We start from the raw sequence: 57,671 nt of genomic DNA, 5'->3' as shown, positions 1-57,671 counted from the left end.
GGTCGAGCGGGTTCGTGGGTGTAGTCGCCGTGCGATCGCCGGTAACACGTCCATACCACGCAACCGCTGCCTTGAGCCGCGGATTGTGCTCTGCGTACAGCCACGCGATGCGCCCGCCCCAACAGAAGCCCGTCACGCCCAGCCGGTTCAGATCGCCGCCGTGCTCGCCGGCCCAGGCGACTGTCACGTCGAGATCGGCCATCGCCTGTTCGTCCGGCACCTTGCTCAAGATCTGCTGACTGATTTGCTGGATGGTCGGAAGCGCCATCGGATCGCCTTCGCGGACAAACAGATCCGGCGCGATCGCCAGATAGCCGAGCTTGGCGAAACGCCGGCACACGTCTGCGATATGCTCGTGCACGCCGAACGCCTCATGAATGACGATGATCACCGGCAGATGCGTCTTGCCCTTCGGCTGCGCGCGATAGGCCGGCACGAGCGTGCCGCCTGAACGCACGGCGATCTCGCCGGCTTCGAGACCTTCGCTGTCGGTATGGATGGTTTGCGCCGACACGGGCAACACGGCGGCAGCAAATCCAGTGCCGATCGCGGCCTTGATGAAAGTGCGCCGGTTGAAGGGAACGTGCGGGACCAGGCTGTCGACATCGGGATTCAGCATGCGGGCGCTCCTCGTTGAACGGTGGAGGCAACAGGATACGCCTCACGCGCGTCCTGTTGCAGATGCAACCTCTTCGCGAGGCGCGCCTTCAGTGCAGCTTGACGCGCGGTAAGGTGGTGCGCCGCAGCCAGTGTGCAAAGGTGTCGAGCACCATTCGGGCGTAGCCGTGTAGCGCGGCAATATGCAGCCGGTACAGCGACATGTACATGAAACGCGCGAACAGTCCTTCGATCAGCATATTGCCGCCGATCACGCCGCCCATCAGATTGCCGACCGCGCTGAAGTGTCCAAGCGACACGAGCGAGCCGAAGTCGCGATACGTGAATTCCGGCAGCGGCCTGTTTTCAAGCCGCGCCGCGAGCGCTTTCAGAAGAAAACTGGCCTGCTGATGCGCGGCTTGCGCGCGAGGCGGCACATTCTTTTCGTTACCGGGCCAAGGGCAGGCAGCGCAATCGCCAAGCGCGAAGACGTTGTCGTCGATCTCGGTTTGCAGCGTGCGGCGCACGTTGAGCTGACCGAGGCGGTTGACCGGCAAGCCGTCGAGCTGGCTCAGAATAGCGGGTGCCTTGATACCTGCCGCCCACACCGTCAGATCGGCACGCACGGTTTTTCCGCTCGCGGTGCGGATGATGCCGGGCGCGACCTCGGCCACGGTCTCGCTCGTCATGAGCTTTACGCCGAGCTTGGTGAGCAGCTCGGCGGTGGCCGTCGACACACGTTCCTGCAGAGCCGGCAAAATGCGCGGCCCTGCCTCGATCAACACAATGCCCACGTCGTGCCGAGGATCGAGCTTGTGCAAACCATACGCGGACAACACCTGGGCCGTGTTGCGCAATTCCGCGGAGAGTTCGACGCCCGTCGCGCCGCCGCCGACAATCGCCACCTGAATGCGCGGCTCGGACGAAGGCGACGTGCCCAGTCCGGATTCGACCGGCTCGTGCGCCTGATGCTCGGCCCGCATGCAAGCCGCGATAAGGCGCTTGCGAAAGCGCTCGGCCTGGCTCACGGTGTCGAGTGCCAGAGAGAACTCGGGCGCGCCTTTCACGCCGAAGAATGCCGTCGTGCTGCCGATCGCGATGATCAGCGTGTCGTAGTCGAGCTGGCGTTCGGGAAGGAGTTCGGCGCCGTCGTCGTCAAGCACTGTACCAAGGGTAAGACGCCGGTTCGCGCGGTCGAGGCCCGTCAGTTCGCCCTGCTGGAACTCGAAGCCATGCCAGCGCGCTTGCGCGGCATATTCGAGTTCCTGCGTGAACGGGTCCATACTGCCGGCCGCCACTTCGTGCAGCAGCGGCTTCCAGATGTGCGTCGGATTGCGGTCGACGAGCGTGACCTGCGCCCGCGTACCGGCTTTGTTCTTGTGACCATAGCGATCGCCTAAGCGAGTTGCCAGCTCCAGTCCTCCTGCGCCTCCGCCAACGACGATAAACCGATGCATTGAACTCTCCGTATTTGCCAATGGGTTGTGCGTCGTGATCGCGCGCGAGAGGCACGCGTCTTTACCGATTGTCCGCGAGCAGCATGGTTTGTCACAAGCCGCCAATACGCATATGTGACATGCACACGACGATATCGCGCGCCGTCACATAGGCGTCAATGCGCTTCCTCCCAGTTGAGGCCCGCGCCTACTTCGGCGACCAGCGGGACTTTCAGCGCGGCGACACCGCACATCAACTCGGGCAGACGCTGGCGCACTTCGGACAGTTCCGCGTCCGGCACTTCGAGAATGAGTTCGTCGTGCACCTGCATGATCATGCGGGTGCCGATCCTGGATTGTTCGATCCACTTCTGCACCGCGATCATCGACAACTTGATCAGATCGGCAGCCGTACCTTGCATTGGCGCGTTAATGGCCGCGCGCTCCGCGGCCTGGCGGCGCGGACCATTGCCGCCGTTGATTTCCGGCAGCCACAGCCGGCGGCCGAACACCGTTTCGACATAACCCTTCGCCTTCGCGCTCAGACGCGTTTCGTCCATGTAGCGAGCGACGCCCGGATAGCGTGCGAAATAGCGGTCGATATAGAGCTTCGCGGCGTCGCGCGTAATGCCGAGGTTCGACGCGAGGCCGAACGAACTCATGCCATAGATCAGACCGAAGTTGATGACCTTCGCCACGCGCCGCTGATCGTTCGACACTTCGAGCGGCGTCACGCTGAAAATCTCGGCGGCAGTCGCGCGGTGAATGTCTTCCCCTTGGGAGAACGCGCGCAGCAACGATTCGTCGCCGGAAATGTGCGCCATGATGCGCAGTTCGATTTGCGAGTAATCTGCCGAGACGAGCTTGTGCCCCGGCGGCGCAATGAAGGCCTCGCGAATACGGCGGCCTTCGCCTGTGCGCACCGGAATGTTTTGCAGGTTCGGATCGTTCGACGCAAGGCGCCCCGTAACCGCAACGGCCTGCGCGTAATTCGTGTGCACGCGACCGGTTGTTGCGTTGACCATGCGCGGCAGCTTGTCGGTGTAGGTCGACTTAAGCTTCGACAAGCCGCGATGTTCCAGCAGGATTTTCGGCAGCGGATAATCTTCCGCGAGCTTCTGAAGTACTTCTTCGTCGGTGGACGGCGCGCCGCTCGGCGTCTTCTTCACGACTGGCAATTCGAGTCTCTCGAAGAAGATCTGACCGATCTGCTTGGGCGAGCCGAGATTGAATTCGCCGCCGGCGAGCACATACGCTTCGCTCTCCAGCTGAATCAGACGCGCGGCGATTTCGCTGCTTTGCTGACGCAGTTTTTCCGCGTCGATCAGAACGCCGGTACGCTCCATCTTGCGCAGCACGCGCGACGTGGGCACTTCGATGTCGCGATAGACATGCTCGAGCGCCTCTTCCGCAGCAAGCTGCGGATACAGTGCCTGATGCAAACGCAATGTCACGTCGGCGTCTTCTGCGGCATATTCGGCGGCTTTGTCCAGCGCGACTTCGTCGAAACCGATTTGCTGGGCACCCTTGCCCGCGACGTCTTCGTACTTGATCGTTTTGATGCCGAGATGGCGCAACGCCAGGTTGTCCATGTCATGCGGACGATGCGACTCCAGCACGTACGATTGCAACAGCGTGTCGTGTTCGACGCCGCGCATCTCGATACCGTAATTGGCCAGCACCTGCTCGTCGTACTTCAGATGCTGACCGACCTTCTTGTGCTCCGCGCTTTCGAGCCACGGCTTGAGCCTCGCAAGCACTTCGTCGCGCGGCAGTTGCACGGGCGCGTCGGGGCCGCGATGCGCGAGCGGCACATAAGCGGCATGACCCGCTTCTACCGACAGTGACAGACCCACGATTTGCGCGGTCATCGGATCGAGCGACGTGGTTTCGGTATCGAACGAAGTCAGTTCAGCTGCGTTGATTTTTTGCAGCCACGCGTCGAACTGTTCCCACGTTTGCACGGTTTCGTAGTGGCGCTCGTGATCCACGCTGAGCGCAGGCGGCACGTCGGTTTCCGGCCCTTCGACCGCATCGGCAATTTCGACCTCGCGCAGCCATGTCTTGAACCCGTGACGCGTGAAGACATCGCGCAATTCTTCGCGCGATTCGGGCCGGCTCTGCAAATTCTCCTCGATCGACGTGAGATGCCCGGTCAGATCGCAATGACGCTCCACGGTGACGAGCTTGCGCGCCATCGGCAGAAAATCCAGAGCTCGTCGCAGATTGTCTCCTACCGCACCTTTGATTTCGTCTGCATGTGCGACGATGCCATCTAGCGACTCGAATTGCGACAGCCATTTGAGCGCGGTTTTCGGCCCGCATTTCTCGACGCCGGGCACGTTGTCGACGGTATCGCCGATCAACGACAGGTAGTCGACAATGCGCTCCGGGGGGACGCCGAACTTCGCAAGAACGCCGGCGCGGTCGAGTTTTTCGTTGGTCATCGTATTGATGAGGGTGACATGATCCGACACGAGCTGCGCCAGATCCTTGTCCCCGGTCGACACGATCACGTTCATGCCGCGCTTTTCCGCCTCGGTGGAAAGCGTGCCGATCACGTCGTCGGCTTCCACGCCGTCGATCATCAGAAGCGGCCAGCCGAGTGCACGCACGGCCACATGAATTGGCTCGATCTGCCGCGAGAGATCGTCCGGCATCGATGGCCGATTCGCCTTATAGTCGGGATACCAGTCGTCGCGAAACGTTTTGCCCTTGGCGTCGAACACGCACGCGCTATACTCTGCTGTGACTTCCTTGCGCATGCGCCGCAGCATGTTGATCATCCCGTAGAGCGCACCTGTGGGACCACCATCGGGCCCGCGCAGATCAGGCATCGCATGGTAGGCCCGGTACAGATAACTCGAACCGTCGACCAATAGCAGGGTCTTACCTTCAAGGCTTCGTTCTTCAGGCATTATGACTAAGAGAAAAGTGATTCCGAGTCTGCGATCACTCGCAGATCAAGAGCGCGCAACGGCAAAAAAGGCCCGCGCATCGTGGCAGATGTTCACGATTATGGCAGAGTTTATCGAGGCGACCGAGTACCTCTCGGAGATCCGCCCCGCTGTCAGCATCTACGGTTCAGCGCGCCTGAAACCCAGCTCGCCGTACTACAAACTCGCCACGCAAATTGCCCGCAAGCTCTCCGATGCAGGCTTCGCCGTAATCTCCGGAGGCGGCCCAGGCATCATGGAAGCCGCAAATAAAGGCGCTCATGCAGGCAAGGCGCCTTCGGTCGGGTTGAATATCGAGTTGCCGCACGAGCAGTCCGGTAACCAGTGGCAAGACATCTCGCTGCGCTTCCGTCATTTCTTCACGCGCAAGGTTACGTTCGTGAAGAATTCAGATGCCGTGATCGTGATGCCCGGTGGCTTCGGCACGCTCGACGAACTCGCGGAAGTACTCACGCTCATTCAAACCAAGAAGTCGCGTCACGTGCCGATCATTCTGGTGGGCGCAGAGTTCTGGGAAGGTCTGCTTGCGTGGTTCAAGAACTCGCTCACGCCTATGGGCCTGATCAATCCGACGGACATCGACCTGATGCAGGTGATCGACGACCCGGACCAGGTGCTCGAAGCGGTGCTCAAGTTCTACGAAGATCGCGAAGGCGCTGAGCCGCAACCCACCAAGTCTGAAGAAGACCGCATGTTCTATCTGTAACGTGCGAGTGCAGCGCTCGCGCGCTGCATTACTGCTGGATCAATCATTCAAGCGGGCGGCCTCGGGGCTGCCCGTTTGCGTTTGCGCCTGATCGGTCTGATCGCCTTGCGCCTGCAACCATTCGCAGAATTGCGCGACGAGCGGCGCGTGGGCGACTTCTCTTCTTGCCACCCACCAATAGCCGCGCGCGTCGATGCGCGGCGCCGCCAGCGGCATCACGAGCCGCCCGGATGCGAGTTCGTCGGCAAGTAGCGGCAAGGGGCCGAGCGCCACGCCGAGTCCATCTACTGCGGCCTGCAGGGCCAGATAGAAGTGATCGAACGATTGCTTCTTCCGGCATTTCGCCGTCACGCCCGCGGCCGACAACCAGTTGCCCCAGGCATCGGGCCGCGTGTCGGAATGCAGGAGAACGTGTCGCGCGAGGTCGTCGGCCGTGTTGATCGGCGAGCGCTGCAGTAGCGCGGGACTGCACACCGGAAGCTCGCTCTCGCCAAGAAAGTGGCCGCTCACACAGTTTGGCCAGTGAGCGGGGCCTCGCCTCACCGCAACGTCGAAGCTATCCAATGTTTCGACCGGCGCGTTCGACGTCGCCAATCGCAATTCGACGTTCGGCACCTTGCGCTGGAATTGATGCAGGCGCGGCAGCAGCCATTTCATCGCGAACGTGGGCAGCGCATTCACCCGCAGCACGTGAACCACGCCGGTGTCGCGTAATTGATCGGTGGCGTGCGCGATGCTGTCGAACGCGGCCTGCACGGTGGACAGATAGCGGCGGCCAGCCGTCGTCAGGCGCACGCGCTTGCCGTGACGCTGGAACACCTGCACGCCGAGCCACGACTCGAACGCCGCGACTTGCCGGCTGATTGCACCGTGCGTCACATGCAGTTCGTTCGCCGCAGCGGTGAAGCTTTCGTGCCGCGCCGCGGCTTCAAAGGCGCGCAGCGCGGGAAAAGGAGGGAGGTTACGAGCCATGCTTGTGATTGTAGATCACAAAGACACGCGCAAAAATCGTTTTGCCGCATGGCGTTTCGGCGCTAACCTCTTGAGCTTGAACGGAAAGCGAAGCGCCATGGACCACAATCTCACCTCACTCGACTCCGCCGCAGCGCCGAGGCCCACTTTGCGGGAAATTTTCGGCGGTTTTCTGGGCTTGGGACTCGTCTCATTTGGCGGAGCACTGCCGCTCGCGCGCCGCGCGCTTGTCGAGCAACGCCGCTGGTTGAACGCGGAAGACTTCACCGATCTGCTGGGGCTTTGCCAGTTTCTGCCGGGCGGCAATGTGATCAATCTCTCAGTAGCCGTCGGCATGCGCTTTCGCGGAATCCCGGGCGCGCTCGCTGGATTGCTCGGCTTGATCGCCGGGCCGTCGCTGGTGGTGATCGGTCTTGGCGTGTTGTACGAGCGCACGCAGGACGACCCGCATGTGCGTCATCTATTTGCGGGACTCGCGGCGGCCGCAGCGGGGCTTCTGATTTCGATGGCCGTAAAAATCGTGCTGCCGCTGCGCAATAAACCGATGGCCGCGCTCATCGCCGCCCTCGGCTTCGTTGCTATCGCGATCATGCGGCTACCGCTGTTGCCCACCATGCTTGTGCTGACGCCGCTCAGCATCTACGTTGCATCGAGGAGCGCACAATGAACGACACGCTCGTTTCTCTCGCCATCATTTTCAGTCAGCTTTCGCTGCTCGCATTCGGCGGCGGCAACACCATTCTTCCGGAGATGCAGCGTCAGGTGGTCGAGGTGCATCACTGGATGCCGGCCAGCGAATTCAGTGCGCTATTCGCGCTTGCCCAAGCCGCGCCGGGGCCCAACCTGATGATCGTGACACTGATTGGATGGCACGTGGCCGGCTGGCCCGGCATGCTGGTGACGTCGATCGCGAAGTTCGGGCCGTCGTCGATCGTGACCATACTCGCGCTCCACGCGTGGGACCGCTTCAAGGACCGGCCGTGGCGGCGTTATGCGCAGTTGGGGCTGGTGCCGGTTACGGCAGGCATCGTCGCAGCGAGCGCGGCGCTGATCGCGGAAGCGTCGGATTCGACGGCGATTGCGTGGGCAGTCACAGCGGCCACCGCCGCAATCGCATTGAAAACACGCATTCATCCGCTATGGCTGCTGGCCGCCGGAAGCTTGATCGGGCTGACCGGCTTTGGGCAGTAGACGCATCGGTTGATGTCCTTGCTCTTCCGCCGATCGCAGCCGCCGGCGGAAGAACCGACCGCCCCAACACTCCGTTTACTGAAACGCCACCTCTGCAAAGCTGCGCAGCTTGCGGCTATGCAAACGATGCAGCCCGTTCTCGCGCAAAAGCTCCATGGCTTTCACGCCGATCTGCAGATGCTGGTCGACTTGCGCGCGATAGAACTGATCGGCCATGCCCGGCAACTTCAGCTCGCCGTGCAGCGGCTTGTCCGACACACATAACAAGGTGCCGTAAGGCACGCGGAAGCGGAATCCGTTTGCTGCAATGGTCGCGCTTTCCATGTCGAGCGCGATCGCGCGGCTTTGCGACAGCCGCTGAACCGGCTCACGATGATCGCGCAACTCCCAGTTGCGGTTGTCCACACTCGCGACAGTGCCCGTGCGCATGACCCGTTTGAGTTCCACGCCGTCGAGCCGCGTGACTTGCGCGACCGCGCGCTCCAGCGCCACCTGCACTTCGGCGAGCGCCGGAATCGGGACCCACAGCGGCAGATCGGCGTCGAGTACGTGATCTTCTCGCACGTAGCCGTGCGCGAGCACATAGTCGCCGAGGCGCTGCGTGTTGCGCAGGCCCGCACAGTGGCCCAGCATGATCCACGCATGCGGACGCAGCACGGCGATGTGATCGGTGATGGTCTTCGCGTTCGACGGCCCGACGCCGATGTTGATCATCGTGATGCCGCTGCCGTCCGCGCGCTTCAGGTGATACGCGGGCATCTGCGGCAGACGCGGCGGCGCCGTGCCTTCCTGCGCCTGCTCGCCGAGATTCTCGTTGTAGATGACCACGTCGCCCGGTTCCACAAACGACGTGTATTCGCTGCGATAGGCGCGCAATTCCTCGTCGTCTGTATGGGCCATCATGGTGCGGCCAAGTTTGACGAATTCGTCGATATAAAACTGGTAGTTCGTGTACAGCACGTAGTTCTGGCAATGCGTGGGCGAAGTCGCCGTGTAATGCTTCAGCCGATGCAGCGAGAAATCCACGCGCGCCGCCGTGAACAGCGCGAGCGGATGCGGCTCGCCCGCCAGCGGCTCATAGGTGCCGTTGACGATACGGTCGTCGAGCAGCGCCAGGTCGGGCGTGTCGAACACGTCGCGCATCAGGAAGAGGCGCTCGCGATCCAGATCGCCTTCGAGGTGAATGCCCTCGGCAAACGCAAAATGAATGGGGATCGGCTGATTCGACACGCCAACTTCGATCTTCACATGATGGTTTTTAGCCAGCAGACGCAACTGCTCACGATAGTAGTTGCCGAACAGATCGGGGCGCGTAACGGTCGTCTCGAACACGCCGGGGCCCGCGACAAAACCGTACGAGCGGCGCGAGTCGATATGCGTGTTGACTTCGGTACAGACGCGCACGAACGGGTAGCACGCACGTACCCGGCGTTCGAACAGTTCGTTGCGGCGATAGCGCGCGAAGGCGTCGCGCAGAAATGACGTGTTGGCTTCGTAAATGGCCGACAGGCGTGTGACGGCCTCGGCAGCGTCGTCGAAGGATTCGGTCGGGAAGCTGTTGGCGGGAGTTTGCACCGCGCGTTGATTGGTATCGTTGTTCATCTTCATTCGCCTCTATTGATGAGACGACATTACCACGGAACCCATGATCGCCAAATGACGTCGAGGCGAGCGCGGCACGCGCCGCCGGGAGCCCAGCGAGATTGCGGGCGCGCTGCGCGAAAGCGGCGCAAAATAAGGCGATTGCGCCCGTGGCAGAAGCTGGATTTGCTAGAATCGGGGCACCATTCCGGAGAATCACCATGAAGCCGCTCCTTCCCGTCGCCGTTGCACTGGCCCTTGCCTTTGGCAACGCCGCGATGGCTGCCCAGCCTGTCGACGACACTCCGCCCCCGGGCGCGCCGCAGTCCGCCAACGAACGCGCCGGCCTGCCCGACCTGGAGAAGATCAACCGGCCGGCAGCCGAGGTCAGCTCGAAGGTGGAAATCAACGTCCCGCGCACGCCGAGCTTCCACGAGCGCAGCGGGAACGGCACGGAAATCACTGAATACCGCGACAAAGGCAAGCCCGTCGAAATCAACGTCCGCTCGAACCTTGGCACGCGCTACCAGATGAGCGCGCCGCTCGATACGTCGCCCACCGTGCGCGACAACGGACGCGCGAGCACGCGTCTGCCTTCGGTGAACCTGAGGTACTGATGCCTGGCGGGGCGCCGGCGCCGCTCCTGATCAATGCCCTGCGCCGGCGCGCGTCGCCGGTGCTGTGAGCTTGAATTTCGCATCGCGCGGCGGTGCGCCGAGCTTCGCAACCGTTCCACCGACCTGCCTGAACGCGCGCTCCACACTGCTTTCACCACCGCACGTAGCCCGCTGGCCGCATCGCGCCAGCCCGACCAACCTGACCTGACGTTTCCCGCATGGCTGTCTTCACCGCTGTCACCGAATCCCAACTAGCAGACTGGATGCGCCATTACGATCTCGGCGAAGTCGTCGAATTTCGCGGCATTACATCCGGCATCGAAAACAGCAACTTTTTCCTCACGACCACCCGCGGCGAATACGTCCTCACCATTTTTGAAAAGCTCACGGCCGGGCAGTTGCCGTTCTATCTGAACCTGATGCGCCATCTTGCGGAGCACCGCGTGCCTGTGCCGGACCCCATGCCGCGCGAGGACGGGTCGCTGTTCGGCATCCTGCACGGCAAGCCCACCGCTATCGTGACGAAGCTCGAAGGCGCGCCGGAACTGGCGCCGGGCGTCGAACATTGCATCGAAGTCGGACAGATGCTTGCGCGCATGCATCTCGCCGGGCGCGATTACACCGGCTATCAGCCGAACCTGCGTAGCCTGCCGTGGTGGAAGGAAACGGTGCCGACCATCCTGCCGTTTCTCGAAGGCGAGCAGCGTGACTTGTTGTCGTCCGAGCTCGCGTATCAAGAGGCGTTCTTTGCGTCGGCAGATTACGCGGCGCTGCCTGAGGGACCTTGTCACGCCGACCTGTTCCGCGACAACGCCATGTTCGCGCATGCCGCGCCGGAAACCGGTCACGAGGTTCGTCTCGGCGGCTTCTTCGATTTTTACTTCGCCGGCTGCGACAAGTGGCTGTTCGACGTCGCGGTCACCGTCAACGACTGGTGCGTCGACCTCGCCACGGGCAAGCTCGACGAGGCGCGCACCGAAGCCATGCTGCGCGCGTATCAAACGGTGCGTCCTTTTACCGTCGAAGAAAACCGTCATTGGGGCGACATGCTGCGGGCGGGCGCGTACCGTTTCTGGGTCTCGCGCCTGTATGATTTTCATTTGCCGCGCGCGGCCGAACTGCTTAAACCGCACGATCCCGGCCATTTCGAACGCATTCTGCGCGAGCGCCTGTCCGGCGTCGCACTTCCAGGCATTCACACCTCATGCAACTGATCGAAGTTCCCGCGAAAACCGGCTATGTATGGTTCCGGCAAGGTATCTGGCTGTTCCGCAAGAATCCGCTCGCGTTTCTCACGCTGTTTTTCACCTATTTGCTGGTGATGACGCTGGTTGCGCAAATCCCGCTGATCGGTAGCGTGTTGCCGCTCGCGTTCATTCCGGGCGTCGCCGTCGGCTTCATGGCCGCATGCCGCAATACGATCGCGGGCAAGCCCGTTTTTCCAACAATCCTCGTGGATGGCTTCCGTTCGTACGGACCAGTGGTCGCCCGGCGGCTGATCGTGCTCGGCGTGTTCTACGTAATCGCAATGGCGGTGGTGCTCGCGGGTTCGGCACTCGCCGACGGCGGCATGTTGCTGAAGGTGATGCTTGGCGCGGGCGCAGCAATGGACCCTCAGGCAGTCGCCAACAGCAATATGCCGCTCGCCGTGGTTACGGCCTTTGCGTTCTACATTCCGGTGGCCATGCTGTTCTGGTTCTCGCCCATTCTCGCGGCATGGCACGATGTACCGCCCGTCAAGGCGATGTTCTTCAGCCTCGTCAGTTGCTGGCGAAATCGCGGCGCATTCATCGTGTTCGGCGCGCTGTGGTTTGGCGTGGCAATGATAGTGTCGCTCGGCTTGTCGGCATTGATGCAGGCGCTCGGCGCGGGTGACTTCGCGTTCGCCGTGCTGATGCCCGCCACGATGATCGTCACGACCATGCTGTATTGCTCGTTCTACGCGACATATCGCGGCTGCTACGGCGTGCAGACTCCGCAAACGCCTGATCTGCCGACTACACCGGCAGCCTGAGGCCTGAGGCCTGAGGCCCTACGCCGGGCGCCCATTGCCGCTCGCAACACGGCCGCTCTGTTGCTTGTCTCGCGGCGCTGCGTCTACCGCGGCGCCCGCTTCTCGTAGTCCGCCTTTACATCTCATAGTCGTCAATGTGCGCCGATTTGCGGCACAATGGTTTGCACTCAATCTATTTGCGTGCACTCCTTTGACACGAGATGCATCATGACCCAGCGCCCCGCTTTGCCCTTCACGCTCGACGAGCAACTGTGCTTCGCCCTCTACTCCACGTCGCTGGCGATGACCAAGGCCTACAAGCCGCTTCTCGACAAGCTCGGTCTCACGTATCCGCAATATCTGGCGATGCTGGTGCTATGGGAAAGCGACGACGTCACGGTCAAGGGCATGGCCGCGCGCCTGAACCTCGATTCGGCAACTGTCACGCCCCTGCTCAAGCGCCTCGAGACGCAAGGTCTGGTGGAACGGGTGCGGGGAGTGGAAGACGAACGTCTCGTCTACGTTCGACTCACCAAGGCCGGCGCAGCGCTCAAGCGTCAGGCCCGCGAGGTGCCCGCCGAAATCTTTTGCGCCACGCAACAGACCCCCGAATTCCTGCTCCGATTGCGCGACGACCTGACTCGCCTGCGCACCACGCTTAACGACTACACGGATAACTAGACGCGCCGGTGCAAACGCTGGCTATCGACATCATGTGAAATTTCATTTGTACACAAATGATTTGTGTACTATATTTATCACATGCCGCTTCACTGGCACCGCGCCACAACGGCAGGTAGCGCGAAGCGGCAACATGCAGATCTTCCCAAACCCAGATCAAGGAGCAGCGCGATGAACATCCTCTACAAAGCAAGTGCAACGAGCACCGGTGGCCGCGACGGCCGTGCAGTATCGTCGGACAATGCGTTGGACGTGAAGCTCGCTGCGCCGCGCGAATTGGGCGGCAATGGTGCAGCCGGCACGAACCCTGAACAGTTGTTCGCCGCTGGCTATTCGGCATGTTTTCTCAGCGCAATGAAGTTTGTCGCGGGTCAGCACAAGCAGACGCTGCCTGCCGATACTCAGGTCACCGCAGAAGTCGGCATCGGTCCGAACGACAAGGGCGGCTTCGCACTGGACATCGATCTTCGCATCTCGCTGCCGGGTCTGGATGCAGATGCAGCTAAAGAACTGGTCGACGCCGCTCACCAGGTTTGCCCGTACTCGAACGCTACGCGCAACAACGTCGCAGTTCGTCTGCAAGTCGCGTAAGCTGCCAGGTCGGCGGGTCGCTCACGGCTCGCCGGGAAACGCAGCACTTTAACTGCCGGCCTCATCCGCGCCCGCCCTCGACGCCGAGGGCGGGCGCGTAGCCATTTACATCTCAACTTGCCGATGACACGCGTCCGACGACTGAACGACACCTTCGACACCGGCCTGGTCTGGTTTCGCCGTGACCTGCGCAGCACCGATAACGCCGCGCTGTACTATGCGCTCAAGCATTGCGAGCGCGTGTGGTGCGTGTTCGTGTTCGATACGACGATCCTGCAACCGATCGTTGATAAGTGGGTGACGCGTCATCCGGGCACGCAGGCGCAAGATCGCCGTGTCGAGTTCATTCTTGCGTCGCTGGGCGAACTTGACGACGCGCTGCGCGCTCAGGGTGGCGGGCTCGTCGTGCTGAGCGGCGATCCGGCCGATCTCGTGCCGAAGCTCGCCAACGAGTTGCAGGTCGATGCGGTATTTGCGAACCACGACTACGAACCCGCCGCGATCGAGCGGGACGAGAACGTGCGCGAGCGTGTCGCCGAGGCAGGACGCCAATGGCTGACTTTCAAGGATCAGGTGATTTTCGAGCGCGCCGAACTGTTGACTGGCCAGAACAAGCCATTCACGGTATTCACGCCGTACAAGAACGCGTGGCTCAAGCAACTGACAAGCTTCGATCTGAAGCCTTATCCGGTCGAAACCTACGCAGGCCACCTAGCCAAGCTGCCGGCAAAACTAGACCGGCATCTACCGACGCTCGATCAACTGGGCTTCGCGCCCAGCAATCTCGGAGATCTCGAGTTGCCCACCGGCATGAGCGGCGCCCGGTTGCTGCTCGACGACTTTCTCACGCGTATCGACAGCTACGCAGAACGGCGAGATTTTCCGGCGGCCAAGGGTCCCAGCTATTTGTCCGTGCACCTGCGCTTTGGCACCGTGTCGATTCGCACGCTCGCGCGGCTCGCTCATGAGATGTCTCTGCAACCGGACGGCCAAGGCTCGGCCACGTGGCTCTCGGAACTGATCTGGCGGGATTTCTACTTCATGATCCTGTCGCATCAGCCGAAGCTGGCTAGCGGCGCGTCGTTCAAGGAAGAGTACGACCGTCTGCGTTGGGAGCAGGGCCCGGAAGCGGATGAAGCGTTCGCCGCATGGTGCGAAGGCCGCACCGGCTATCCGCTGATCGACGCGGCCATGTTGCAGCTGAACAGCACCGGCTACATGCATAACCGCCTGCGCATGGTGACCGCGAGTTTTCTGGTGAAAGACCTAGGCGTGGACTGGCGGCTCGGGGAGCGCTATTTCGCCGATCAACTGAACGATTTCGACTTCGCGGCGAATAACGGCGGCTGGCAATGGGCGGCTTCCACAGGATGCGACGCGCAGCCCTATTTCCGGATCTTCAACCCAGTCACGCAATCGGAGAAATTCGATGCCGACGGCCGGTTCATGAAACGCTATTTGCCGCAGTTGGGGAAACTGCCGGCCAAATGGATCCACGCGCCGTGGCTGGCGGGCGCGGAACGGCTCGCACAATACGACGTTGTGTTAGGCAAGGATTACCCGGAGCCGATTGTCGACCACGCGCAGGCGAGAGCCCGGACGCTGGCTCGATTCGGGAAGTGAGCACACGCTCACCGCGTCTAGTGACGCAGCTGGAAAGCGGGTTTTTGTAGCAGCGCTACTGGCTTAGAGCCGACGCTCAGCCCTGCGCCAGCACCGGCGTCATTTGCTACCGCCGATGCTTTAATTACAGCGCAGCTTAGTGCTGGCTCATCCACGACGGCTGACGAAAGTTCGCGTCGCGATCCAGCTTGCGCATGCGGAACTCGAGGTCGTACAGGTCGGTCGCTTCGGCCAGGAACGCATCAGCGCGTTCTTTTGCGAGTTGTTCGGGCGACTTGGTCAGAAAGAGGAACAAGCGGGTAAGCAGGTACATGATGAGAACCTCGGCAATGAGTGTAGGCATTAACGCCTAGGGGATAACCCGTATTATAGGGAAAACCCTAGGATTACGCCAACATTCATTTTCGGCTGTTGCTCAAAAGTCACCGTGCGTACGCAGAGGCGTCGGCCGAAGTGCTCTCGGCGACGCCCGCGCTCACCCGCCGCTGGTGCTTGAAGAACTCCCACACCATGGCGCTGGCGTCCGGGCCCTTCGCGGAATGGAACGGCACAGAATCGTCTCCGCCGCTCCAGGCATGTGCCACGCCTTGCACGTGACACAGGCGAACGACGCGCCGGCCGCTACGGAAATAGTCGCGTAGCGTCATGCCGCCCTTGCGCTCTTCGCGCATTTCGCCGGATTTGCGCGCGCCTTTGGGATCGATCATCCGATTCAGACGCAAAAATTGCGTCGCAAGCTGGTCGGCGTTGACCGGCGCAACCACATGATCGGCGTCGCCGTGAATGATGAGCGCCGGCATGCCCGGATAATGCGCAACGTCCGCGACCTCGTCGACGAGTTCAGCAGGATCGCGCCGCGCGCCGCGCCGCATCACGTCCATCGCCGTAATGCCGGAGCGGGCTTCGCCAAACGCCGGGCCAGAGTGCAGCGCGACCGCCGCAAAGCGGTCCGGAAAACGCAGCGCCAGCAGCGCCGCAAGCCCCGCCCCCGCAGAAATTCCAGCCACATAAACGCGCTCGCTGTCGAAACCATGCTGGGCGACCAGCGCATCGACGAGCGACACCACCGCCCGCGCCTCGGCACCACCGGCGCTTTCGCCGGCGTCGTACCAGTGCCAGCAGCGGTGCGAATGCGCATGCTTCGACTGTTCCGGATAAACGACAGCAAAGCCGTAGCGGTCCGCCAGCACGTTCATCCGCGTACCTTGCGCGAATTCGTCGATGGATTGCGTGCAGCCGTGCAACATCACAAGCAGCGGCATGGCTTCGAGAGCGTGGCCCGACGGAACGTAGAGGCCGTATTGAAGATGATTGACCAGCCGGCCGGGCGCCGCAGGCGCCGAATGGAACGAACGCGTCCACGATCCGCTCGCCCAGGCGGCCGCCCGTGGGCGCACCCGCGATTCGCGTGCGGCCGCGTGCGGCGCTTCGCGTTTGACGGGCGAACGCAGTGCGGCAGACTTCAGAGGGCGAACCTTCGTCGACGGCTTGCTGGATGCCGCGCGGGCCGGGCGCTTAGTGGCGCGCTTGGCGGTCGTGTGGGCGTGCTCGGTCTGAATAGCGAGCAGGCGCTTGAGGCCGCGGAGCCAGATTTTTGATAAACTTTTTGCCATCGGCGCTGAACCTCGCAAAAAGGGCAGGATTGACGAACGCACATGCGTTTCTTGTGCAATGCACAATAACATCAATCCTCAGGCGATGCAGAAGCCGCCAGGCGAGTCCGCCGGCACCGCTCGCCGCACCAAACCTTGTCCCCGACCGCCATTAAAGGCTGCTGGCGCCTGTTAGCCGCCTAACATCCCCAAGCAAAAAGCTTGTCTGCGCGCCGCGAGCCTTCGGCAGGCGCCGTCTATACTAGGCGCTTACCCCAACGCGTCGGCGCTTTGCCTCGCTCGCGCGTTAGAGAGATATCAATGATTCTATGCGGCTCTGACCGCCTTTTCTCGATGCCCGACCTGCCAGCCCAACTGTGGTACTCGATCACCAGCCTCGGCGGCGCCGGCATGACGCTGCCGCTAGCGTTCGCCATCGCGCTGTGGCTCGGGGTCGGCTACACGTGGCGCATGGCGGCCGGCTGGCTGTTGCTGCTCGGTGCGGCAATCGGCGTCGTGACGGTGACGAAGCTGGCGTTCCTCGGCTGGGGCGTAGGGGTGCGCGAGTTCGATTTCACGGGCGTCAGTGGCCACGCCATGCTCTCGACGGCCGTCTATCCCGTCGCCCTGTTCCTGATGCTTTTCCGCACGCGGCCGCCCGTCCGCGTGCTGGGCGTTGTACTCGGGCTGGCTGCCGGAATGGCGGTTGGGCTGTCGCGCGTCGTGCTGAGCGCGCACTCGCCTTCGGAAGCAATCACTGGGTGCCTCGTCGGCGCGCTAGCCGCGCTTTTGTTCGTGCGGACGGCCTGGAACGCCGTTCCCGAGCGCCTTTCCGTGCTCCCAGTCGCGGTCAGCCTGATGGCGCTTGCCGTGCTGATGCACGGCGTTCACGTGCCGACTCAGCGCTGGGTGACGCACATCGCGCTGAAAGTCTCCGGCCACGACCGGCCGTTCATCCGCGCAAAGTGGAAGGCCGTGCGCGATGTCCGGCCGGCCGCCGCGCCACTCTCGCAGACGCGAAACAGCCTCGCGCCGCCGCGCTCTCTGAACGCCTAAGCCGTTTTCTGGCTCGCCATCCGCCTTCTTCGCGCGGCGGCATGCTCGTCGCGCCAGCGCTATAACCTCGTCTATATTACGATACGGGTTTCCAATCATGGTCCGGCGCGCGCCGGACTTCCACACGTTCATGACACTGTCCCGCCGCCTGCTGAAACAAGCGCTGCTGATGACCAGCGCGGTTTCTATTGTCTTTAGCGTCAACGCCCGCGCCGATGAACTGGTGGTCTCCGCCGCCGCGAGCCTGACCAATGCGTTCACCGCGGTGAGCGAAGCCTTCGAAAAGCAGCACGCCGGCACCAAGGTTCTGCTGAATTTCGGCGCGTCCGACGTACTGATGCAGCAAATCGCCAAAGGCGCGCCCGCCGACGTTTTTGCGTCAGCCGACCAGAAGGCCATGGACAAGGCCGCGGCGGAGAAAGTCATCGTGCCGGCCACGCGCAAGGACTTCGCTGCCAATTCGCTCGTCCTGATCGTCCCGGCGGACAGCCGTTTTGCGCCGTCCAGTCTCAACGAATTGACGTCGTCGAATGTGAAACGGATTGCGTATGGCGATCCGGCCTCCGTGCCGCTTGGCCGATACACGCAAGGGGCGTTGCAAGCCGCCGGCATGTGGGATGCCGTGAGCGCCAAGGCCGTGCTGGCGGCGAACGTGCGTCAAAGCCTCGACTATGTGTCGCGTGGTGAAGTGGACGCCGGTTTCGTGTTCGGCACCGACGCCGCCATCGTCCCCGGCAAGGTGAAGGTCGCGCTGACGGTGCCGACGCAAACCCAGATCACCTACCCGATCGCGCAAGTGGAGGGCAGCCGTCATGCAGCGGACGCGCAGGCCTTCGTGAGCTTCGTTTTGTCGCCGGCCGGCCAGGCGGTGTTGGCGAAGTACGGTTTCAAACCGGCCCACTAACGTCCGGATCGCTCCACTTCCATCAACGTCGACAACGGACCGCAGACGATCATGCAACAAGCCTGGATTCCGCTGATGCTGTCACTCAAGGTGGCAGGCTGGGCGACCGCGCTGAATCTGGTGTTCGGTGTTGCCGCCGGTTTCGGCCTGTCGCGCTGGCGCTCGGGAGCGCGCGACGTCGTCGATTCGTTGCTGACGCTGCCGCTCGTCATGCCGCCCACGGTGCTCGGTTACTACCTGCTCGTCCTGCTCGGGCGACGCGGTGTGATCGGCGCCTGGCTCGACCGCTTCGACATTCAGCTGGTGTTCACCTGGCAAGGCGCGGTGATCGCGTCGACGGTGGTGGCGTTCCCGCTCGTGCTGAAATCGGCGCGCGCCGCCTTTGAAGCCGTCGATCCCCAACTCGAACGCGCCGCGCGCACGCTCGGCGTCAGCGAAACGGCGGTTTTCTTTCGCGTGAGCCTGCCGCTTGCCGCGCGCGGAATTCTCGCCGGCGGGCTGCTCGCCTTCGCGCGGGCGCTCGGTGAATTTGGTGCGACGCTGATGATCGCGGGCAATCTGCCGGGCCGCACGCAGACGCTTTCGGTCGCGGTCTACTCAGCTGTGCAAGCGGGCGACGACGCCACGGCGAACTTCCTCGTGATCGTGACCTCGGTGACGTGCGTCGTGATCCTGCTGCTCGCCGGCCGCCTCGTGCCGCAGCGCACGCTTCTGGTTTCCCGCTGATATGCCGCTCGAAGTCGACATCCACAAGACATTCGTAAGCGCCGAACGCCGCTTCGCGCTCGACGTCGCTTTCACTGCGACCACGCAGCGCGTGGTGCTGTTCGGCCCGTCCGGCGCGGGCAAGAGCCTGACGCTGCAGGCAATCGCCGGTCTGTTGCGTCCCGACGAAGGCAAGATCACGCTGCACGGCAACGCGCTGTTCGACAGCAAGCTCAATGTCGATCTGAAGCCGCAGGCGCGCAAGGTCGCGTACCTTTTCCAGGACTACGCGCTGTTTCCGCATCTGAACGTGCGTCAAAACATCGGTTTCGGCTTGCAGCGCGGCTGGTTCAATCCGCGCGCGCGCAGCAGTCATGCACAGATCGATTACTGGCTCGACGCGCTGGAGTTACGCGGTGTCGCCGGCAACTATCCAGCGCAACTTTCGGGCGGACAGAAACAGCGCGTCGCGCTTGCGCGTGCGCTCGTCGCGCAACCTCAACTGCTGTTGCTGGACGAGCCGTTTTCGGCGTTGGACAGCACGCTGCGTCAGCGCATGCGGCTTGAGTTGTCCGACTTGCAAACCCGGCTTGATATTCCGATGGTGCTTATTACGCACGATCCCGACGACGTAGCCGCCTTCGGGGATCAGGTCGTGCAGATCAGCGACGGCCAAGTTCGCGAAAGCCAGGCATTCAGCGGCTACGCCCGCAGCGAAATCTGACCGGCGGGCGCCCTTGCCCTCTCTCTCGCACGAACGCTCAGTCTTTCACGCCGAGTATCACGCTGGACGCCATGAATGCCGCGACGGCGCTCGCGCCTTGTGCGAGACCGAGTGATTCGGCGCTCTCGTTCGTGACCACGGCGGTGATGATCGCGCCGCCTTCGAGCATGAGCGACACCTCGGCACTGACCGCGCCCCGCTTCACGCTTTGCACGATGCCGCGCAGCTGGTTGCGCGCAGAAAGCTTTACCGGCGCGCTGTTTTCCCGTTCGACTAGCAACACGACCCACGACGCCTTGATCAACGCGAACGCCGCCGAGCCGACTGCAAGGCCGAGCGATTCAGTGCTTTCGTGTGTGAGGACGGCGACGATCGTGTGCCCGCCGGGAAGCGTCAGCGAGACTTCGTCGTTGATCGTGCCGCGCGCGATATGCGCCACGGTGCCGTACAGCTGATTGCGTGCGCTCGTTTTTACACCGATGCGGCCGATCAGATCCCAGTCGGGCGCGAAACCTTCGATTGCGGCGCCCGCACGCTCGAGAAAGCGCCGATGTTCGCGCTCGACCGCGCGGAATGTTTCGATGAGCTTGAGTGCGCGCGGCGTCAGCGTGGTGCCGCCGCCACCCTTGCCGCCAGTCAGACGCACGACGAGCGGCTCGCCGGCGAGGTTGTTCATTGCATCGACGGCGTCCCACGCGCCCTTGTAGCTCATGCCGACGGCCTTCGCCGCGCTGGTGATGGAGCCGGTTTCGCCGATCGCCGCGAGAAGCGCGATTCGCGACGCGCCGCCGAGCGTATTGGCGCCCGCCTGGAACCAGACCGAACCGCCGACTTCCAGCGGTTCGTGAGACGGATCGTTGAGCTCGGGTGCCATGGCGAGGAGCGGTCAGTGAATGATCGGGAACAGCAGATCATTATAGCGACCGGTGCTGCGCCCCTCGGAGGCTGAAGGCTACGCTAGCCAGGCAAGCCGAAAGGCAACACTGCCGCGCCGCCCGGACCGCACCGGTTGAAGCGAGCGCCGCCGCTCAAAGCGCGTATTGAGCGATCCCGTTGCCGAACGACCAGTTCTCCTTCAGGACTTCGACGAGGTTGATCAGCACATCCTCTCGCCTCAGCCCGGGCGACTCGTGCAACTCATCGACCATGCGCTTGTAAAGCGCCTTCTTCTGCTCCAGCGTGCGCGTGTTGTTCAGCGTTATCTGAATCATCACGAGATCGTCGGTTCGCTGCACATTCAGGTACTGGTTGTCGTACACGAAGTTGTCCGCTTCGTGCTCCGTGATCAACATGAAGATGTCGTCTTTCGGCACGTTGAATGTGGCAACGAGCGCCCGCTGGGTGCTGTCCGCAATTGCCTTCCGATATTCGGCGGGCTTGCCGGCGCGCAAAGCGATTCGGGTAATCGGCATGACTGACTCCTCAAATGTGTGAATACGTGCACACAGCTTAGGCCGGCCGGTTCATAATGAACAGATATTGCTGGCTATTTCATCTATATTCATTCGAAATGAAAGTCCTCGATCTGGATGCCGTCCGTGCGTTCGTACTTGTCGCCGATCTGTGCAGCTTCACGCGCGCCGCCGCTGCGCTCGACACGACGCAATCCGCGGTCAGCCTCAAGCTCAAGCGCCTTGAAGTACATCTGGGCAAGCAGTTGCTGGAGCGCACGCCCCGCGTGGTGCGTCTTTCCGTCGACGGCAAAGCGTTTCTCAGCGCTGCCCGCGATCTGTTGACCGCGCATGAACGGGCGCTGGGGTCGCTGTCAGTGGACCGTCGGCGGCTCTCGCTCGGCCTGAGCGAACACGTTGCGGGGCCCGACCTGCCGCAACTGCTGGCGCGACTGAACGCGCACGACCCAGGGCTCGTGGTCGAACTGCACCTGGGTACGTCCGCTGCGTTGCTCGCCCATTTCGACGAACGCCGTCTCGATGCGGCGATCATCCGATATGGCGCGGACGAACCGCCGCGCGACGACGCTCAGGTGTTGTTCAGCGAGCCGCTCGAATGGCTGGCAACGCCGGCATGGCTGCCGCGAATGGGCGAACCATTGGCGCTCGCGCTGTTGAGCCCGCCGTGCAACGTGCGCGATGTCGCGCTGCGTACGCTGACGGAGGCGTCGGTGGCGTGGCAGGAGGTCTTCGTCGGTGGCGGCGTCGCGGCTGTCGGCGCGGCGGTGGCTGCGGGACTCGCGGTGTCGCCACTTGCGCGCAGAGTCGCGCCGCGCGGTTTGATCGATGTCGGCGGGCGGCTTGGGCTGCCGCGACTGCCGGAGTCTCGCGTGACGCTGCACTCCCGCGTGCGGGACGAGCGTTCAAAGGAAACGCTGCGGCTCGTGACGAACGGGCTGGCGAGCGGGTGAGCTGGCTGGAAGGACGCGTTTTGGGTGCGTTGGCGATTAGCGGTTGGCCGACTCAGTGCAAGATCGGCGGAAGTGAGCCGCTGCGGGCTGTTGCCGGGTCCGCGGTTGCTGCCGTCTGATTAGCGCTGGTATTAGGCGAGGGCGCGGAGGCATGAGGCGCGATCGTCGCCGATGTTTTCGCCGCACTTCGCTTGCTCCCGTTGTCGCTCATCGCGCCGTCCCCGGCGGCGTGACTTTGGGTCGTAGCGGCGTGCGTTGCCTTCGACTGAGCGGGTTGCGTCTGTGCCACTTGGGCGCGGCCCCTCGTCCCTGAGGCGGCGACCGCTACCTTCTGCTTCGACTTACCTTGCGCCGTGTGAGAGGCTTTGTTGGCGCCCGTGGCCGCCACGCGTTTGCTAGCGCCGTGATCGGTCGAATTTTCTAGGTGACCGGCCGCGGTCGCCGACTTTGAAGCGCTCTTTCCACCTCGCACAGACTGCCCGGCAACCGCGCCGTGCTTGCCGTGCGCGCTCGCCTCAGGCGGATTCCACACTTCTGTATAACCGGCCGCGATGGCCGCTCCAGACGCACACCACACGGCGACCGCCGTTGCTACTGCTCGAAACCACATCTGCCGCATCTCCTGAATCTTTGACTTTCGTGACGAGCCGGGATTATATTCCCTTGCAAAAATCCATATTTGGACTAGTATAGGCAATAAGTACATATAAGGACTTACCCGCTCATGGCTCATGCCGCCCGCGCCACCCAGCCCGAAGCGCCTCTGCATCGGCCGACTTCGGAACCATCGTTTGCAGAAATGTCTGCGGCGGGTTTGCGCGCGTTCTTCAGAATTGCGCAAGACTGGGATCTGAGCGCCGACGAGCAGATCATGCTGCTCGGTTCTCCAGGCCGCTCCACTTTTTTCAAGTGGAAGCAGGCGCCGGAAACGGCGCGCGTCGGTCGCGATACGCTGGAGCGCCTGTCTCTGCTGCTCGGCATCTACAAGGCGCTGCAAATCCTGTTGCCGCAACCGGGCACAGCGGACACCTGGATCAAACGCCCTAATAGCGCACCGCCATTCGGCGGCCGTCGCGCGCTCGACCGCATGCTGGCGGGCAATGTCAGCGACCTCGTGGCCGTGCGCCAGTATCTCGACGCAATGCGAGGCGGCTGGGCGTGACAGAACCGCATTGGCAGGACCGCTGGCGCAGCGCGCCTCTGGATTGGTCGCCCGCGTATCGCGTGATTCCCACTCGTTTTCCGGCCGTCAATCTGTTCGATCGGGTTGCATCGCCGGAAGATTTCGACGCGCTATACGCGCTCGAAGCAATGACCAACGACCGTCTGCGCACCGAAGTCGGAGAACTCGATCTCGTGCCGCGTGAAGAACGCCGTTTTGGGCCGGGCTACGGACCGATCATGGCCGCGCTCACGCATCTGAATCCGCTAGGCAGCAGGTTTTCCGACGGCACCTACGGCGTGTTCTATTGCGCCCGTTCGCGCGTCACGGCCATCGCCGAAACGCGGTATCACACGGCCAGATTTCTGGAAGCCACCGCGGAGCCGCCAATGCGTCAGCAAATGCGCCTCTATACCGTCGTGGCACAAGGGGAAGTGGTCGACCTTCGCGGCGATCCGAAACTCGATCTCGCAGTGCTCTCTCCCGACGACTACCTCGCCGGTCAATCGCTCGGCCGTGCGGTGCGTGAAGCGGGAGCGCCGGGCATCGCGTATCCATCGGTGCGGGATACTGAAGGCGAATGCCTAGCTGCATTCAGGACAACGCTGCTGCGCGACTGTCACCACGCGGCGTATCTGGAATACAACTGGAACGGCACGAGCGTGGATATGGTGTTCGAGCTCAACCAGGTCGGCTGAGAGCGCCTCGATAAGCGCCTCGTCAGGGCAGCGCCAGCGCCGCCGCGCCTTCGGCGCGCGCTTCTTCCACTGAAATCGACCAGCGCCGCAGCGCTCGCGGCTCGACGATAGTCAGCCTGCCGCCCGGGCCAAATGCGCCCGTGTCGATGAACACCTGCGCGCCGACCTGCTTGATGTCGCGCATCGGAGTATGGCCGCAGTACGTGAGCGACAAACCACGCTGCCGCTGCGGATCGCCGTTGCCCATCGCAAGATCACGTCCCCACAGCAATTGCTGCCGCGTGTCCGCGGAGAAATTGCCGGCATCGAGTTCGGCGTCAGTGCCGAAAAATTCGGCATGCAGAACATTGAAACGTTCAGGGCCGCTGCCCACCACGCGCACGAGCGGCAGCGTGCGCAGCCGTTCGGCATAGCGACGCAAACTCTCGTCGGGCAGATTCGCTGCCCACGCGCCGCCAATGCCGTACCACCATTGCCGCCGCAACCGGCCATCGGCGACGGCGCACAGCGCGTCTTCATGATTGCCGAGCACGGCGAAAAACCAGGGCTTGTCGAGCAGAGCCAGCGCCTGTTCGGAATGCTCGCCGCGATCCACCAGATCGCCGACTGAAAAGAGCCGGTCACATGCAGGATCGAACGAGACGAGGCGCAGCAGATAGCGCAATGCATCGACACAACCGTGCAAGTCGCCGACTACGAAGTCGCGGCCGCTCCGGTTCGCCGAATGGTGCTGAACAGAGGTGTCGAGTACGGAAGCCATACGTTCATGATAATGCGCAATCTCCAATGCGTATGAGCGCTGCCTCTCGTAGCGCGGCAGGAGAAAGCGCAAAGTTGACAGTAAACCACGCAAAAACCCGCGCGTACGCGGCAGAGTTTGCCGAAAACAGCCTGTTTGCGGGCGCGGTCTTGCTGGCTTCGCGTTTTGACAACTCATGTTGCCCGCAAGCCGCTGTCACGCGCGCGCGAACAGCAATCCGACCAGGATCGGCCACTGAAAGTTGCGCACACAAGTGCTGCGAGCTTGCATCCGTGCTTCGACTGAAAGGCGCTCGCAAAGCCGTTGTAAGCGGCTGTGAGTACGACGCGCCCCGTTCGTCAATCGACGCCCGCAGACGAGTAGAATCCGCGACACGCCCGCCTTCCGCTCCCCTTCCATGCTCATAAAATATTATCCGCAAACGCTTCGCAATCGTCCGCGCATGCTGATCGCTCTCGCGGTCGGCGTCGTCGTCGCCATCTTGACGCCACAACACATGCGTCCGATGGTCCGCGTGCTGGTCGGTTGGGACACTACGGTGTGGACTTACCTGGTGCTGATCTGGGCGCACATGGCCGCCGCCGATGCAGGTCGCGTGCGCGACTCCGCGCGCCGTGACGACGAGAACGCAGGCGTCGTACTGTTCGTGATCTGCATGGCGACCATTGCAAGCATTGCCGCGATCGTGCTGGAACTCGCCTCGGCGAAGGGCACGGCGGGTGCGTCGACGGTATGGCACTACACGCTGACCGGCCTCACGCTGATGGGCGCGTGGTTCCTGATTCCCACCATCTTCACCCAGCACTACGCCCGGCTCTACTACGATACCGACGTACAGGAGACGCCGCTTCTGTTTCCCGATCATTCGCTCACGCCGAACTATTGGGACTTACTTTACTTCTCGTTCACGATCGCGGTTGCCTCGCAAACCTCGGATGTCGTGCTGCGCTCACGTCCCATTCGCCGGGCCGCGCTCGCACAATCCGTTTTGTCGTTCTACTTCAACGTCGCCGTGCTCGGCTTGTGCGTGAACATCGCGGCGGGCCTTCTCGGTTCCTGAGGTTCGCCACTGCTCGAAGGCGAGCACGCACCAATACGACGCGCGCGCCTCGCCGAGCCGTGAGTCGCGCGTGCCGCTCCCAATGACGGCGCTTGCCCGTCCCACCGCAAATCTCGTGTAAAACGCGGACCATCTCCGGCCCGTTTTACACGTGCCCGCAGCCCTCTCCAGCAGCGCGCCGACTTCGCTGCCGCACACCTTCCCATAAGGGCACTCCGTCGCCCTGCACTGCCAGTCGCATCAGTTCAGTGGCACAAGCCTTGCTGACCTCCGCAGACGGTTCTGGCCGGCCCGCCCCGACGCCTGGCGTCTGTGCACCTGTAACTGGCCAGCGGCGTGACGATCTTTGCACTACATTGACCAGTACGCGCCACAGTCTACGGACCGCGCGGCCTCCGGCTCTGGAAGCCCAATGAGCGCTGTGATCGCATGTCACTTGCATCCACACCGCAGCAGGACAAATCTGGAAACGACCGATGGAATCTCCAAACGGGTACGCGCCGCGGATCTATTTTTTTCATTCACTTCTGGTTGGACCGCTTGACGCGTGGCCCGCGCAGTTCGCCCACGCGGCCGCACTGGGCTTCGATCACGCGTTGATCGGCAGCCTCTTCGAACCGGGCCGGGCGAGCCACGGGCAGGTGGTCGGCAACCATGCGCGGCTGCATCCCGTGTTCGAAACCGAACAGCCCGCCGTCGACGCCATCCGCACTCTCGCAGGCGGGGCGCGTCAGCAAGGCCTCACGTTGCTGGTCGATCTGGTGATCGACCGGGTGGCCGCCGATGGCGCACTCTACGCGGAGCATGCGGACTGGTTCCATCCGCTGGAATCCGAGGAGGCGCGGCTAGACCCACGGCATGTGCATCGTGAGGACAACGTCGCCTACGCGAACTTCAACGACGCCGGCACGCGTGCCGCGCTAGCCGACTGGTGGACGCAGCAGCTGCTGGCGCTTGCCGACGCCGGCATTGGCGGTTTCCGCTTCGATTCTCCGCATCGCGTACCCGCCGAGGTGTGGCGGCATTTGCGCGACGCCGTACGCACCGCGCATCCCGACGTGCGATTTCTCGCGGCGACGCCAGGCCTTGCCCGCAGCGATCTGATCGGGCTTCAGGGCGCGGGCTTCGACAGCGTGTTCTCGTCGGTGCGCTGGTGGGACTACCGCGCGAGCTGGATGGTGGAAGAGCATGCGGTGCTCGCGCGCATCGGCGGACCGATTGCGTTTCCCGAAGCGCCTTACGGCACTCGCCTCGCCGCCGAGTTGAGCGACCCGCATGATTCGAGCATCGTCGAACGCGCGTATCGCCGCGCGCTGTACGCGGCGTCCGCCATCGGCACCGGCTGGCTGATGCCGATGGGCTTCGAATACGGCGTGAGCGAACCAATGTCGCAAACCCGAGGCGACGCGTCGCAATTCGCACTGGCTTGCCAGGCGAAAAAATTCGACCTGACGCCGCAGATCACGCGCGCCAACGAACTTGCACGCACGTCAAGAGCGCTGCACGCGAACGGGGAATTGCGCGCGTTGAGCGGGCCTGGCGCACCCGCCGCGGTGCTGCTGCGCGCCGACCAACCCGACCTGCGCGATGCCGCCGAGGCGGTTCTCATCGCAATCAATCCGGAACTCGGCGCGCCTGTGCGCGTCGATCCGGCGCGTTTTCTCGCCAGCGTGCCCGGCAATTTCACGCGCTTCGTCCCTCTCGATTCGCCAGGCCGTGCCTCGCCTGCGGCTTTAACGCCGTTCGCGCTCGCACCCGGCGCTGTGCGCCTCTTCCAGGCCCTGGCGGAGAAGCCGATCTGTCTTGCGCCGCCCATCGACAAGCCCAACAGCAAGCGTAGCGGTCGCAAGACCGTGATCGAAGCGATCAACGCGCCGCGCGTGGCGATCGAAAGCGTGACGCCTTCTGTGGACAATGGCCGCTTCCCCGCCAAACGAAGCGTCGGTGAGCGCGCTGAAATCAGCGCTGCAATTTTCGCGGAAGGACACGACAAGATCGCCGCCGCCGTGCTGTGGCGTGCCGCCGACGAGAACACCTGGCACGAAGTGCTGATGGCGCCGGCGCAGCCCGCGGGTCTCGACATCTGGAAGGCGCGCATTCCGCTCGATCGCATGGGACGTCACGAATTCACCGTGATCGCCTGGCGCGACGACTTCGCTTCGCTCGTCGAACATGTCGAGAAAAAGTTGAAGGCGGGCCAAACCGTCGAGACCGAACTCGATGAAGCCGCGCATCTGTTCGCGCTCGTGCTGGCCGAAGTCGAAACGACCGAAGGTGCGGTCATCGAACCGCTCAAAAATATCGTCGAGCATTTCACCAAGGCCGACGCCGAAACGAAGCTCAAACTGCTTCTGGATGCCGGCACCAGGAAGGCGATGACCGCCGCGCGGCATCGTCCGTTCCTGAGTCGCGATCCAGTGACATACAAGATCGACGCCGAGCGCACCGCCGCGCGCTTTGCAAGCTGGTACGAAATCTTCCCGCGCTCGATGAGCGACGACGAATCGCGCCACGGCACGTTCGCCGATGTCACGACCAAGCTGCCGCGCATTCGCGACATGGGCTTCGACGTGCTGTACTTTCCGCCGATTCATCCAATCGGCGTGTCGAATCGCAAGGGCCGCAACAACACGCTGAACGCACAGCCCGGCGACGTAGGCAGTCCGTATGCGATCGGCGCGGCAGAAGGCGGACATACCGCCGTGCATCCGCAACTGGGCACGCTCGACGACTTCAAGAAGATGCTCGCCGCCGCGCACGCGCATGGCCTCGAAATCGCGCTCGACTTCGCGGTGCAATGCTCGCCGGATCATCCGTGGCTGAAGGAGCACCCCACGTGGTTTGCGTGGCGTCCCGACGGCACGCTGCGATATGCGGAAAATCCGCCGAAGAAGTACCAGGACATCGTCAATCCCGACTTCTACGCGCACGACGCGAAGCCCGACCTGTGGCTAGCATTGCGCGACGTGTTTCTGTTCTGGATCGACGCGGGCGTGCATATCTTCCGCATCGACAACCCGCACACCAAGCCGCTGCCTTTCTGGGAATGGGTGATCGGCGACGTGCGTGCGCGGCATCCGGACACGATTTTCCTCGCCGAAGCATTCACGCGTCCGCGCATGATGTACCGGCTCGGCAAGATCGGTTTCTCGCAGTCGTACACGTATTTCACGTGGCGCGAGTCGAAACGCGATTTCATCGAGTATCTGACGGACCTCACGCAAACCAGCGCACGCGACTTCTATCGGCCGAACTTCTTCGTGAATACGCCGGACATCAACCCACGTCATCTGCAATCGCAGGGACGCACCGGCTTTCTGATTCGCGCGGCGCTCGCTTCCACGCTCGCCGGCTTGTGGGGCGTGTATAGCGGCTTTGAACTCTGCGAAGCGGCTGCGCTGCCGAACAGCGAGGAATATCTCGATTCCGAGAAGTATCAATTGCGCGCGTGGGACTGGAACCGGCCCGGCAACATCACGGCGGAGATCGCCGCGCTGAACCGCATTCGCCGCGCGAATCCCGCGCTGCAAACGCACCTCGGCCTCACGTTCCTGCCCGCGCACAACGACAACATTCTATTCTTCGAGAAGGCAACCGAAACGCGCGACAACGTGATTGTCGTCGCCATCAATCTTGACCCGTTCAACGAACAGGGCGCGGACATCGAATTGTCGTGGGAGACATTCCAGAATTGGAATCTGCACGATCAGGGCGCGCTCGAAGTGACCGATCAGATGACAGGCGCGCGTTTCACATGGCACGGCCGCTGGCAACATGTGCGGCTCGGCCCGGGCCAGCCTTTTTCTATCTGGCGCATTGCGCCGCTCGGCGGCCTGCCCGCAGAGCGTCCCGATGAAGCCGACAGCGATTCGACCAGCGACCTTCACGCAGACGCTGGCAACCCTACCCCGACGGAAGGTGCGATATGAAGCGTGACGATCCCTCACAAGGCACGTCGGAAGCCCAGGCAAGCACGGCAACCGCCACTGCAACAAAAGCTCGCGCGCGCCGCCGCGGCAAGCCCGCGACATTGAGCGACGATCCGCTCTGGTACAAAGACGCAATCATCTACCAGGTGCACATCAAGTCGTTCTTCGATGCGAACAACGACGGCGTCGGCGATTTTCCCGGCCTGATCGCCAAGCTCGATTACATCGCCGAACTCGGCGTGAATGCGATCTGGCTGCTGCCGTTCTATCCGTCGCCGCGTCGCGACGACGGATACGACATTGCCGATTACCGCAACGTGCATCCCGACTACGGCCAGCTTTCCGACGTCAAGCGCTTCATTCAGGAGGCGCATGCGCGCGGCATCCGCGTGATTACCGAGCTCGTGATCAACCACACGTCGGATCAGCACCCGTGGTTTCAGCGCGCGCGCCGCGCGAAGCCGGGCTCGAACCATCGCAACTTCTATGTGTGGTCCGATACCGACCAGAAGTATCAGGAAACACGGATTATTTTCATCGACTCGGAGCCGTCGAACTGGACGCACGATCCGGTCGCGGGCGCTTACTATTGGCACCGCTTTTACTCGCACCAGCCCGATCTGAATTTCGACAACCCGGCCGTGCTGCGCGAGGTGTTGCAGATCATGCGGTTCTGGCTCGACATGGGTATCGACGGGCTGCGACTCGACGCCGTGCCCTATCTGGTCGAACGCGAAGGCACGAACAACGAGAACCTGCCGGAAACGCATGCCATTCTGAAAAAGATTCGCGCGACTATCGACGCGGAATATCCGAACCGTATGCTGCTCGCCGAAGCGAACCAGTGGCCGGAAGACGTGAAGGAATATTTCGGCGACGAAGACGAATGCCACATGGCGTTCCACTTCCCGCTGATGCCGCGCATCTACATGTCCATTGCGAGCGAGGACCGCTTTCCGATCACGGACATCATGCGGCAAACGCCGGACCTTGCCGAAACGAATCAGTGGGCCATTTTCCTGCGCAATCACGACGAACTGACGCTCGAAATGGTCACGGATTCCGAGCGCGATTACCTGTGGAATACCTACGCGAGCGATCGCCGCGCGCGCCTTAACCTCGGCATTCGCCGCCGCCTCGCACCGCTGATGGAGCGCGACCGCCGCCGCATCGAGTTGATCAATTCGCTGCTGTTGTCCATGCCGGGCACGCCCGTTATCTATTACGGCGACGAACTGGGCATGGGCGACAACATCCACCTTGGCGACCGCGACGGTGTGCGCACGCCGATGCAATGGTCGTCGGACCGGAATGGCGGCTTTTCGCGCGCCGATCCTGAGCAACTCGTATTGCCGCCCGTGATGGGTTCGCTTTACGGCTTCGACGCGGTCAACGTCGAAGCGCAAAGCCGCGATCCGCATTCGCTGCTCAACTGGACCCGGCGCATGCTCGCCACGCGTCGCGCGAAACAGACTTTCGGACGCGGCACGATCCGCTTCCTGAAGCCGGAAAATCGCAAGATTCTCGCGTATCTACGTGAGATGCCCAACGAGCCGCCGATCCTTTGCGTCGCGAATCTGTCACGCGCGCCACAAGCGGTGGAACTCGACCTGTCGGAATTCAACGGCTCGGTGCCGATTGAAATGACCGCCGATTCCGTGTTCCCCCCAATCGGCCAGTTGACTTACCTGCTGACGTTCCCGCCGTACGGCTTCCTGTGGTTCATGTTGTGTCCGGGTGGACAGCGTCCGACCTGGTCGCAGGCGCACCCCGAGCCGTTGCCCGAATTCGTCACGATCGTGATACGCGAGGGCCAGGTCGGTCCGACACCCGAAAACGTGCGGCTGCTCGAATCCGAAGTGCTGCCTTCGTGGTTGAGCCGCCGGCGCTGGTTTGCATCGAAGGATCAGAAGATGCATGCGGTCCGGCTCGCCGCGTTGACCACGATCCCCAACGGAGGCTTCGCCTTCACCGAGATTGAAGCGGATGTTGGCGATCACACCGAACGTTATGTGGTGCCGATCGCAATCACCTGGGGTGGCGAGACGACCACGCCGCTGTTCCTTCAACTTGCGTTGGCGCGTGTGCGGCGCGGCCGCAACGTCGGGCATCTGACCGACGCATTTGCGTTGCCGATCTTCGCGCACGGCGTGATGCGCAAGTTGCGCGAACGCGCGGTCATACCGACCGTGCAGAAAAGCGAGATCAGGTTCATTCCGACGGAGCGTTTCGCTGAACTCGAAAATCTTGGCGAACGCCCGGAAATTCGCTGGCTCGCGGCGGAGCAAAGCAACAGTTCGCTCATCATTGCAGACGCTGCGGTACTGAAACTGGTGCGGCGCCTCGTGAGCGGGATTCATCCGGAAGCGGAGATCAGCCGCTATCTGACGCAGCTCGGTTATGCGAACACCGCGCCGCTCTTTGGCGAAGTGGTGCGCGTCGATCCCGAGGGCGTGCCGCATACGCTCGCGATTCTGCAAGGCTATGTCGACAACCAGGGCGATGCCTGGAACTGGTCGCTCGATCATCTGCGCCGCTCGGTGGACGAACTCGCGATCGCCGTCGATACCGACGCGTCGTCGACGCCCGACCGCGGCAACGAAACTCTTCTGCTGAAAGGCTACTCGTCGTTGGCCGGCATCATCGGCAGGCGCCTTGGACAGTTGCACGTCGCGCTCGCCTCGCCGACCGACGACCCGGCGTTCGCACCTGAACAGGCAAGTGCCGAGCAAGTGAAGGCATGGGTCGACGGCACACAGTCGATGCTCGCGAGCGCGCTCGACCTGCTCGCGCCGCGCGTCGAACAGATGCTCGATGCGGAGACGAAAGCCCTCGCGAAAAGCGTGGTCGACCGGCGTGCCGCGCTGGTCGAGGCCGTCAACAAACTGGTTTCGCCCGACACGCAAGCGCAGCGGATTCGCATTCACGGCGACTTCCATCTGGGCCAGGTGCTGGTCGCACAGGGCGACGCCTATCTGATCGACTTCGAAGGCGAGCCGGCGCGCTCGCTCGAAGAGCGTCGGCAGAAGTCGAGCCCGCTGCGCGACGTGGCCGGCCTGATGCGTTCGTTGTCGTATGCGAGCGCCGCGGCGCAGTCCACGATGGAAAGCGCACCGCAGCAGACCGCGGATCGCAAACGTTCCCTGTTCGACCGTTTCCGCGTGCAAGCCACGGAAACATTCCTGAAGGAATACCGCGCAGCCACCGCCGAAGCACCGACGCCGCTTGTCGCGCCGGAGGCGGAACAGGCGCTACTCGATCTGTTCCTGATCGAGAAGGCCGCGTACGAAATCCGCTATGAAGCGGCCAACCGTCCGGCATGGCTCAGCTTGCCGGTGCGCGGACTAGCCGCGCTCGCAGGCCGTTTGCTCGGCGACAAAACCACGTCGCACGATCCGTCAACCCAGGCGCAAGACGCCGCCACACCGCCTCATCCGGCCGAGGGCGACTATGAGTGAACACGATCCGGCCGCAGGCCTTCAGCCGCTCGATATGGATGCGCTCGTCGAAGCGCGTCACCCCGATCCTTTCTCGCAGCTCGGACTGCATCACACTGACAGTGGTCCCGTGGTGCGCGCGCTGTTGCCCAATGCGGCGCATGTCAGCGTGATTTCGCGTGCCGACGGCTCGTTGCTCGGCGAACTTCAGGAGTTGCGTCCGGGCCTTTTTGCGGGCCGCGTGAGCGCGGCGGTGCCGTACCGTCTGCGTATCGACTGGCATGGCACGGAGCAGGAAATCGAGGACACGTATTCGTTCGGCCCCGTTCTCGGCGATGAACCGCTCGGGCGTCTCGCGGGCGGCGATCCCTATGCCGTGCTCGAGTGTCTCGGCTCACGCCCCATGGAAGTGGACGGCGTGCCTGGCGTGCGCTTTGCCGTATGGGCGCCGAACGCGCGGCGCGTCTCCGTGGTGGGCGACTTCAACGCGTGGGACGGCCGGCGTCATCCGATGCGCCTGCGTCATCAGGCGGGCGTGTGGGAATTGTTCGTGCCGCGGGTCGGGCCGGGCACGCGCTACAAATACGAGTTGCTTGCACGTGACGGCCATCCGCTGCCGCTGAAAGCCGACCCTTGTGCAATGCAGACCGAGAAGCCGCCAGGCACGGCCTCGGTCGTCGCACATGTCGACGAGATCGAGCAGTTTCCGTGGAGCGACCAAGAATGGATCCAGTCGCGCGGCGAAAAACAGACGCCGCGCTCGCCGATTTCCATTTACGAGGTGCATGCGGAATCGTGGTTGCGCATCGCCGAAGAAGGTCAGCGAGGCCTGGATTGGGACGAACTCGCCGAGCGCCTGATTCCCTATGTGAAGACCATGGGATTCACGCACGTGGAGTTCATGCCGGTCGCGGAGCATCCGTTCGGCGGATCGTGGGGCTATCAGCCGCTTGGGCAGTTTGCGCCGTCCGCGCGCTTCGGCAAACCGGAGCAGTTCGCCGCCTTCGTGAACAAGGCGCACGAGGCCGGACTCGGCGTGATTCTCGACTGGGTGCCCGCGCATTTCCCGAACGACGCGCACGGCCTCGTCGAGTTCGACGGCACACCGCTTTACGAGCACGCCGACCCACGTGAGGGCTATCACCAGGACTGGAACACGATGATTTACAACCTCGGCCGCAACGAGGTGAGCGCGTTCCTGGTGGCCTCGGGCCTCGCGTGGCTGAAGCGCTATCACGTGGACGGCCTGCGCGTGGACGCCGTTGCGTCGATGCTTTACCGCGACTATTCGCGCGCCGCCGACGAGTGGGTGCCGAATATTTACGGCGGGCGCGAAAACCTCGAATCGATCGCGTTCCTGAAGCGCCTCAATCATGAAGTGGGCTACGTGCCAGGCGTGCCCGGCGCGATCACCATCGCTGAGGAATCTACCGCCTGGCCAGGCGTGACGGCGCGCGTCGAAGACGGCGGCCTGGGTTTCAACTTCAAATGGAACATGGGCTGGATGCACGACACACTGCACTACATGCAGGAAGATCCCGTCTATCGGCAGTACCACCATCACAACATGACGTTCGGCATGGTCTACGCGTATTCCGAGCGCTTCGTGCTGCCGCTCTCGCACGATGAAGTGGTGCACGGCAAAGGCTCGCTGCTCGGCAAGATGCCCGGCGACACGTGGCAGAAGTTCGCCAATCTGCGCGCGTATTTCGGCTTCATGTGGACGCACCCTGGCAAGAAGCTGCTTTTCATGGGGGGCGAATTCGGTCAGATCGCGGAATTCAATCATGACGCGTCCCCGCACTGGCATCTTCTCGACGACGCTCATCATCATGGCGTGCAGTTGCTGGTCCGCGACCTGAACCGTTTGTACAGCCACGAACCGGCGCTGCATCTGCTCGACAGCGAGCCAGGCGGCTTCGACTGGCTGGTGGGCGACGACAGCGCCAACAGCGTGTTCGCGTATCGCCGCACGGACGGGGCGGGTCGCGAACTCGTCGTGGTGTGCAACATGACGCCGGTGCCGCGCGTCGGCTACCGCGTCGGCATGCCGCGCGAAGGACGCTGGTCGGAAGTGCTCAATACAGATGCAGGCGTGTACGGCGGCTCGAATATGGGCAACGGCGGTCTTATTCATACCGAGGCGATTCAGAGCCACGGCTGGCCGCATTCGGCCTCCCTGACCTTGCCGCCGCTAGCGACGATCGTGCTGCGAGCCGATTGAGCGGAGACTGACAGGGAAACGGGTGCGACCGGGCGCCGCCCGGTCATGCCGAAGCGAGCGCGCGGCCGCGTGAAAACCGGCCGCGCGCTCGTTGCATGAAGGCCCGCGCTAGCGCTGCATCAAACAGAACAAGGAAGCGGAACCATGTCGCATGCAATGCCCGACCGGCTTCTGCCTGGCTCGCCGTATCCGCTCGGAGCCAGTTGGGACGGCCTTGGCGTCAACTTTGCAGTGTTCTCGGCGAACGCGCAGAAAATCGAGCTTTGCCTGTTCGATCCCACGGGTCGGAAGGAGATCAAGCGCTACCCGCTGCCCGAATGCACCGACGAAGTGTGGCACGGCTATCTGCCTAACGCGCATCCGGGCACCGCTTACGGCTTTCGCGCGCACGGTCCGTATCAGCCGCAGCATGGCCACCGTTTCAATCCGCACAAGCTGCTGCTCGATCCGTACGCGCGCAAGCTCGTCGGCCAGTTCCGCTGGTCGGATGCGTTGTTCGGTTATCGCGTGCATTCGAATCGCGCGGATCTTTCAATCGACCGGCGCGACTCGGCGCCTGCGATGCCTAAATGCGTCGTGATCGACGAAGCGTTCGACTGGTCGCACGACAAGCGCCCCGATGTGCCGTGGGGCGAAACCATTATTTATGAAGCGCATGTGCGCGGCGCGTCGATGCTGCGCCCCGATTTGCGTCAGCATGAACGCGGTACGTTCGCGGCGCTGTCGTCGCCGGACTTTATCGAGCATTTGCTGAAGCTCGGTGTGACCGCCGTCGAATTGCTTCCCGTACATGCATTTCTGAACGACCGCTTCCTGGTTGAACGCGGCCTGCGCAACTACTGGGGTTACAACACAGCGGCGTTCTTCGCGCCCGAGCCGTCGTATCTCAGCACGCACCGGCTCGACGAAATGCGCATTGCCGTGCGCCAGTTGCACGCGGCCGGCATCGAAGTGATTCTCGACGTGGTGTACAACCACACGTGCGAAGGCAATGAAATGGGCCCGACCGTCTCATGGCGCGGTCTCGACAACGCAAGCTACTACCGGCTGATTCCCGGCGACGAACGGCACCATATCAACGACACCGGCTGCGGCAACACGGTGAATCTGCCGCATCCGCGCGTACTGCAAATGGTGATGGATTCACTGCGCTACTGGTCGACGGCCTTCAATATCGACGGCTTCCGTTTCGATCTCGGCGTAACGCTCGGGCGCGAGCAGCATGGTTTCGATCCGGGCTCGGGTTTCTTCGATGCGCTGCGCCAGGACCCGATACTCTCGCAACGCAAACTGATTTCGGAGCCGTGGGACATCGGTCCGGGCGGTTATCAGCTTGGCAATCATCCACCGGGTTTTGGCGAATGGAACGACCGTTTCCGCGATACCGTGCGCCGTTTCTGGCGTGGCGACGCGGGCCTGCGGCCGGATCTCGCAGCCCGCCTGACCGGTTCCGCCGATTTCTTCAACCGGCGTTTCAGGAAGCCGTGGGCGTCGATCAATTTCGTCGCGTCGCATGACGGTTTTACGCTTGCCGACATTACCGCGTATGAGCACAAGCACAACGAGGCGAATCGCGAAGGCAACAACGACGGTCACAACGAGAATTGCAGCAGCAATTGGGGCGTGGAAGGACCGACCGACGACCCGGCGATTCTCGAAACCCGAAAACGCGTGGCGCGCTCGATGATGGCCACGCTGCTCGTCGCACTCGGCACGCCGATGATGCTGGCCGGCGACGAATTGTTGCGCACGCAGAACGGCAACAACAATGCGTACTGCCAGGATAACGAACTGTCCTGGATCAACTGGGAAGCCGCGCAAGCGCCGGACGGCCGCCAGATGACCGAATTCGTGGCGCGCGTGATCGCGCTGCGCAAACGGCATCAGCTGCTGCGCGAAACGCGTTTTCTGTTTGGCGACCGTGAAGTGTTGCCGGGGCTTTTCGACATCGGCTGGTTCGACGAGAAAGGCGACCCGCTGACGATCGAAGCCTGGCAGGACCCTGAAGGGCGCGCATTCACATTGCGGCGCGCAGGTCCGGGCCTGAATGGCGAAACGGAAGTATTGTTGATGATGCTCAACGCGAGTGCAGAAGGGCTGCGTTTTACGCCCCCTGCGCCGCACCTGGAATGGCACGTGCTGTTAGACACTGCGGATACGGAAAGCGCGCCGCACCGGCTCGCCGCGTTGGATATCGAAGTCGCGGCGCATGGCCTCGTGATACTGGCCGCGCAACCGGTCGGCGAGGCCGACTGGCAAGCGGGCTGGATAGCCGGCGCGCAGCATGGGCCACGTCTGTTGACTGCCCTGCCGCCCGATCCCGGCGAGCATCCGCCGACGAGCGACTCGTCGCCGACCACGTAGATCGCGGCGGCGATGCCGCCAACGGCGTGTGAGCAATCCGACAGCAAAACCGAATGGTGAAGAGTCATGTCAGAAAATCCAATCGACCCACACGCGCATCATTACGCTCATTGCCTGCCGTTTGGCGCGCAATTGCTGGGTCCCAAAGGGACGAGCCCACGCACACGGTTTCGTTTCTGGGCGCCGTCGTGCAAAAGCGTTCAGGTTGAAATCGAGAACGGCCCCGCGAAAGGCGCGCATGAAATGACGCCGGCGGGAAACGGCTGGTTCGAAGCGAGCGTGGAAAGCGGCGCGGGCACGCTGTATCGCTTCCGTCTGGACGACGGCAATGCGGTGCCCGATCCGGCGTCGCGCTTCCAGCCGCAAGACGTGCATGGCCCGAGCGAAGTCATCGACCCGCGCGCGTATCGTTGGGAACATACGGACTGGCATGGCCGTCCGTGGGAAGAAACGGTGTTGTACGAGCTGCATGTCGGCGCAATGGGCGGCTATGCAGGCGTGCAGAAGCGCTTGCCGGCGCTCGCTGCGCTTGGCGTGACCGCCATCGAACTGATGCCGTTGAACGATTTTCCCGGCAAGCACAATTGGGGCTATGACGGCGTGCTGCCGTACGCGCCCGACTCCGCATACGGCCGTCCCGAAGAACTCAAAGCGCTGATCGACGCCGCCCACGGTCTCGGCCTGATGGTGTTTCTCGACGTGGTCTACAACCACTTCGGACCTGACGGCAACTACCTGCATGAATACGCGCGGTCGTTTTTCCGCGAAGGCACGCATACGCCGTGGGGCCCGGCAATCGACTTCGACCGCACTGAAGTCAGCGATTTCTTCACGGACAACGCCATCTACTGGATCAACGAATATCGCATTGACGGGTTGCGTTTCGACGCCGTCCACGCCATCGACAATCACGCATGGCTGCGCGAGCTGTCCGATCATATCCGCGCGCACGTCCAGCATGGCCGCCACGTGCATCTCGTGCTCGAAAACGAGCACAACAGCGCAAGCCTGCTCGAGACGCACTTCGACGCTCAATGGAACGACGACGCGCACAACACGCTGCACGTGCTGCTGACCGGCGAAACCGAAGGCTATTACCACGCCTATGAAGATCAGCCGATTCGCCGTCTCGCGCGCGTGCTGTCCGAAGGTTTTGCGTATCAAGGCGATCCGTCGCCGATTCATGACGGTGCGCCGCGCGGCGAATCGAGCGGGCATTTGCCGCCGACGTCGTTCGTCATGTTCCTGCAGAACCACGATCAGATCGGCAATCGTGCATTCGGCGAGCGCCTCCGCAAGCTGACCTCGGACGACGCATTGCGCGCAGCGACCGGGTTGCTGCTGCTGTCGCCGCAAATTCCGCTGCTGTTCATGGACGAGGAGTACGGCTCCACGCAGCCGTTCCTGTTCTTCACCGACTACACCGGCGATCTCGCCGACGCCGTGCGTGAAGGACGCCGCCGCGAGTTCGCGCGCTTCTCGTCGTTCAGCGATGAGAAACGCCGTGCGCAAATTCCCGATCCGAACGACGCCGGGACGTTCGCCGCATCGTCGCCGCCGGAGACTGCGACGGCACCCGCGCACGACGACGAAGCGAAAGACCGGCTGGACTGGATGCACTTCTACAAGTCCGCGCTGGCGGTACGCGCCAAACTGATTACGCCGCGACTGAAACACGGCAAGGCACTCGGCGCAACGGTGCTCACCGACGAGAACGGCGCTGACGCGAATGCGCTGATCGCGCGCTGGAAACTCGGCGACGGCGAGACGTTGTCGTTCGCGCTCAATCTGTCGAAGCAGAGTGTGCCGTTCAACGACGTGCCCGCGGGCAAGGTCATTTTCGAAACGCCGCCGCGCGTGCGCGAACAGATCGATGCGAACGTGTTGCCGCCGAATGCGTTCGTCGCATGGCTGACGGGCGACATCAACGACTACGCGAGCGGTCACGATGCGCGCGTTGTCGGCAAAGAGGAGCGCCGCACGTGAGTACCCGACGCCCTAACGACACGATAGCCACACTCGCGACGCGCGCCGGCTTCGAGGTGGAGTGGGAAGACGCGCATCGCAAGGTGCATCGTGTGCCCGAGAACACGCTTGCAGTGCTGCTCGAACGGATGGGCTTGCCATGCGGCAATGCCACGCAGATCCGCCAGAGCGCCGCCGCGCTCGAAGCCGAACTGTCGGGCCGCAAGCTGCCGCCGCTCATGACTGCTGAAGTCGGGCGCGGCATAGCATTGCCTGCGTCGGCGCTGAAGTCGGGCAGCCACTACCGGATCGAGCTGGAAAGCGGCTCGATCATCGACGGACGCTTTACCGCGCCCAAAGGCGAGCAGGCTTTGCTCGCGCCGATCGACGAACCCGGCTATCACACGCTCGTGATTCACGAACAGCGTGTCACGCTCGCGGTCGCGCCGTCGCGCTGCTATACCGTCGACGACGCGTGGCGCGCCTTGCGCAACGACGACGGCGGCGACGACGCCAGGACTCCGCCGCTATGGGGCATCGCCGCGCAGCTGTACGGCCTGCGACGCACGGGCGATGGAGGCATTGGCGATTATTCGGCGCTCTCGCAATTTGCGACGAAAAGCGCGAAGCACGGCGTGCATGCGCTTGCCGTCAGCCCGACGCACGCCATGTTCAGCGCGGAGCCGAATCGGTTCAGCCCGTATTCGCCGTCGTCGCGTTTATGGCTGAACGTCACGCATATCGATCCGGCCGCCGTGTTCGGAGCAGACGCTGCACGCGCCGCGATGGAGTCCGCGCAAGCCACCGACGCGTGGACGCAACTCGAAGCCTTGCCGCTGATCGACTGGCCGAACGCCGTGATGCTGAAGCTGAAAGTCTTGCGCGCGCTGTTCGAGAATTTCTGCAGCCAGGAACGTGCGCAAGGCGGCAAGCAGGACACACCGCGCGCGCTGGAATTCCACGGATTCTGCGAACGCGCGGGACGTGCGCTCGAAGACCACGCGCGTTTCGAAGCGCTACAGGCAGCGCAACTCGCACAAGGCGGCAACGGTCATTGGCGAAACTGGCCTGAGGCCTTGCGCGATCCGCGCAGTCCCGAAGTCGATGCGTTCGCCGAAGCGAATCGCCATGAAGTCGACTTCCATCTGTTCCTGCAATGGCTCGCGGCCAAGGGGTTGTCGCACGCGCAGCACGCAGCGCGCGAGGCAGGCATGGCCGTCGGGTTGATCGCCGACCTCGCGGTGGGATGCGACAGCGCCGGCAGCCACGCGTGGTCGTATCGCGACGACATGCTGCAAGGCGTGTCTGTCGGCGCACCGCCCGACCTGTTCAATCAGGCCGGTCAGAGCTGGGGACTCACCACCTTCTCACCGCGCGCGATGCGCACGCAGGGCTTCTCCGCTTTCATCGACATGTTGCGCGCCGCGTTCGCGCATGCCGGCGGGATTCGCATCGATCACATTCTCGGTTTGCGGCGTCTGTGGCTCGTGCCCGAAGGCGAAAGCGCGCGCGACGGCGCTTATCTGCGCTATCCGCTCGAAGACCTCTTGCGTCTTATCGCGCTCGAATCGTGGCGGCATCGCGCGATTGTGATCGGCGAAGATCTCGGGACCGTGCCGCCCGGCTTCCGCGAACGGCTCGACGATCATGGCATTGCCGGCATCCGCGTGCTGTGGTTCGAGCGTGACGAAGACGGCACCGGCTTCAAGCCGCCGCAGTCCTGGGACCGCAACGCGGTCGGCACGACCACGACTCACGATCTGCCGACCGTCGCCGGTTGGTGGCGCGGCAGCGACATTACGTGGCGCAACAAGATTGGGCAGACGACGGCGCGCGCCGACGGCCGCGATCCGGAAGAAGCCGCGCAGGAAGAGCGCGCGAGCGACCGCGCCGAATTGTGGCGCGCGTTCCAGCAAGCCGGCGTCGCCGCGCCCGATGTCGAAGCGCCGCCGCCCGAGAGCCCGCCCGTCGATGAAGCCCTCGCATTCGTTGCGGCGACGCCGAGCCCGCTCGTCACATTTCCGCTTGAAGACCTGCTCGGTCAGACCGACCAGCCGAACCTGCCGGGTTCGATCGACGAGCATCCGAACTGGCGCCGTCGCGGGAATCTGTCTGTAGACGAGATGTTTGAAGACGACAATTTCTGCGACCGCCTTCTCGCCGTCGATCGGGCCCGCAGCACCGCGACCGTTTCTAATCCATCAGCCAACATTTCTTCGGGGCCTGACACGCCATGACCGTCCCGCGCTCCACTCTTCGCCTCCAGTTTCACCGGGGCTTTACGTTCGACGACGCCGCGAAGCACGTCGACTACTTCGCGGCGCTCGGCATTAGCCATGTGTACGCGTCGCCCATTACCACGGCCGAGCCAGGCTCGATGCACGGCTACGACACCGTCGATTACACCCAGGTCAGCGCCGAATGCGGCGGCGAGGCAGGCTTGAAGCGCCTCGTCGACAAACTCCACGCGCGCGACATGGGCCTCATCGTCGACATGGTGCCGAACCATATGGGCGTCGGCGGATCGAGCAACGCGTGGTGGCTCGATATCCTTGAATGGGGGCGACATAGCGCCTATGCACGTCACTTCGATGTCGACTGGCATTCGCCCGATCCGGCTTTGCGCGGCAAGGTGTTGCTGCCGACACTCGGCGGCCCGTATGGCGATGAACTCGCGTCGGGCCGTATCGCGTTGCACTTCGCGGCCGATAGCGGACGCTTTTATGTCGGCTACGGGCCGCACGTCTTTCCGGTGTGTCCGACCGACTACGCGTCGATTCTGCAGAGCGCCGACCGCGCCGATCTCAGCGCACTCGCCGAACGCTTCCATGGACTGACGACGCAGCCCGCGGATCAGCCGCGCGCCGCCGAAGGGCGCGACGCTTTGCGTGAGTTCGTCGCGCAAAACGGCAAGTCGGCAATCGATTCCGTGATCCAGACGTATTCCCCCGAAGATCCGGTCACGCGCGACCGCCTGCATCGGCTGCTCGAGCGTCAGCACTTCCGTCTCGCGTGGTGGCGCACCGCCGCGGACGAAGTCAACTGGCGGCGCTTCTTCGATATTTCGACGCTCGCCGCGGTGCGCGCCGAGCGGCCGGAAGTATTCGAAGCTGCGCATGCGCTGGTCTTTCGCCTGTATCAGGAAGGCACGATCGACGGTTTGCGGATCGACCACGTCGATGGACTCGCCGAGCCTCGCGAGTACTGTCAGCGGCTGCGGCAACGTCTGACAGAGTTACGCGACACCACGCCGTATGTAGTCGTCGAAAAGATTCTTGCGCGCGGCGAACCGCTGCGCGACGACTGGCCGGTGGACGGCACCACCGGCTACGACTTCATGAACGACGTGGGCGCGCTGTTGCACGACCCGGCGGGCGCGGAGCCGCTTGCGCAGGCGTGGACCGAACTCACAGGACGCAGTGCGAATTTTGCGGACGAAGCACTCGTCGCACGGCGCAAGGTTCTTGCGGAAAATCTTTCGGCGGAACTCGACCGCGCGGCGCGAGCGCTGCATCGCATTGCGCGCGACTCGCTCGCCACGCGCGATTACACCTTCACGACATTGCGCCGCGTGCTGACCGAACTGGTCGTGCATTTTCCGGTGTACCGCATCTATCCGCAAAACGGTCTGCGCAGTGCCGCCGACAATGTGTTTTTCGAGCAGGCGCTGGCCGGCGCGCGCGCGACGCTTTCTCGCGCCGATCATGGCGTGCTGGAGCGGGTCAATGCATGGCTCGGCGGCAGTGTGGACGAAGCGCCCGCCGGGCGTCATGGCCAGCCGCAGCAAGGGCAGAACGGTGCACCGCCGAACCATGCGGGTTCGGCGCGGCGCACGGCGCAGACGCTGTTCTCGCAGTTGACTGCGCCGGTTGCCGCTAAGGCCGTCGAAGATACCGCGTGCTATCGCTACGGGCGGCTGTTGTCGCGTAACGAGGTGGGTGCCGATCCGGGAGAATTCGCGTTGTCGGTCGAGCAGTTTCATGCGGGCAATGTCGAGCGCTCGCAGCGCTTTCCTTACGCAATGCTCGCAACGGCGACCCACGATCACAAGCGCGGCGAAGACGTGCGCGCACGGCTCGCGGTACTCAGCGAGATCGCGCACGAGTGGAGCGCGACCTCGCGTGCATGGTCGACGTTGAATGCACCGCACCGGCGTTCGCCTGAAGGCACGCCGATCAGCAGCGTTGCACAGGACACTAGCTACGACTGGGCGCCCGGCCCCGCCGCTGAAGCGATGCTGTATCAGACGCTGGTCGGTTGCTGGCCACCGGACCTGAAGCCGGATGACGAGGCGGGCGTCAAGGCATTGGCCGAACGCGTCGCGCAGTGGCAACTCAAAGCACTGCGCGAAGCCAAGCTGCAGACCAACTGGTTCGCACCCGACGAAGCGTATGAAGCCGGCTGCCGCGACTTCCTGTTCGACATCATGGCGCCGCAGCGGCGGGACGGCTTCCTTAAGGAGTTGGCCGCGTTCGTCGCACGGATTTCACGCGCCGGCGCGGTCAACAGTTTGCAGCAGACTGTCTTGCGGCTCGCATCGCCTGGGATTCCGGATCTTTATCAAGGTACCGAGTTGTGGGATTTCAGTCTCGTCGATCCGGACAATCGCCGGCCCGTCGATTTCGAGCAGCGTGCGACCTGGCTTGCCCAGGCGCCGCCTTCGGAGTTTCTGTCGACGTGGCGCAATGGACGTGTGAAGCTCGCCGTCGTGCAGCGAGTGCTCGCGCTGCGTGCGCATCTGCCGGAGTTGCTGAGCCAGGGCACGTACCTGCCGCTGACCGCGCGGGGCGCGCATGCGTCGAATGTGATTGCGTTCGCGCGGCGACATGGGAATGCGTGGGCTGTCGTCATAGCGAGCCGGCTCGCGGCCGGCTTACTGGGCGAAGAAGGCGATCTGCCGATGGTCGATCCGGAGAAATGGCAAGACACGGCGGTCGAGATGCCGGCGGATCTGTCAGCGCGAGCTTTGTTCGACTGGCTGAGTCCGGCTGCGCCGAAGGTCGATGAAAACGGCTTGCTGTATTTGCGCGATGCCCTTGCGGCAATGCCGATTGCAGTGCTTGTCGAGGACGGCGTGCCGCGCAATTGAGAGCGGGCGTGATTGCCGGCTTGCCGAACCGGAACGAAGGCGGTGTTGGAGTCGTGAGACTCTAGCCGCCTTCGTCGTCGAAGACTTTGGGGTACACGCGCACCAGCACGATGCGCGGACCCTTCATCTTTTTCACGACGACGTCGAAGCGATCGAATTCGACTCGCTGCCCTTCTGTAGGCAGATCGTTGAGCGCCTGAATGACGAGACCGCCAACCGATTCGGCCTTGCCTTCATCGATGTCGATACCCAACGCGCGCTCCAGCGACACGACCGGCAAGCTGCCCTTGCCCATCAACGTGCCGTCGTCCATGCGAGTCCAGTCGGCGTCGCCCTGACGGAACTCGTCGTGAATCTGGCCGACCAGCGCGCCGAGCAGGTTGTCGAGCGTGAGGAAACCGATAGGCTTCGAGTTCTTGTGACCGACCAGCGCGAAGTGCGGCGCTCCTTTGCGGAAGCGGCGAAACAGTTCGAGCGCCGGCATTTCCGGCTTGACGTATTGAACTGGGCGCGCGTACTGCGAGAGATCGTCGAGCGTACTGCCGGCGTGGCGCGCCAGCAGCAGGTCCTTCAAATGGATCATGCCGGCTACGCGCTCGCCGGAGGCGTCCTCGAACAACGGGTAGCGGCTAAAGCGATGCCGCGCCACAACCTGCATGTTCTCGCGCAGCGGCAAGTCGAGCCGCAAGCCGATCATTTCATACGACGGCCGCATCAGGTCGGACACCGTCATGCGCGAAAAGTCCAGCGAATGCGCAATGGTGTTCCACTCGTCCTGGCTGTACGCGTCTTCCGGCGCGCCGCGTTCCGACGCAACGTTGGTGCGGCGGCTACGCAGAATCAGCTTCAGCTCGTCGGTGGAGTAATGCGAGTCGTGTGCATGGTCGGCGTTCAGACCGGCGAGCCTCAGCACCGCATTGGCACTTGTGTTGAGCACCCAGATGGCCGGATACATTGCCCAATAAAAGCCGTACAACGGCGTGGCGGCCCACAGCGAAACCTTCTCCGCTTCGCGAATTGCGAGCGACTTCGGCGCAAGTTCTCCCACCACGATATGCAGAAACGAAATACACGAAAACGCGAAGAAAAGCGAAATGCCGTGGATCAGTTTCTCGGATTCCACGCCGGCAAGGCTGAAAAGCGGCGTGAGCAGCTCGGCAAACGCAGGCTCGCCGATCCAGCCCAGGCCGAGCGACGCGAGCGTAATGCCCAACTGACAGGCCGACAGATAAGCGTCGAGGCGGCCATGCACCTTGGCAAGCAGCCGTCCGCGCATGCCGTGCCTTTCGGCGAGGCTCTGCACGCGCGTCTGCCGCAGTTTGACCAGGCCGAATTCGGCCGCAACAAAGAAACCGTTCAGGGCGACGAGAAACAACGCACCGATAAGGGCGACAACCTGTATCAAAGCGGAGGGCTCCGGCGACAAAAGTTGTCAGTATAGAGGTTGAAAGCTCGCCGAAAAGTTAATCGCGAACAACACGTGCAAGGCGCGGCCGTTCATCGGGGCGACGAAGCGCTCAACGGAACACGCAAAGCGAGCGTGGCCGGCGCGGTTTCAGTGGCGTCATGCTGGTCGAAGCTGCCGCCGTGCGCCTGCGCGACACGCTTGCAGAGCGCAAGCACCCATGCGATGCGGTTAGCTTCCCGCGTTTCCCGGGCCTGCTTGCGCGCGAACGCTTCGAGCACATGAGGCAGCGACGGATCGTCCAGTGCGGCGCTCGTCTGGTACGTGACAGCCGCATGCCAGCTGGTCGCATCCGCGCGCGATTCCAGCGTGACAGTCGCGCCTTCTGCGCTGGATTCGACGGCAAACGTGAGCATTAGCCACAGCGCGGCGGCAAGACGCTCGCGATCGCCATTCAGTTGCTCGGTGGCGAGCTGCGAGTTGATTGCGATCTCCACGCGTCGCGAACGCGCGAGTGCCGAGCGCACCTCTTCGGCGGTTTCATCGAGCAGCGGATGAAGCGGGAACGGCTCATAAGCGAGCGCGAGCGTTTTAGTCTCGGCGCGCGTGGCGTCGACGATCGTTTCGAGCAGCTTGACCTGCTGGTCCACGCCATTGCGGATGCCGGTGACCGCGCGCTGCGAATTGGGATCGTTGGCGTCGAGCTTGCGTTCGAGCACGTAAGCCCAGCTATGGATAGCGTTCAACGGACCACGCAGATCGTGCGATACCAGCGAGAGCACGTGGTCGCGCATGAACAGCGCGGTTTCGGCGCGCAAATGCGCGGTGCGTTCGGATACGGCGAAGCCGGAAGTCACCGGTTGTGCGCCAGCGGATCCGGTTGAAGACGTTGTCACGATCGACCTCTCTGGCAATGCATCATGATTGGGGAGCCCCATTATAGGCATGCCGCCGGGCGTCACCACCCTGGCCGGATGGACGGCTGGAACGCAATCGCCGTGCCACGCGGCATTGTTCGACCGCACCACGTCAACGCGCCTACAATGTCGGTTTCACGTTTTGAACTGAGGAGCGACATATGTCGACTGTGACTACCGAATCCGGCTTGAAGTATGAAGACATCGTTGAAGGAACGGGCGCGGAAGCGGTTGCTGGCAAGACCGTCAGCGTGCACTACACCGGCTGGCTGACCGATGGCCAGAAGTTCGACTCGAGCAAGGACCGCAATGATCCGTTTGCGTTCGTGCTCGGCGGCGGCATGGTCATCAAGGGCTGGGACGAAGGCGTGCAAGGCATGAAGGTCGGCGGAACGCGTAAGCTGACCATTCCGCCGCAACTCGGCTACGGCGTGCGTGGCGCAGGCGGCGTGATTCCGCCCAACGCGACGCTCGTGTTCGAAGTCGAATTGCTCGACGTCTAAATCGTCGTTGCTGTTCGCCATGGCGCCTTTCCGATGACGCACGCCGTTGTTACCGAACCGAGCGTTTCGCTGCGCCGCTTCGAGGCGGCGCAAGCGTCGGACGTGCACGACTTTCACCAGGTCGTACTCGGGCTCCATGGCGCGATGGTGATGTCGGTGGACGGTGTCGCGCAACGCATCGACGCACACTGCGCCTGGCTCATTCCCGCAGGCGCACGGCACGATTACGCGGGCCTCGGCGAGAACCGTCAGCTGGTGCTGGATCTTCCGGCCACGACGCTCGCTGTGCCCGAGCGTCTGTTTGACCGTGCGCGAGCCGTCGCCGTCGACGCGCCGCTTACCGAACTTATTCAGCGCATTGCGTCGCGGGCCGCGAACGGTGCGCCGGCGGACGATCTCGGCGCCCGTCGTTTCCATTGGGACGCTGCCGCACGTCTGGGCGCCGCGCTGGTGGCGGGCGCGGCGATGAAAGGCACCGACGCCGACGCGCCGGCCGCGGGACTCGACTTCGCGAGAATCGACCGCTGGCTGCGCGCGCATTTATCGGAGCCGCTACGTATCGCCGATCTCGCCGCGCATTGCGGCTTCGGCATGCGGCGGTTTCACCAGCTTTTTACCGAAGCGTTCGGCGAAACGCCGCATCGCTATTTGCAGCGGCTGCGGCTCGATACGTCGCTCACGCTACTCGCCGATCCGCGGCTTTCGCTAACTGACATTGCGTTGGACATCGGCTTCGGCGATCAAAGCGCTTATACGCACGCGTTCACGCGACGGTTTGGTCTCGCCCCCGGTCAATGGCGCGCGTTGCGGCATTGAGCGTCGCGCAGTTGAGCGTTGACCAATGACGCGGTGACACACCACGCTTTGGGGCATGAAAAAGGCGCGCTGACCGACCATCTCAGCGCGCCATGTACCACTCTTTTCGATAACGCAGACTGCCTCAGCCTGCCAGACCGCGCTCCAGATCGGCGCGGATATCCGCTGCGTTCTCCAACCCCACGGCGAGACGAATCAAGCCTTCCGTAATGCCTGCAGCAGCGCGCGCTTCGGGTGTCACGCGGCCATGGGTTGTCGTCGCCGGATGGGTGATGGTCGTGCGCGTGTCGCCGAGATTGCCGGTGATCGAGCAGATTTTCGTGCTGTCGATTACGCGCCAGGCGTTCGCTCGCATCTGTTCCGGCGTGTCGCCCTTCAACTCGAACGAGACGATCGCGCCGCCCGCCTTCTGCTGACGCATGGCCAGCGCGTGTTGCGGATGCGATTCGAGGCCAGGATAAAACACGCGCTTTACGGCGGGATGGTCATCGAGCCAGCGTGCAATTTCGAGCGCGTTCGCCGACTGCTTTTCGACGCGCAGCGACAGCGTTTCCATGCCCTTGAGCAACACCCATGCATTGAAGGCGGACAAGGTCGGCCCGGCGCTCCGCACGAACGGAAACACCTTTTCCATGATGAACTTCTTGGAGCCGACCAGCGCGCCGCCCAGCACTCGCCCCTGGCCGTCGAGGAACTTGGTGGCCGAATGCATGACGACGTCGGCGCCAAGCTTCAGCGGCTGTTGCAACGCCGGGCTGCAGAAACAGTTGTCGACCACGAACAACGCATTGGCGGCTTTGGCGATCTTGCTGATTGCTTCAATGTCGGCAACCTCGGTCAGCGGATTCGACGGCGTTTCGAGGAAGAACATCTTCGTCTCCGGACGCACGGCGTTTTTCCACGCGTCCAGATTCGTCGGATCGACAAACGTAGTGGTGATACCGAACTTGCTGAAAATCTGCGAGAACATGCCGAGCGTGGAACCGAACAACGCCTGCGAACTGACCAGGTGGTCGCCCGCTTGCAGCGTGGACATCACGACGGACATGATCGCGGCCATTCCCGAAGCAGTCGCCATGCACGCTTCGCCGCCTTCGAGCGCTGCCAGACGGTCCTGGAACATCGAGACGGTCGGGTTGGTGAAGCGCGAATACGTGTAATAGTCCTCGGAATTCTTGAAGCGCTCGGCGGCGTCCGCGGCGCTCGCGAAAACGAAGCTCGACGTCAGGAATATCGCTTCCGAATGCTCGTTGAAGTCGCTGCGCACCGTGCCCGAGCGGACTGCCAGCGTATCGAAGTTCAGGGAGTCGTCCATGTTCGTTGTGGTTTCCAATGTTCCATGACTGCGTTCGGTGCGCGGCTAGTATGCGGTTGTATGCAGCGAAACCGCGGCCGAACGGCAGCAACAAAAAAGCCCGCTTCTGTGCCGGCGCTTTTGCGTCGGTACAAGCGGGCTTCATATGCGGGGAAAAGCTGGAGCGGAGGCGGATGGTTGCGGCTTGTCCACCATTCGCTTTAGCTGTTTTGGGTTGCCCCGCGTCCGCAAGCTGAGATCAAATCGACGCAAGCTGCCATGCTAACACGCTCGCGGCGCGGCGTGCAGCGAGGCGCGCCATGCCGCGAACGCCAGCTCTGAACTCAGCCCACCGACAACTGCAAATGCAGCTGCGAGCGCGCTGGCCCGCCGCCGTCGATCGCTTCGCTCGCGGCGTCGCGATCCGACTGCGAAGACGGTGCGAGACGCGCGGTTTCGATGCGGTCGAGATACTCCGTGGTCACGTCGCCGGTCACGTAGTTGCCGTCGAAACACGACGCCTCAAACTCCTTCAGCGCCGGATTGATGTCACGAACAGCTTGCTTGAGCGCGTCGACGTCCTGATAGACGAGATGGTCCGCGCCGATCATGCGTGCCACTTCTTCGTCCGAACGGCCATGAGCGACGAGCTCGCCGCGCGTCGGCATGTCGATACCGTAGACGTTCGGGAATTTCACCGGCGGCGCGGCCGAAGCAAAAATCACCTTGTTCGCGCCGGCATCGCGCGCCATCTGCACGATTTCATGCGAGGTGGTGCCGCGCACGATCGAGTCGTCCACGATCAGCACGTTTTTGCCCTTGAACTCGATGCCCATGGCGTTCAGCTTCTGGCGCACCGACTTCTTGCGCACCGCCTGGCCCGGCATGATGAACGTGCGGCCGACATAACGGTTCTTGAAGAAACCTTCGCGATACTCGACGCCCAGCTTCTTCGCGACCTGCATCGCCGCCGGACGGGACGAATCGGGAATCGGCATCACGACATCGATTGCGACGTCAGGCAGCTCGCGCCTGATCTTCTCGGCGAGATAGTCGCCCATGCGCAGGCGCACGTTGTAGACCGGCACACCGTCGAGCACCGAATCCGGACGCGCCAGATACACGAGCTCGAAAATGCACGGGTTGAGGCTCGGGTTCGTCGCGCACTGCTGCGAATGCAGATTGCCTTCGATGTCGATGAAAATCGCTTCGCCCGGCGCGATATCGCGGACGAACTCGAAACCGATACCTTCGATCGCTACCGACTCCGACGCGAGAATCCACTCGACGCCTTCCGCCGTTTCCTGCTTGCCGAGGCAAAGCGGGCGAATGCCGAACGGGTCGCGGAAGCCGAGCAGGCCGTAGCCGGCGATCAGCGAAACAATCGCATACGAACCGCGCACCCGGCGATGCACACCCGACACGGCCTTGAAGAGCGCAGCCGGATCCAGTTGCAGGCCCGAGCTCGAAAGCTGCAATTCGTGCGCGAGCACGTTGAGCATGACTTCCGTGTCGGAATTCGTGTTGATGTGGCGGCGATCGATGCGGAACATCTCATCTTTCAGTTGCTGCCAGTTGGTCAGATTGCCGTTGTGCGCGAGGATGATGCCGAACGGCGCGTTCACGTAGAACGGCTGGGCTTCTTCTTCGCTCGACGCCGAGCCGGCGGTCGGGTAGCGCACCTGGCCGATGCCGGTGTTGCCCGGCAGGCTGCGCATGTTGCGCGTGCGGAACACGTCGCGCACCATGCCGTTGGCCTTGTGCATGTGGAAATTGCTGCCGTTCGCCGTGGCGATGCCGGCGGCGTCCTGACCGCGGTGCTGCAGGAGCAGCAGGCTGTCATAGATCAGCTGGTTGACCGGAGAATGGGAAACTACGCCTACGATGCCGCACATGGCATGTCCTTCAAAGGTACGAAATTCGTCAGAGCGGCCGGTGCCTCGCAAGCGCACGATATGACGCGCGGGTTCGCGACATGATGTAGAGGCAGCCGGTTTGAGCCGGATTCCTGCGGCGTTCCTTAGACACTCAATTGCTCGTCACACGCGGACGTAGGCAGCGAGCGTCTCCGGAAGCAGCGGTTTCATTACGTGCACGCCCTCTACCGCATATGGCCGCAGCAAGGCGTTGCGCCAGAATTCCTGTTGGGGCAATTCGGTCAAGCCTGCGAGGGCGACCAGAATCAGCACCAGAACGACCCCACGCACGAGGCCGAACATCAAACCGAGCGAGCGGTCCACGCCGCTCAGGCCGGTAGCCTGCACGATGCGGCCAAGCAGCGCGTTCAGCACGCTCGCCACCAGCACCACACCGATCGCCACCAACGCGAAGGCCAGCAGCCACTGTGTCAACGCGCCGCCCGGCCACGTGGACGGGATATACGGCACGACATAACCGACGAAGCGGCAAGCAATGAAAAATGCCGCAATCCAGCCGATGAGCCCGAACACCTCGGACAAAAACCCGCGCCACGTGCCGCGCAAGGCCGACAAACAGATCACCGCCATTACAGCGTAGTCGAAGGCAGTGAACATCGCTCGCTTACTGTGCAGCGCCGTTGTTCGCGCCCGACGACAAGCCGGCCTCACGAACCTTTGCAATTGCGGCACTCGCCGCTGCCCGGTCCGCAAACGGGCCGGCACGCAAAAGTGTGAGCGTTGTGCCGTCAGCCTGTTTCCGATGTTCGGTATATGCGGGCACTCCGGCCGCTTTCAACTTGGTTGCCCAACTGCGCGCATTCGCTTCGTTTGCAAAAGCGCCGAGCTGCACAGCGAAACGGCTGCCCGGCGGCGAGGCCGGCGTGCCCGAATTCGCGTCCGTATTGGCGACGGCGTTGGATTCCTCCGCCGATGGCGCGGCGGACGTTGCATTGCTGTGCGGTGCCGGCTTGCTGGCCGGCTTCGCGGCAACGGCTGGCGCCGTGGTGGCTGGCGCAGGTGCAGGCGCGGAGTTGGCAGCAACGGCGGGTGCCTGCGGCTTCACAGCCGGCTTGGCGGCGGGCGCAGGATTCGTGCTCGCTTCCGCCGGCTTGGCGTCCTGCGTCGCGCTCTTCTTTGCGCCGCCCGACTGCGTTTGCGCAGACGAAGTAGCGGGCGCGAGGCCTGAAGCCGCGAGTGCTGAGTCGGGCGTCGGATTGTCCGGCGCTACGCCAGCCTGAGTGTCTTCCTCGCGCCGCGCGAGCTTGGGCGCCGGGCGACTCGGGATGTCGATGGAGATGTCGTCTGTGACAGGCTTCGGATGCGAGTCGAGCACCATGGGCAGCACGACCACGGCCGCGACGACCATTGCGATTGCACCAACCAGCCGACGCCGCGCGCGCTGCTTTTCGGGCAACGTGGGGTCGAGCAGCATCGCATCGGCGTCGACGGTGCGCTCCGTGCGGCGCGTTCGCCGCTCCACGCGCTCGCTACGGGCAGCCCGGGTGGAACTGGTGTTTGCGTCGCGCCGGCTGGGCGCGTCGTCTTTCTTGCCGAACGAGAAAATTCCCATGAATCGCTTGGTTCGAGCGTGGCGCCCGTTCAGTGTTGCTGCGATTTACGGTAGGCCATAACGCCGGCTACCGTATAGAAACTGCCGAAAACCACGATTCTATCATTCTCTGACGCCCGCTTTAGCGCATCTTGGTACGCCTCGGCAGGCGTGGCGTAGCGCGTCACGGTGCTGTCGGCGCTGTCGCCCACGCCTTGCGCGTGCAAGGCGGCTTCCAGTTCTTCCGCCGATGCCGCTCGCGGCGTTGGCAAATCGGTCACACACCAGTGGTCGATCTCGCCCTTCAGATGCGCGAGCACGCCGGCAATATCCTTATCGCCCATCATGCCGAACACCCCGTACGTGTACGGGAAAAACCCCATGTTGCCCAGGTTCTGGCTTAGCACGGCGGCCGCATGCGGATTGTGGCCGACGTCCAGCACGACTGCCGGTTTGCCCGGCAGGACCTGGAAACGTCCGGGCAATTCGACGTTCGCGAGACCGAGCCGGATGTCCTGGGCCGAGACCGGCAGACGGTCGCGGAGTGCCTCCAGCCCGGCCAGCGCCGCGGACGTATTGATCAACTGATTCGCGCCGCGCAGCGCCGGATAGGCGAGCGCGGACCGGCGCAGCGTCGGTCCGACGTAGCTCCATTGCTGGCGCTCGCTGCCGGCCTGCCCTTCGTAGCGGAAATCGCGGCCGAACAACCACAAATCGGCGCCAATCTGGTCGGCATAGTCGATCAGTGTTTGTGGCGGGACCGGGTCCGCGCAGATCGCCGGCTTGCCCGCCCGGAAAATGCCAGCCTTTTCGAGCGCAATTTTCTCTCGCGTGTCGCCGAGGTATTCCGTGTGGTCGATGTCGATGCTCGTGATGATCGCGCAATCGGTGTCCAGAATGTTCACCGCATCGAGGCGGCCACCCAGACCGACTTCGAAAATCACCGCGTCCAGTCCGCGCGACGCAAAGAGGCTCATGATCGCCAGCGTCGTGAATTCGAAGTAAGTGAGCGAGACCGGCTCGGCAAGGCTCGCCCGTGCGGTTTCGACCTTTTCGAAGTGCGACAGCAGTTCGGCGTCGCTCGCCATCTCGCCGTTTATCCGCGCGCGCTCGTTGAACGACAGCAAATGCGGAGAAGTATGACAACCCACGGTAAAACCGGCGCGCAGCAGGATCGATTCGAGGATCGCGCACGTCGAGCCCTTGCCGTTCGTTCCGCCGACCGTGATCACCGGGCACGCGAACGACAGTTCCATCGCGTCGCGCACCTGACTGATGCGCGTGAGACCCATGTCGATGCCGACCGGATGCGCGGATTCAAGGTGCGTGAGCCACGCGTCGAGGGTGGGGAATGTGGTCATCGGGTGAATCGCGAGAAAATCATTGAGCGGTGCGACGAACATGCGCGGGACGGCACATGGTGCTGCAGGTGAGACCGTGATTATCCCGGAAATGGCAGCGCGCCGCTTGATTGCTCACGCGGCGCGCTGTTTTTACTGCATTTCAACGACGACGGCGTTCGACGGGCGTTCCCGTCAAGCGCCGCTTACGCGACGGCGTCCGCCGGCTGATGGCTCAGCAACGCCATCAATTGAGCGAGTTCTTCCCGCAGCTTGCGACGGTCCACGATCATGTCGATGGCGCCCTTCGTCAGCAGGAACTCGGCGCGCTGGAAGCCTTCCGGCAGCTTTTCACGAACGGTTTGTTCGATCACACGCGGGCCGGCGAAGCCGATCAGCGCCTTCGGTTCCGCGATCACGACGTCGCCGAGGAACGCGAAACTCGCCGAGACACCGCCCATGGTCGGGTCGGTCAGCACAGAGATGAACGGCAGCTTGGCTTCGGCCAGCTTGGTCAGCATGGCGGTGGTTTTCGCCATTTGCATCAGCGAAAGCAGGCTTTCCTGCATCCGCGCGCCGCCCGAAGCGGTGAAGCAGATGAACGGCACTTTTTGCTCCAGCGCGTTCTGGGCGCCGCGCGCGAAGCGCTCGCCGACCACCGAACCCATCGAGCCACCCATAAACGAGAATTCGAAGCAGGCCACGACGACTGGCAGCGTGTGGATCGCGCCGCCCATGACGACCATTGCGTCGGTTTCGTCGGTGTCGTCCATGGCTTCTTTCAGGCGGTCCGGGTACTTGCGGCTGTCTTTGAACTTGAGCGCGTCGACCGGGACGATTTCCTGACCGATTTCGTAGCGACCTTCAGGATCCAGCAAGCCGTCCAGCCGCTCGCGCGCGCCGATACGCATGTGGTGATCGCACTTCGGGCAAACGTGCAGATTCGCCTCGACGTCGTTGCGGTACAGCACGGCTTCGCACGACGGGCACTTGATCCACAGGCCTTCGGGGATCCCCTTTCGGTTCTTCGGGTCGGTTTGTTTGATTTTCGGCGGCAGCAGCTTATCGAGCCAGCTCATATTCAATCCTTCTGGGGTCAACGGTCGAGCAAACGGCGGGACAAACCCGCCGCTGGCACTACAGACGACAAAATTACTGTTATCGGGCGGTCGCGACGCTGTCGAGCGCTTCGCGCACTTCGGCGACGAAGCGTGTGAGCGTCCCGGCGGCGGCTTCGGGAGCCGTCTGCTCGAGCAATTGCACGATACGGCTGCCGATCACAACGGCGTCGGATACTTCGGCCACGAGACGCGCCGTTTCGGCGTCACGGATGCCAAAACCGACGCCCACCGGCAAGGGCACGCGCGACTTGATGGCCGGGATTTTACTCGCGATGCTGGAAACGTCCAGATTTGCCGCTCCGGTCACGCCTTTTAACGAGACGTAATAGACGTAGCCGCTGGCTATTTTGCCGACTTCCGCGATACGTTCGTCGGTCGACGTGGGCGCCAGCAAAAAGATCGGGTCGATGCCCGCGGAGCGCATTTTTTCGGCGAAGTTAGCGCATTCTTCCGGCGGATAGTCGACTACCAGCACACCGTCGACGCCCGCTTCCTTCGCTGCGTTCGCAAAAGCTTCCGCGCCCATGCGTTCGATGGGATTGGCGTAGCCCATCAGCACGACCGGCGTGGTGTCGTTGGTCTCGCGGAAGCGTTTCACGTCGGCGATCACGTGGCGCAGCGAGACGCCGTGTGCGAGCGCCCGCTCGGACGACTGCTGGATGACCGGACCGTCCGCCATTGGGTCGGAAAACGGCACGCCGAGCTCGATCACGTCGGCGCCGCCGGCGGCAAGCGCGTGCATGAACTCGACCGTGCGGGCTGGATCCGGATCGCCGGCCGTCATGAAAGGAATCAGGCCTTTTTTGCCTTGCGCTGACAGCGCGTCGAACGTGTTCTTGATACGGGACATGGAGTTATTCTCGATTAAGCGACTGCTGCGCTGGCGCTCGGCGCGTTGCGTCATTGAACTTCGGTTTGCCGCTGAGCCTTGGGTTTGGCCGGCCGACGCGTTGCGGGCGCGGCAGCAGCCGCGCTCACGCGTTCGCGCGCTATCGCGCAGTAACTTTCATTGATCTCATAGCCGACGAATTCGCGCTGCTGACGGGCGCAAGCGACTGCGGTGGTGCCGCTGCCCATGAACGGGTCGAGCACGCGGCCGCCCTTCGGACAACTTGCCAGCACCATTCGCTCGACAATTTCCAAAGGCTTTTGCGTGGGATGATCGACGCGCTCGGCGTGTTGCCGGTGCAGCCTCGATACAGACCAGACGTCCTTTGGATTATAGCCAAGCTCCAGCCACTTACTGCCCTCGAACAACTTACGCGAACGCGCCTTCTTCGTGACTGCATCGTACGGGATGCGGACGGGATCGAGGTCGAAATAGTAATCTTTCGACACCGCGAAAAAGCCGATGTTGTCATGCACCGAAGTAAACCGGCGCACCGTTCCGCCCATGCTCGGCACACGCCGGTCCCAGATGATCTCGTTGATCATCGTGAGCTTTGTCTTCAGGAAGCTGAAGATTTCCGGCGCGTACTGCCACGTGCAAAAGATATAAAGCGAGCCCGACGGCTTGAGCTTCGGGATTGCCAGCTCAAGCCAACCACGCGTCCAGGCGAGAAAATCGTCGCCGGTTCGCATGTCGGAGTCGTTGCCGTAATCCTTGCCTAGCCCATATGGCGGATCGCACAGGATCAGGTCGATCGACCCGTCGGGAATGTTCGCTACATCGGTCAGAAAATCGCGGTTCAGCAACTGGATGCCCGCAGGCATCTGCGGTAAAAGCAGAGCAGGCGCCCCGGGCGTCAGTGGCGCGCCGGCCGGCGGTATTTCAGTGGTCGCCGGTTGCGGCTCGTCGAACTCGTCACGCATCGGTGCGGTGCTCAGAACT

General features: G+C 63.0%; 47 protein-coding genes (2 of these 47 running past the window's edge). 26 read left to right on the top strand and 21 right to left on the bottom strand.

The features are described from left to right. From SB753_RS30440 to polA, 3 genes are all read right to left on the bottom strand, one after another. Positions 1 to 619, bottom strand: partial view of a dienelactone hydrolase family protein gene (locus SB753_RS30440; protein WP_131319559.1) — the 5' portion only. 254 nt of this gene lie to the left of the window's left edge; the window shows 619 of its 873 coding nt (coding positions 1-619); its start codon is at positions 617 to 619; its stop codon lies beyond the left edge, outside the window. A gap of 88 nt (positions 620 to 707) precedes the next feature. Continuing rightward, entirely contained in the window at positions 708 to 2,054 is a 1,347-nt protein-coding gene (locus SB753_RS30435; protein ID WP_410803566.1) for an NAD(P)/FAD-dependent oxidoreductase, read from the bottom strand. 155 nt (positions 2,055 to 2,209) lie between these two features. Further along, the gene (polA, locus tag SB753_RS30430) at positions 2,210 to 4,951 is read right to left on the bottom strand and encodes a DNA polymerase I (RefSeq protein ID WP_204523791.1); all 2,742 of its coding nucleotides are present in this window, start codon (positions 4,949 to 4,951) and stop codon (positions 2,210 to 2,212) included. A 1-nt stretch (position 4,952) separates the two neighbouring features. Between polA and SB753_RS30425 the strand changes: the two genes are divergently transcribed. After that, positions 4,953 to 5,696: a TIGR00730 family Rossman fold protein gene (locus SB753_RS30425; protein ID WP_020071009.1), complete on the top strand. Its 744-nt coding sequence runs from the start codon at positions 4,953 to 4,955 to the stop codon at positions 5,694 to 5,696. Positions 5,697 to 5,735: 39 nt separating this feature from the next. Here the strand turns inward: SB753_RS30425 and SB753_RS30420 are convergent, their stop codons facing one another. Beyond that, positions 5,736 to 6,668 (bottom strand): transcriptional regulator GcvA, encoded by a 933-nt coding sequence (locus SB753_RS30420; protein WP_204523790.1) that lies wholly within the window; start codon positions 6,666 to 6,668, stop codon positions 5,736 to 5,738. 97 nt (positions 6,669 to 6,765) lie between these two features. Here SB753_RS30420 and SB753_RS30415 point away from each other — a divergent pair, with 97 nt between their 5' ends. Both SB753_RS30415 and SB753_RS30410 read left to right on the top strand, forming a co-directional pair. Continuing rightward, positions 6,766 to 7,335 carry a chromate transporter gene (locus tag SB753_RS30415; protein WP_410803563.1) on the top strand — a complete coding sequence of 190 codons (570 nt, stop codon included), beginning with the start codon at positions 6,766 to 6,768 and terminating at the stop codon, positions 7,333 to 7,335. Then, positions 7,332 to 7,859, top strand: a complete 528-nt coding sequence (locus tag SB753_RS30410; protein WP_020071012.1) for a chromate transporter — start codon at positions 7,332 to 7,334, stop codon at positions 7,857 to 7,859. Before SB753_RS30415 ends, SB753_RS30410 begins: the two co-directional genes overlap by 4 nt. Positions 7,860 to 7,934: 75 nt before the next feature. On the opposite strand, the gene SB753_RS30405 is transcribed toward SB753_RS30410, so the two are convergent. Then, positions 7,935 to 9,461, bottom strand: a complete 1,527-nt coding sequence (locus SB753_RS30405; RefSeq protein ID WP_088176594.1) for an AMP nucleosidase — start codon at positions 9,459 to 9,461, stop codon at positions 7,935 to 7,937. Between the two features lie 200 nt (positions 9,462 to 9,661). Between SB753_RS30405 and SB753_RS30400 the strand changes: the two genes are divergently transcribed. From SB753_RS30400 to SB753_RS30375, 6 genes are all read left to right on the top strand, one after another. Continuing rightward, positions 9,662 to 10,057, top strand: a complete 396-nt coding sequence (locus SB753_RS30400; protein ID WP_020071014.1) for a hypothetical protein — start codon at positions 9,662 to 9,664, stop codon at positions 10,055 to 10,057. Positions 10,058 to 10,275: 218 nt separating this feature from the next. Next, on the top strand, positions 10,276 to 11,271 hold the full coding sequence (locus SB753_RS30395; RefSeq protein ID WP_410803560.1) for a homoserine kinase: 996 nt from the start codon (positions 10,276 to 10,278) through the stop codon (positions 11,269 to 11,271). Continuing rightward, positions 11,262 to 12,071, top strand: a complete 810-nt coding sequence (locus SB753_RS30390; protein WP_410803558.1) for a BPSS1780 family membrane protein — start codon at positions 11,262 to 11,264, stop codon at positions 12,069 to 12,071. The genes SB753_RS30395 and SB753_RS30390 overlap by 10 nt, the downstream gene beginning before the upstream one ends. Positions 12,072 to 12,278: 207 nt before the next feature. Next, positions 12,279 to 12,731, top strand: coding sequence for a MarR family winged helix-turn-helix transcriptional regulator (locus SB753_RS30385; protein WP_288829680.1), 453 nt, complete (start codon positions 12,279 to 12,281; stop codon positions 12,729 to 12,731). Between the two features lie 171 nt (positions 12,732 to 12,902). Next, on the top strand, positions 12,903 to 13,322 hold the full coding sequence (locus tag SB753_RS30380) for an organic hydroperoxide resistance protein (RefSeq protein WP_020071019.1): 420 nt from the start codon (positions 12,903 to 12,905) through the stop codon (positions 13,320 to 13,322). Positions 13,323 to 13,445: 123 nt separating this feature from the next. Further along, positions 13,446 to 14,945 (top strand): cryptochrome/photolyase family protein, encoded by a 1,500-nt coding sequence (locus tag SB753_RS30375; RefSeq protein ID WP_410803556.1) that lies wholly within the window; start codon positions 13,446 to 13,448, stop codon positions 14,943 to 14,945. A gap of 136 nt (positions 14,946 to 15,081) precedes the next feature. On the opposite strand, the gene SB753_RS30370 is transcribed toward SB753_RS30375, so the two are convergent. Together SB753_RS30370 and SB753_RS30365 are read right to left on the bottom strand one after the other, a co-directional pair. Beyond that, the gene (locus SB753_RS30370) at positions 15,082 to 15,258 is read right to left on the bottom strand and encodes a DUF3563 family protein (protein ID WP_084530981.1); all 177 of its coding nucleotides are present in this window, start codon (positions 15,256 to 15,258) and stop codon (positions 15,082 to 15,084) included. Positions 15,259 to 15,367: 109 nt separating this feature from the next. Further along, entirely contained in the window at positions 15,368 to 16,558 is a 1,191-nt protein-coding gene (locus SB753_RS30365; protein ID WP_410803554.1) for a PHB depolymerase family esterase, read from the bottom strand. Positions 16,559 to 16,891: 333 nt separating this feature from the next. Here SB753_RS30365 and SB753_RS30360 point away from each other — a divergent pair, with 333 nt between their 5' ends. The 4 genes from SB753_RS30360 to SB753_RS30345 all read left to right on the top strand — a co-directional run bounded on the left by SB753_RS30360 (position 16,892) and on the right by SB753_RS30345 (position 19,926). Beyond that, positions 16,892 to 17,593, top strand: a complete 702-nt coding sequence (locus tag SB753_RS30360) for a phosphatase PAP2 family protein (protein ID WP_410803552.1) — start codon at positions 16,892 to 16,894, stop codon at positions 17,591 to 17,593. A 130-nt stretch (positions 17,594 to 17,723) separates the two neighbouring features. After that, positions 17,724 to 18,497 carry a molybdate ABC transporter substrate-binding protein gene (gene modA / locus SB753_RS30355; protein ID WP_410803550.1) on the top strand — a complete coding sequence of 258 codons (774 nt, stop codon included), beginning with the start codon at positions 17,724 to 17,726 and terminating at the stop codon, positions 18,495 to 18,497. A 51-nt stretch (positions 18,498 to 18,548) separates the two neighbouring features. Further along, positions 18,549 to 19,223 (top strand): molybdate ABC transporter permease subunit, encoded by a 675-nt coding sequence (modB, locus tag SB753_RS30350; protein ID WP_020071025.1) that lies wholly within the window; start codon positions 18,549 to 18,551, stop codon positions 19,221 to 19,223. 1 nt (position 19,224) lies between these two features. Next, positions 19,225 to 19,926, top strand: a complete 702-nt coding sequence (locus SB753_RS30345) for a sulfate/molybdate ABC transporter ATP-binding protein (protein WP_410803547.1) — start codon at positions 19,225 to 19,227, stop codon at positions 19,924 to 19,926. 37 nt (positions 19,927 to 19,963) lie between these two features. Here the strand turns inward: SB753_RS30345 and SB753_RS30340 are convergent, their stop codons facing one another. Further along, positions 19,964 to 20,800, bottom strand: a complete 837-nt coding sequence (locus SB753_RS30340) for a TOBE domain-containing protein (protein ID WP_410803545.1) — start codon at positions 20,798 to 20,800, stop codon at positions 19,964 to 19,966. Positions 20,801 to 20,954: 154 nt separating this feature from the next. Continuing rightward, positions 20,955 to 21,338, bottom strand: a complete 384-nt coding sequence (locus SB753_RS30335; RefSeq protein ID WP_020071028.1) for a tautomerase family protein — start codon at positions 21,336 to 21,338, stop codon at positions 20,955 to 20,957. Positions 21,339 to 21,436: 98 nt separating this feature from the next. Here SB753_RS30335 and SB753_RS30330 point away from each other — a divergent pair, with 98 nt between their 5' ends. The 3 genes from SB753_RS30330 (at position 21,437) to SB753_RS30320 (ending at position 24,148) form a co-directional block, all read left to right on the top strand. Continuing rightward, the gene (locus tag SB753_RS30330) at positions 21,437 to 22,288 is read left to right on the top strand and encodes a LysR family transcriptional regulator (protein ID WP_410803543.1); all 852 of its coding nucleotides are present in this window, start codon (positions 21,437 to 21,439) and stop codon (positions 22,286 to 22,288) included. Positions 22,289 to 23,012: 724 nt separating this feature from the next. After that, on the top strand, positions 23,013 to 23,450 hold the full coding sequence (locus SB753_RS30325) for an MbcA/ParS/Xre antitoxin family protein (protein ID WP_088176546.1): 438 nt from the start codon (positions 23,013 to 23,015) through the stop codon (positions 23,448 to 23,450). Then, positions 23,447 to 24,148 carry an RES family NAD+ phosphorylase gene (locus SB753_RS30320; protein ID WP_088176547.1) on the top strand — a complete coding sequence of 234 codons (702 nt, stop codon included), beginning with the start codon at positions 23,447 to 23,449 and terminating at the stop codon, positions 24,146 to 24,148. The genes SB753_RS30325 and SB753_RS30320 overlap by 4 nt, the downstream gene beginning before the upstream one ends. Positions 24,149 to 24,170: 22 nt before the next feature. Here SB753_RS30320 and SB753_RS30315 read toward each other — a convergent pair whose 3' ends face one another. Then, positions 24,171 to 24,908, bottom strand: coding sequence for a metallophosphoesterase (locus SB753_RS30315; protein ID WP_020071033.1), 738 nt, complete (start codon positions 24,906 to 24,908; stop codon positions 24,171 to 24,173). Positions 24,909 to 25,305: 397 nt separating this feature from the next. Between SB753_RS30315 and SB753_RS30310 the strand changes: the two genes are divergently transcribed. The 8 genes from SB753_RS30310 to treY all read left to right on the top strand — a co-directional run bounded on the left by SB753_RS30310 (position 25,306) and on the right by treY (position 44,976). Further along, on the top strand, positions 25,306 to 25,968 hold the full coding sequence (locus tag SB753_RS30310) for a DUF1345 domain-containing protein (protein WP_087752679.1): 663 nt from the start codon (positions 25,306 to 25,308) through the stop codon (positions 25,966 to 25,968). Positions 25,969 to 26,444: 476 nt separating this feature from the next. After that, positions 26,445 to 29,897, top strand: coding sequence for a maltotransferase domain-containing protein (locus SB753_RS30305; protein WP_410803540.1), 3,453 nt, complete (start codon positions 26,445 to 26,447; stop codon positions 29,895 to 29,897). After that, positions 29,894 to 33,355 carry a maltose alpha-D-glucosyltransferase gene (gene treS, locus SB753_RS30300; protein ID WP_410803538.1) on the top strand — a complete coding sequence of 1,154 codons (3,462 nt, stop codon included), beginning with the start codon at positions 29,894 to 29,896 and terminating at the stop codon, positions 33,353 to 33,355. The genes SB753_RS30305 and treS overlap by 4 nt, the downstream gene beginning before the upstream one ends. Further along, positions 33,348 to 35,558, top strand: coding sequence for a 1,4-alpha-glucan branching protein GlgB (glgB, locus tag SB753_RS30295; RefSeq protein WP_410803536.1), 2,211 nt, complete (start codon positions 33,348 to 33,350; stop codon positions 35,556 to 35,558). Before treS ends, glgB begins: the two co-directional genes overlap by 8 nt. 144 nt (positions 35,559 to 35,702) lie before the next feature. Further along, a complete protein-coding gene (gene glgX / locus SB753_RS30290; protein ID WP_410803534.1) occupies positions 35,703 to 37,922 on the top strand; it encodes a glycogen debranching protein GlgX in 2,220 nt (739 codons plus the stop codon). 66 nt (positions 37,923 to 37,988) lie between these two features. Then, positions 37,989 to 39,908, top strand: a complete 1,920-nt coding sequence (gene treZ, locus SB753_RS30285) for a malto-oligosyltrehalose trehalohydrolase (RefSeq protein ID WP_408194463.1) — start codon at positions 37,989 to 37,991, stop codon at positions 39,906 to 39,908. Then, on the top strand, positions 39,905 to 42,124 hold the full coding sequence (gene malQ / locus SB753_RS30280) for a 4-alpha-glucanotransferase (protein WP_410803532.1): 2,220 nt from the start codon (positions 39,905 to 39,907) through the stop codon (positions 42,122 to 42,124). The genes treZ and malQ overlap by 4 nt, the downstream gene beginning before the upstream one ends. Then, complete coding sequence (gene treY, locus SB753_RS30275; protein ID WP_410803530.1) at positions 42,121 to 44,976, top strand: malto-oligosyltrehalose synthase; 2,856 nt, start codon at positions 42,121 to 42,123, stop codon at positions 44,974 to 44,976. The genes malQ and treY overlap by 4 nt, the downstream gene beginning before the upstream one ends. 61 nt (positions 44,977 to 45,037) lie before the next feature. On the opposite strand, the gene SB753_RS30270 is transcribed toward treY, so the two are convergent. Continuing rightward, positions 45,038 to 46,381 (bottom strand): hemolysin family protein, encoded by a 1,344-nt coding sequence (locus SB753_RS30270; RefSeq protein ID WP_020071042.1) that lies wholly within the window; start codon positions 46,379 to 46,381, stop codon positions 45,038 to 45,040. A gap of 92 nt (positions 46,382 to 46,473) precedes the next feature. Next, a complete protein-coding gene (locus SB753_RS30265; RefSeq protein WP_410803528.1) occupies positions 46,474 to 47,277 on the bottom strand; it encodes a sensor histidine kinase in 804 nt (267 codons plus the stop codon). A gap of 182 nt (positions 47,278 to 47,459) precedes the next feature. Between SB753_RS30265 and SB753_RS30260 the strand changes: the two genes are divergently transcribed. After that, the gene (locus tag SB753_RS30260; protein ID WP_006047612.1) at positions 47,460 to 47,801 is read left to right on the top strand and encodes an FKBP-type peptidyl-prolyl cis-trans isomerase; all 342 of its coding nucleotides are present in this window, start codon (positions 47,460 to 47,462) and stop codon (positions 47,799 to 47,801) included. A 33-nt stretch (positions 47,802 to 47,834) separates the two neighbouring features. Continuing rightward, positions 47,835 to 48,617, top strand: coding sequence for a helix-turn-helix domain-containing protein (locus SB753_RS30255; RefSeq protein WP_410803526.1), 783 nt, complete (start codon positions 47,835 to 47,837; stop codon positions 48,615 to 48,617). 124 nt (positions 48,618 to 48,741) lie between these two features. Here SB753_RS30255 and SB753_RS30250 read toward each other — a convergent pair whose 3' ends face one another. From SB753_RS30250 to trpB, 9 genes are all read right to left on the bottom strand, one after another. Continuing rightward, the gene (locus tag SB753_RS30250; RefSeq protein WP_087752687.1) at positions 48,742 to 49,932 is read right to left on the bottom strand and encodes an O-succinylhomoserine sulfhydrylase; all 1,191 of its coding nucleotides are present in this window, start codon (positions 49,930 to 49,932) and stop codon (positions 48,742 to 48,744) included. Positions 49,933 to 50,255: 323 nt separating this feature from the next. Continuing rightward, positions 50,256 to 51,806: an amidophosphoribosyltransferase gene (gene purF, locus SB753_RS30245; RefSeq protein WP_020071046.1), complete on the bottom strand. Its 1,551-nt coding sequence runs from the start codon at positions 51,804 to 51,806 to the stop codon at positions 50,256 to 50,258. 144 nt (positions 51,807 to 51,950) lie between these two features. Beyond that, a complete protein-coding gene (locus SB753_RS30240; RefSeq protein ID WP_410803523.1) occupies positions 51,951 to 52,445 on the bottom strand; it encodes a CvpA family protein in 495 nt (164 codons plus the stop codon). A gap of 7 nt (positions 52,446 to 52,452) precedes the next feature. Continuing rightward, positions 52,453 to 53,400: an SPOR domain-containing protein gene (locus SB753_RS30235; RefSeq protein ID WP_410803521.1), complete on the bottom strand. Its 948-nt coding sequence runs from the start codon at positions 53,398 to 53,400 to the stop codon at positions 52,453 to 52,455. Positions 53,401 to 53,429: 29 nt separating this feature from the next. After that, complete coding sequence (gene folC / locus SB753_RS30230; protein ID WP_027805099.1) at positions 53,430 to 54,740, bottom strand: bifunctional tetrahydrofolate synthase/dihydrofolate synthase; 1,311 nt, start codon at positions 54,738 to 54,740, stop codon at positions 53,430 to 53,432. 185 nt (positions 54,741 to 54,925) lie between these two features. Next, positions 54,926 to 55,798, bottom strand: coding sequence for an acetyl-CoA carboxylase, carboxyltransferase subunit beta (gene accD, locus SB753_RS30225; protein ID WP_012428630.1), 873 nt, complete (start codon positions 55,796 to 55,798; stop codon positions 54,926 to 54,928). Positions 55,799 to 55,877: 79 nt separating this feature from the next. Continuing rightward, on the bottom strand, positions 55,878 to 56,690 hold the full coding sequence (gene trpA, locus SB753_RS30220) for a tryptophan synthase subunit alpha (RefSeq protein ID WP_408131400.1): 813 nt from the start codon (positions 56,688 to 56,690) through the stop codon (positions 55,878 to 55,880). Between the two features lie 50 nt (positions 56,691 to 56,740). Continuing rightward, on the bottom strand, positions 56,741 to 57,652 hold the full coding sequence (locus SB753_RS30215) for a DNA-methyltransferase (protein ID WP_410803518.1): 912 nt from the start codon (positions 57,650 to 57,652) through the stop codon (positions 56,741 to 56,743). A gap of 11 nt (positions 57,653 to 57,663) precedes the next feature. Further along, on the bottom strand, positions 57,664 to 57,671 hold the 3' portion of the coding sequence (gene trpB, locus SB753_RS30210; protein WP_020071052.1) for a tryptophan synthase subunit beta. Its footprint extends 1,186 nt past the window's final position; 8 of the gene's 1,194 nt are visible here — the last part of the coding sequence; its start codon lies off the right edge, out of view — the gene reads right to left on this strand; its stop codon occupies positions 57,664 to 57,666.

This window comes from Paraburkholderia sp. SIMBA_053, from assembly GCF_046534895.1.
Lineage (GTDB): Bacteria > Pseudomonadota > Gammaproteobacteria > Burkholderiales > Burkholderiaceae > Paraburkholderia > Paraburkholderia caledonica.
The sequence above is the reverse complement of the archived record's forward strand: the minus strand, read 5'-3'. Positions and strand labels throughout refer to the sequence as shown.

Bases quoted from the DNA above. Each gene is read 5' to 3' on its own strand.
- SB753_RS30435 (WP_410803566.1), bottom strand. From the start codon at position 2,054: ATGCATCGGTTTATCGTCGTTGGCGGAGGCGCAGGAGGACTGGAGCTG.
- polA (WP_204523791.1), bottom strand. From the start codon at position 4,951: ATGCCTGAAGAACGAAGCCTTGAAGGTAAGACCCTGCTATTGGTCGAC.
- SB753_RS30425 (WP_020071009.1), top strand. From the start codon at position 4,953: ATGACTAAGAGAAAAGTGATTCCGAGTCTGCGATCACTCGCAGATCAA.
- SB753_RS30420 (WP_204523790.1), bottom strand. From the start codon at position 6,668: ATGGCTCGTAACCTCCCTCCTTTTCCCGCGCTGCGCGCCTTTGAAGCC.
- SB753_RS30415 (WP_410803563.1), top strand. From the start codon at position 6,766: ATGGACCACAATCTCACCTCACTCGACTCCGCCGCAGCGCCGAGGCCC.
- SB753_RS30410 (WP_020071012.1), top strand. From the start codon at position 7,332: ATGAACGACACGCTCGTTTCTCTCGCCATCATTTTCAGTCAGCTTTCG.
- SB753_RS30405 (WP_088176594.1), bottom strand. From the start codon at position 9,461: ATGAACAACGATACCAATCAACGCGCGGTGCAAACTCCCGCCAACAGC.
- SB753_RS30400 (WP_020071014.1), top strand. From the start codon at position 9,662: ATGAAGCCGCTCCTTCCCGTCGCCGTTGCACTGGCCCTTGCCTTTGGC.
- SB753_RS30395 (WP_410803560.1), top strand. From the start codon at position 10,276: ATGGCTGTCTTCACCGCTGTCACCGAATCCCAACTAGCAGACTGGATG.
- SB753_RS30390 (WP_410803558.1), top strand. From the start codon at position 11,262: ATGCAACTGATCGAAGTTCCCGCGAAAACCGGCTATGTATGGTTCCGG.
- SB753_RS30385 (WP_288829680.1), top strand. From the start codon at position 12,279: ATGACCCAGCGCCCCGCTTTGCCCTTCACGCTCGACGAGCAACTGTGC.
- SB753_RS30380 (WP_020071019.1), top strand. From the start codon at position 12,903: ATGAACATCCTCTACAAAGCAAGTGCAACGAGCACCGGTGGCCGCGAC.
- SB753_RS30375 (WP_410803556.1), top strand. From the start codon at position 13,446: ATGACACGCGTCCGACGACTGAACGACACCTTCGACACCGGCCTGGTC.
- SB753_RS30370 (WP_084530981.1), bottom strand. From the start codon at position 15,258: ATGTACCTGCTTACCCGCTTGTTCCTCTTTCTGACCAAGTCGCCCGAA.
- SB753_RS30365 (WP_410803554.1), bottom strand. From the start codon at position 16,558: ATGGCAAAAAGTTTATCAAAAATCTGGCTCCGCGGCCTCAAGCGCCTG.
- SB753_RS30360 (WP_410803552.1), top strand. From the start codon at position 16,892: ATGCCCGACCTGCCAGCCCAACTGTGGTACTCGATCACCAGCCTCGGC.
- modA (WP_410803550.1), top strand. From the start codon at position 17,724: ATGACACTGTCCCGCCGCCTGCTGAAACAAGCGCTGCTGATGACCAGC.
- modB (WP_020071025.1), top strand. From the start codon at position 18,549: ATGCAACAAGCCTGGATTCCGCTGATGCTGTCACTCAAGGTGGCAGGC.
- SB753_RS30345 (WP_410803547.1), top strand. From the start codon at position 19,225: ATGCCGCTCGAAGTCGACATCCACAAGACATTCGTAAGCGCCGAACGC.
- SB753_RS30340 (WP_410803545.1), bottom strand. From the start codon at position 20,800: ATGGCACCCGAGCTCAACGATCCGTCTCACGAACCGCTGGAAGTCGGC.
- SB753_RS30335 (WP_020071028.1), bottom strand. From the start codon at position 21,338: ATGCCGATTACCCGAATCGCTTTGCGCGCCGGCAAGCCCGCCGAATAT.
- SB753_RS30330 (WP_410803543.1), top strand. From the start codon at position 21,437: ATGAAAGTCCTCGATCTGGATGCCGTCCGTGCGTTCGTACTTGTCGCC.
- SB753_RS30325 (WP_088176546.1), top strand. From the start codon at position 23,013: ATGGCTCATGCCGCCCGCGCCACCCAGCCCGAAGCGCCTCTGCATCGG.
- SB753_RS30315 (WP_020071033.1), bottom strand. From the start codon at position 24,908: ATGGCTTCCGTACTCGACACCTCTGTTCAGCACCATTCGGCGAACCGG.
- SB753_RS30310 (WP_087752679.1), top strand. From the start codon at position 25,306: ATGCTCATAAAATATTATCCGCAAACGCTTCGCAATCGTCCGCGCATG.
- SB753_RS30305 (WP_410803540.1), top strand. From the start codon at position 26,445: ATGGAATCTCCAAACGGGTACGCGCCGCGGATCTATTTTTTTCATTCA.
- treS (WP_410803538.1), top strand. From the start codon at position 29,894: ATGAAGCGTGACGATCCCTCACAAGGCACGTCGGAAGCCCAGGCAAGC.
- glgB (WP_410803536.1), top strand. From the start codon at position 33,348: ATGAGTGAACACGATCCGGCCGCAGGCCTTCAGCCGCTCGATATGGAT.
- glgX (WP_410803534.1), top strand. From the start codon at position 35,703: ATGTCGCATGCAATGCCCGACCGGCTTCTGCCTGGCTCGCCGTATCCG.
- treZ (WP_408194463.1), top strand. From the start codon at position 37,989: ATGTCAGAAAATCCAATCGACCCACACGCGCATCATTACGCTCATTGC.
- treY (WP_410803530.1), top strand. From the start codon at position 42,121: ATGACCGTCCCGCGCTCCACTCTTCGCCTCCAGTTTCACCGGGGCTTT.
- SB753_RS30260 (WP_006047612.1), top strand. From the start codon at position 47,460: ATGTCGACTGTGACTACCGAATCCGGCTTGAAGTATGAAGACATCGTT.
- SB753_RS30255 (WP_410803526.1), top strand. From the start codon at position 47,835: ATGACGCACGCCGTTGTTACCGAACCGAGCGTTTCGCTGCGCCGCTTC.
- SB753_RS30250 (WP_087752687.1), bottom strand. From the start codon at position 49,932: ATGGACGACTCCCTGAACTTCGATACGCTGGCAGTCCGCTCGGGCACG.
- purF (WP_020071046.1), bottom strand. From the start codon at position 51,806: ATGTGCGGCATCGTAGGCGTAGTTTCCCATTCTCCGGTCAACCAGCTG.
- SB753_RS30240 (WP_410803523.1), bottom strand. From the start codon at position 52,445: ATGTTCACTGCCTTCGACTACGCTGTAATGGCGGTGATCTGTTTGTCG.
- SB753_RS30235 (WP_410803521.1), bottom strand. From the start codon at position 53,400: ATGGGAATTTTCTCGTTCGGCAAGAAAGACGACGCGCCCAGCCGGCGC.
- folC (WP_027805099.1), bottom strand. From the start codon at position 54,740: ATGACCACATTCCCCACCCTCGACGCGTGGCTCACGCACCTTGAATCC.
- accD (WP_012428630.1), bottom strand. From the start codon at position 55,798: ATGAGCTGGCTCGATAAGCTGCTGCCGCCGAAAATCAAACAAACCGAC.
- trpA (WP_408131400.1), bottom strand. From the start codon at position 56,690: ATGTCCCGTATCAAGAACACGTTCGACGCGCTGTCAGCGCAAGGCAAA.
- SB753_RS30215 (WP_410803518.1), bottom strand. From the start codon at position 57,652: ATGCGTGACGAGTTCGACGAGCCGCAACCGGCGACCACTGAAATACCG.